55 protein-coding genes, 2 tRNA genes and 5 pseudogenes are annotated in these 50,481 nt (G+C 69.2%); 32 read left to right on the top strand and 30 right to left on the bottom strand.

Going from position 1 to position 50,481, the window contains the following annotated elements:
- Both ACIDOCELLA78_RS000000109845 and ACIDOCELLA78_RS000000109840 read right to left on the bottom strand, forming a co-directional pair.
- Positions 1–221, bottom strand: a pseudogene (locus ACIDOCELLA78_RS000000109845) (phosphatase); the annotation flags it as partial.
- A 4-nt stretch (positions 222–225) separates the two neighbouring features.
- The gene (locus ACIDOCELLA78_RS000000109840) at positions 226–678 is read right to left on the bottom strand and encodes an outer membrane protein assembly factor BamE (RefSeq protein WP_249676430.1); all 453 of its coding nucleotides are present in this window, start codon (positions 676–678) and stop codon (positions 226–228) included.
- 127 nt (positions 679–805) lie between these two features.
- Here ACIDOCELLA78_RS000000109840 and ACIDOCELLA78_RS000000109835 point away from each other — a divergent pair, with 127 nt between their 5' ends.
- From ACIDOCELLA78_RS000000109835 to ACIDOCELLA78_RS000000109800, 8 genes are all read left to right on the top strand, one after another.
- On the top strand, positions 806–1,330 hold the full coding sequence (locus tag ACIDOCELLA78_RS000000109835) for a DUF177 domain-containing protein (protein WP_201729422.1): 525 nt from the start codon (positions 806–808) through the stop codon (positions 1,328–1,330).
- Positions 1,331–1,478: 148 nt separating this feature from the next.
- Complete coding sequence (gene rpmF, locus ACIDOCELLA78_RS000000109830; RefSeq protein WP_174503934.1) at positions 1,479–1,682, top strand: 50S ribosomal protein L32; 204 nt, start codon at positions 1,479–1,481, stop codon at positions 1,680–1,682.
- 153 nt (positions 1,683–1,835) lie between these two features.
- Positions 1,836–2,876 carry a phosphate acyltransferase PlsX gene (plsX, locus tag ACIDOCELLA78_RS000000109825; RefSeq protein ID WP_214006286.1) on the top strand — a complete coding sequence of 347 codons (1,041 nt, stop codon included), beginning with the start codon at positions 1,836–1,838 and terminating at the stop codon, positions 2,874–2,876.
- A 5-nt stretch (positions 2,877–2,881) separates the two neighbouring features.
- Positions 2,882–3,844: a beta-ketoacyl-ACP synthase III gene (locus ACIDOCELLA78_RS000000109820; protein ID WP_201729421.1), complete on the top strand. Its 963-nt coding sequence runs from the start codon at positions 2,882–2,884 to the stop codon at positions 3,842–3,844.
- A gap of 79 nt (positions 3,845–3,923) precedes the next feature.
- Complete coding sequence (locus ACIDOCELLA78_RS000000109815) at positions 3,924–4,238, top strand: integration host factor subunit alpha (RefSeq protein ID WP_201729420.1); 315 nt, start codon at positions 3,924–3,926, stop codon at positions 4,236–4,238.
- Complete coding sequence (locus ACIDOCELLA78_RS000000109810) at positions 4,235–4,828, top strand: MerR family transcriptional regulator (protein WP_201729419.1); 594 nt, start codon at positions 4,235–4,237, stop codon at positions 4,826–4,828. The genes ACIDOCELLA78_RS000000109815 and ACIDOCELLA78_RS000000109810 overlap by 4 nt, the downstream gene beginning before the upstream one ends.
- A gap of 51 nt (positions 4,829–4,879) precedes the next feature.
- Positions 4,880–4,956: transfer RNA gene (locus ACIDOCELLA78_RS000000109805), tRNA-Pro, on the top strand.
- Between the two features lie 197 nt (positions 4,957–5,153).
- Positions 5,154–6,197 carry a YncE family protein gene (locus ACIDOCELLA78_RS000000109800; RefSeq protein WP_201729418.1) on the top strand — a complete coding sequence of 348 codons (1,044 nt, stop codon included), beginning with the start codon at positions 5,154–5,156 and terminating at the stop codon, positions 6,195–6,197.
- 209 nt (positions 6,198–6,406) lie between these two features.
- Here the strand turns inward: ACIDOCELLA78_RS000000109800 and ACIDOCELLA78_RS000000109795 are convergent, their stop codons facing one another.
- Entirely contained in the window at positions 6,407–6,940 is a 534-nt protein-coding gene (locus ACIDOCELLA78_RS000000109795; RefSeq protein WP_201729417.1) for a phasin family protein, read from the bottom strand.
- 365 nt (positions 6,941–7,305) lie between these two features.
- Between ACIDOCELLA78_RS000000109795 and ACIDOCELLA78_RS000000109790 the strand changes: the two genes are divergently transcribed.
- Positions 7,306–8,676 (top strand): D-alanyl-D-alanine carboxypeptidase, encoded by a 1,371-nt coding sequence (locus ACIDOCELLA78_RS000000109790; protein ID WP_201729416.1) that lies wholly within the window; start codon positions 7,306–7,308, stop codon positions 8,674–8,676.
- A 17-nt stretch (positions 8,677–8,693) separates the two neighbouring features.
- Here ACIDOCELLA78_RS000000109790 and ACIDOCELLA78_RS000000109785 read toward each other — a convergent pair whose 3' ends face one another.
- Entirely contained in the window at positions 8,694–10,283 is a 1,590-nt protein-coding gene (locus tag ACIDOCELLA78_RS000000109785) for a glycoside hydrolase (protein WP_201729415.1), read from the bottom strand.
- Between the two features lie 47 nt (positions 10,284–10,330).
- Here ACIDOCELLA78_RS000000109785 and ACIDOCELLA78_RS000000109780 point away from each other — a divergent pair, with 47 nt between their 5' ends.
- On the top strand, positions 10,331–10,756 hold the full coding sequence (locus tag ACIDOCELLA78_RS000000109780; RefSeq protein ID WP_201729414.1) for a CoA-binding protein: 426 nt from the start codon (positions 10,331–10,333) through the stop codon (positions 10,754–10,756).
- On the opposite strand, the gene serB is transcribed toward ACIDOCELLA78_RS000000109780, so the two are convergent.
- Positions 10,746–11,618, bottom strand: coding sequence for a phosphoserine phosphatase SerB (gene serB / locus ACIDOCELLA78_RS000000109775; protein ID WP_201729413.1), 873 nt, complete (start codon positions 11,616–11,618; stop codon positions 10,746–10,748). The genes ACIDOCELLA78_RS000000109780 and serB overlap by 11 nt on opposite strands.
- Here serB and miaA point away from each other — a divergent pair.
- Genes miaA through ilvN form a run of 3 tightly spaced genes read left to right on the top strand, consistent with a single transcriptional unit; the run spans position 11,617 to position 14,999 of the window.
- On the top strand, positions 11,617–12,594 hold the full coding sequence (gene miaA, locus ACIDOCELLA78_RS000000109770; protein WP_201729412.1) for a tRNA (adenosine(37)-N6)-dimethylallyltransferase MiaA: 978 nt from the start codon (positions 11,617–11,619) through the stop codon (positions 12,592–12,594). The genes serB and miaA overlap by 2 nt on opposite strands.
- Before the next feature lie 53 nt (positions 12,595–12,647).
- The gene (locus tag ACIDOCELLA78_RS000000109765; protein ID WP_201729411.1) at positions 12,648–14,429 is read left to right on the top strand and encodes an acetolactate synthase 3 large subunit; all 1,782 of its coding nucleotides are present in this window, start codon (positions 12,648–12,650) and stop codon (positions 14,427–14,429) included.
- A gap of 51 nt (positions 14,430–14,480) precedes the next feature.
- Complete coding sequence (ilvN, locus tag ACIDOCELLA78_RS000000109760; protein ID WP_201729410.1) at positions 14,481–14,999, top strand: acetolactate synthase small subunit; 519 nt, start codon at positions 14,481–14,483, stop codon at positions 14,997–14,999.
- Between the two features lie 141 nt (positions 15,000–15,140).
- Here the strand turns inward: ilvN and ACIDOCELLA78_RS000000109755 are convergent, their stop codons facing one another.
- Both ACIDOCELLA78_RS000000109755 and ACIDOCELLA78_RS000000109750 read right to left on the bottom strand, forming a co-directional pair.
- Positions 15,141–15,515 (bottom strand): c-type cytochrome, encoded by a 375-nt coding sequence (locus ACIDOCELLA78_RS000000109755; RefSeq protein WP_201729409.1) that lies wholly within the window; start codon positions 15,513–15,515, stop codon positions 15,141–15,143.
- Between the two features lie 53 nt (positions 15,516–15,568).
- A complete protein-coding gene (locus ACIDOCELLA78_RS000000109750; RefSeq protein WP_201729408.1) occupies positions 15,569–16,912 on the bottom strand; it encodes a hypothetical protein in 1,344 nt (447 codons plus the stop codon).
- A 160-nt stretch (positions 16,913–17,072) separates the two neighbouring features.
- Here ACIDOCELLA78_RS000000109750 and recQ point away from each other — a divergent pair.
- Positions 17,073–18,900, top strand: a pseudogene (recQ, locus tag ACIDOCELLA78_RS000000109745) (DNA helicase RecQ).
- 151 nt (positions 18,901–19,051) lie between these two features.
- Positions 19,052–20,347: an O-acetylhomoserine aminocarboxypropyltransferase/cysteine synthase family protein gene (locus tag ACIDOCELLA78_RS000000109740; protein ID WP_201729407.1), complete on the top strand. Its 1,296-nt coding sequence runs from the start codon at positions 19,052–19,054 to the stop codon at positions 20,345–20,347.
- A 52-nt stretch (positions 20,348–20,399) separates the two neighbouring features.
- On the opposite strand, the pseudogene pepN reads toward ACIDOCELLA78_RS000000109740, so the two are convergent.
- A pseudogene (pepN, locus tag ACIDOCELLA78_RS000000109735) lies at positions 20,400–23,062 on the bottom strand (aminopeptidase N).
- A 192-nt stretch (positions 23,063–23,254) separates the two neighbouring features.
- Here pepN and ACIDOCELLA78_RS000000109730 point away from each other — a divergent pair.
- From ACIDOCELLA78_RS000000109730 to ACIDOCELLA78_RS000000109715, 4 genes are all read left to right on the top strand, one after another.
- A complete protein-coding gene (locus ACIDOCELLA78_RS000000109730; RefSeq protein ID WP_201729406.1) occupies positions 23,255–24,403 on the top strand; it encodes a GNAT family N-acetyltransferase in 1,149 nt (382 codons plus the stop codon).
- On the top strand, positions 24,400–25,266 hold the full coding sequence (locus ACIDOCELLA78_RS000000109725) for a DMT family transporter (protein WP_201729405.1): 867 nt from the start codon (positions 24,400–24,402) through the stop codon (positions 25,264–25,266). The genes ACIDOCELLA78_RS000000109730 and ACIDOCELLA78_RS000000109725 overlap by 4 nt, the downstream gene beginning before the upstream one ends.
- Positions 25,267–25,440: 174 nt before the next feature.
- Positions 25,441–27,054, top strand: a complete 1,614-nt coding sequence (locus ACIDOCELLA78_RS000000109720) for an APC family permease (protein WP_201729404.1) — start codon at positions 25,441–25,443, stop codon at positions 27,052–27,054.
- Between the two features lie 135 nt (positions 27,055–27,189).
- Positions 27,190–27,807, top strand: coding sequence for a pyridoxamine 5'-phosphate oxidase family protein (locus ACIDOCELLA78_RS000000109715; protein ID WP_201729403.1), 618 nt, complete (start codon positions 27,190–27,192; stop codon positions 27,805–27,807).
- 19 nt (positions 27,808–27,826) lie between these two features.
- Here ACIDOCELLA78_RS000000109715 and ACIDOCELLA78_RS000000109710 read toward each other — a convergent pair whose 3' ends face one another.
- Positions 27,827–28,426: a glutathione S-transferase N-terminal domain-containing protein gene (locus tag ACIDOCELLA78_RS000000109710; protein ID WP_201729402.1), complete on the bottom strand. Its 600-nt coding sequence runs from the start codon at positions 28,424–28,426 to the stop codon at positions 27,827–27,829.
- Positions 28,427–28,519: 93 nt separating this feature from the next.
- Positions 28,520–29,581, bottom strand: coding sequence for a phosphotransferase (locus tag ACIDOCELLA78_RS000000109705; RefSeq protein WP_201729401.1), 1,062 nt, complete (start codon positions 29,579–29,581; stop codon positions 28,520–28,522).
- Between the two features lie 176 nt (positions 29,582–29,757).
- On the opposite strand from ACIDOCELLA78_RS000000109705, the pseudogene ACIDOCELLA78_RS000000109700 reads away from it, so the two are divergent.
- The 3 genes and pseudogenes from ACIDOCELLA78_RS000000109700 to ACIDOCELLA78_RS000000109690 all read left to right on the top strand — a co-directional run bounded on the left by ACIDOCELLA78_RS000000109700 (position 29,758) and on the right by ACIDOCELLA78_RS000000109690 (position 32,898).
- Positions 29,758–31,037: pseudogene (locus tag ACIDOCELLA78_RS000000109700) on the top strand (acyl-CoA dehydrogenase family protein).
- Positions 31,037–32,011 (top strand): NADPH:quinone oxidoreductase family protein, encoded by a 975-nt coding sequence (locus tag ACIDOCELLA78_RS000000109695; protein WP_201729400.1) that lies wholly within the window; start codon positions 31,037–31,039, stop codon positions 32,009–32,011. Before ACIDOCELLA78_RS000000109700 ends, ACIDOCELLA78_RS000000109695 begins: the two are co-directional and overlap by 1 nt.
- On the top strand, positions 32,008–32,898 hold the full coding sequence (locus ACIDOCELLA78_RS000000109690; RefSeq protein ID WP_201729399.1) for an SDR family oxidoreductase: 891 nt from the start codon (positions 32,008–32,010) through the stop codon (positions 32,896–32,898). Before ACIDOCELLA78_RS000000109695 ends, ACIDOCELLA78_RS000000109690 begins: the two co-directional genes overlap by 4 nt.
- A 7-nt stretch (positions 32,899–32,905) precedes the next feature.
- Here the strand turns inward: ACIDOCELLA78_RS000000109690 and thiL are convergent, their stop codons facing one another.
- The 9 genes from thiL to rpiB are packed head-to-tail and all read right to left on the bottom strand — an operon-like array spanning position 32,906 to position 39,883.
- Positions 32,906–33,844 carry a thiamine-phosphate kinase gene (gene thiL, locus ACIDOCELLA78_RS000000109685; protein ID WP_201729426.1) on the bottom strand — a complete coding sequence of 313 codons (939 nt, stop codon included), beginning with the start codon at positions 33,842–33,844 and terminating at the stop codon, positions 32,906–32,908.
- 16 nt (positions 33,845–33,860) lie between these two features.
- Positions 33,861–34,358, bottom strand: coding sequence for a transcription antitermination factor NusB (gene nusB / locus ACIDOCELLA78_RS000000109680; protein ID WP_201729398.1), 498 nt, complete (start codon positions 34,356–34,358; stop codon positions 33,861–33,863).
- Positions 34,355–34,837, bottom strand: a complete 483-nt coding sequence (gene ribH, locus ACIDOCELLA78_RS000000109675) for a 6,7-dimethyl-8-ribityllumazine synthase (protein ID WP_201729397.1) — start codon at positions 34,835–34,837, stop codon at positions 34,355–34,357. Before ribH ends, nusB begins: the two co-directional genes overlap by 4 nt.
- On the bottom strand, positions 34,834–35,961 hold the full coding sequence (ribB, locus tag ACIDOCELLA78_RS000000109670) for a 3,4-dihydroxy-2-butanone-4-phosphate synthase (RefSeq protein WP_201729396.1): 1,128 nt from the start codon (positions 35,959–35,961) through the stop codon (positions 34,834–34,836). The genes ribH and ribB overlap by 4 nt, the downstream gene beginning before the upstream one ends.
- Positions 35,961–36,575: a riboflavin synthase gene (locus ACIDOCELLA78_RS000000109665; protein WP_201729395.1), complete on the bottom strand. Its 615-nt coding sequence runs from the start codon at positions 36,573–36,575 to the stop codon at positions 35,961–35,963. Before ACIDOCELLA78_RS000000109665 ends, ribB begins: the two co-directional genes overlap by 1 nt.
- Before the next feature lie 3 nt (positions 36,576–36,578).
- The gene (gene ribD / locus ACIDOCELLA78_RS000000109660) at positions 36,579–37,670 is read right to left on the bottom strand and encodes a bifunctional diaminohydroxyphosphoribosylaminopyrimidine deaminase/5-amino-6-(5-phosphoribosylamino)uracil reductase RibD (RefSeq protein ID WP_201729394.1); all 1,092 of its coding nucleotides are present in this window, start codon (positions 37,668–37,670) and stop codon (positions 36,579–36,581) included.
- A gap of 2 nt (positions 37,671–37,672) precedes the next feature.
- A complete protein-coding gene (gene nrdR / locus ACIDOCELLA78_RS000000109655) occupies positions 37,673–38,128 on the bottom strand; it encodes a transcriptional regulator NrdR (protein ID WP_174503902.1) in 456 nt (151 codons plus the stop codon).
- A gap of 7 nt (positions 38,129–38,135) precedes the next feature.
- On the bottom strand, positions 38,136–39,434 hold the full coding sequence (gene glyA, locus ACIDOCELLA78_RS000000109650) for a serine hydroxymethyltransferase (protein ID WP_201729393.1): 1,299 nt from the start codon (positions 39,432–39,434) through the stop codon (positions 38,136–38,138).
- Positions 39,431–39,883 (bottom strand): ribose 5-phosphate isomerase B, encoded by a 453-nt coding sequence (rpiB, locus tag ACIDOCELLA78_RS000000109645; protein ID WP_201729392.1) that lies wholly within the window; start codon positions 39,881–39,883, stop codon positions 39,431–39,433. Before rpiB ends, glyA begins: the two co-directional genes overlap by 4 nt.
- 130 nt (positions 39,884–40,013) lie before the next feature.
- Between rpiB and ACIDOCELLA78_RS000000109640 the strand changes: the two genes are divergently transcribed.
- From ACIDOCELLA78_RS000000109640 to ACIDOCELLA78_RS000000109620, 5 genes are all read left to right on the top strand, one after another.
- A tRNA-Arg gene (locus ACIDOCELLA78_RS000000109640) sits at positions 40,014–40,090 on the top strand.
- 108 nt (positions 40,091–40,198) lie between these two features.
- Positions 40,199–40,384, top strand: a complete 186-nt coding sequence (locus ACIDOCELLA78_RS000000109635) for a Trm112 family protein (RefSeq protein ID WP_174503899.1) — start codon at positions 40,199–40,201, stop codon at positions 40,382–40,384.
- Complete coding sequence (locus ACIDOCELLA78_RS000000109630) at positions 40,381–40,743, top strand: gamma-butyrobetaine hydroxylase-like domain-containing protein (protein ID WP_201729391.1); 363 nt, start codon at positions 40,381–40,383, stop codon at positions 40,741–40,743. The genes ACIDOCELLA78_RS000000109635 and ACIDOCELLA78_RS000000109630 overlap by 4 nt, the downstream gene beginning before the upstream one ends.
- A gap of 111 nt (positions 40,744–40,854) precedes the next feature.
- Complete coding sequence (locus ACIDOCELLA78_RS000000109625; protein ID WP_201729390.1) at positions 40,855–41,790, top strand: tetratricopeptide repeat protein; 936 nt, start codon at positions 40,855–40,857, stop codon at positions 41,788–41,790.
- 14 nt (positions 41,791–41,804) lie between these two features.
- The gene (locus ACIDOCELLA78_RS000000109620) at positions 41,805–42,458 is read left to right on the top strand and encodes an LON peptidase substrate-binding domain-containing protein (protein ID WP_201729389.1); all 654 of its coding nucleotides are present in this window, start codon (positions 41,805–41,807) and stop codon (positions 42,456–42,458) included.
- A 96-nt stretch (positions 42,459–42,554) separates the two neighbouring features.
- Here the strand turns inward: ACIDOCELLA78_RS000000109620 and ACIDOCELLA78_RS000000109615 are convergent, their stop codons facing one another.
- The 7 genes from ACIDOCELLA78_RS000000109615 to ACIDOCELLA78_RS000000109585 form a co-directional block, all read right to left on the bottom strand.
- A complete protein-coding gene (locus tag ACIDOCELLA78_RS000000109615; RefSeq protein WP_201729388.1) occupies positions 42,555–43,622 on the bottom strand; it encodes a flagellar biosynthesis protein FlhB in 1,068 nt (355 codons plus the stop codon).
- Between the two features lie 44 nt (positions 43,623–43,666).
- Positions 43,667–44,446, bottom strand: a complete 780-nt coding sequence (locus ACIDOCELLA78_RS000000109610; RefSeq protein WP_201729387.1) for a flagellar biosynthetic protein FliR — start codon at positions 44,444–44,446, stop codon at positions 43,667–43,669.
- A 2-nt stretch (positions 44,447–44,448) separates the two neighbouring features.
- On the bottom strand, positions 44,449–44,724 hold the full coding sequence (locus ACIDOCELLA78_RS000000109605) for a flagellar biosynthetic protein FliQ (RefSeq protein WP_249676423.1): 276 nt from the start codon (positions 44,722–44,724) through the stop codon (positions 44,449–44,451).
- 85 nt (positions 44,725–44,809) lie between these two features.
- Positions 44,810–45,112, bottom strand: a complete 303-nt coding sequence (locus tag ACIDOCELLA78_RS000000109600) for a flagellar hook-basal body complex protein FliE (RefSeq protein WP_201729386.1) — start codon at positions 45,110–45,112, stop codon at positions 44,810–44,812.
- The gene (gene flgC, locus ACIDOCELLA78_RS000000109595; protein WP_201729385.1) at positions 45,112–45,516 is read right to left on the bottom strand and encodes a flagellar basal body rod protein FlgC; all 405 of its coding nucleotides are present in this window, start codon (positions 45,514–45,516) and stop codon (positions 45,112–45,114) included. The genes ACIDOCELLA78_RS000000109600 and flgC overlap by 1 nt, the downstream gene beginning before the upstream one ends.
- A 15-nt stretch (positions 45,517–45,531) precedes the next feature.
- Positions 45,532–45,777, bottom strand: coding sequence for a hypothetical protein (locus tag ACIDOCELLA78_RS000000109590; protein ID WP_249676420.1), 246 nt, complete (start codon positions 45,775–45,777; stop codon positions 45,532–45,534).
- Positions 45,771–45,911, bottom strand: coding sequence for a flagellar basal body protein (locus ACIDOCELLA78_RS000000109585; RefSeq protein WP_249676417.1), 141 nt, complete (start codon positions 45,909–45,911; stop codon positions 45,771–45,773). The genes ACIDOCELLA78_RS000000109590 and ACIDOCELLA78_RS000000109585 overlap by 7 nt, the downstream gene beginning before the upstream one ends.
- A 210-nt stretch (positions 45,912–46,121) precedes the next feature.
- Here ACIDOCELLA78_RS000000109585 and ACIDOCELLA78_RS000000109580 point away from each other — a divergent pair, with 210 nt between their 5' ends.
- On the top strand, positions 46,122–46,406 hold the full coding sequence (locus ACIDOCELLA78_RS000000109580; protein ID WP_201729384.1) for a hypothetical protein: 285 nt from the start codon (positions 46,122–46,124) through the stop codon (positions 46,404–46,406).
- The gene (gene fliP / locus ACIDOCELLA78_RS000000109575; protein ID WP_201729424.1) at positions 46,406–47,167 is read left to right on the top strand and encodes a flagellar type III secretion system pore protein FliP; all 762 of its coding nucleotides are present in this window, start codon (positions 46,406–46,408) and stop codon (positions 47,165–47,167) included. Before ACIDOCELLA78_RS000000109580 ends, fliP begins: the two co-directional genes overlap by 1 nt.
- A gap of 30 nt (positions 47,168–47,197) precedes the next feature.
- Here the strand turns inward: fliP and ACIDOCELLA78_RS000000109570 are convergent, their stop codons facing one another.
- The 4 genes from ACIDOCELLA78_RS000000109570 to ACIDOCELLA78_RS000000109555 are packed head-to-tail and all read right to left on the bottom strand — an operon-like array spanning position 47,198 to position 49,540.
- Entirely contained in the window at positions 47,198–47,416 is a 219-nt protein-coding gene (locus ACIDOCELLA78_RS000000109570; RefSeq protein WP_249676412.1) for a sensor histidine kinase KdpD, read from the bottom strand.
- Positions 47,410–48,039, bottom strand: a complete 630-nt coding sequence (locus tag ACIDOCELLA78_RS000000109565) for a hypothetical protein (protein ID WP_249676409.1) — start codon at positions 48,037–48,039, stop codon at positions 47,410–47,412. Before ACIDOCELLA78_RS000000109565 ends, ACIDOCELLA78_RS000000109570 begins: the two co-directional genes overlap by 7 nt.
- Complete coding sequence (locus ACIDOCELLA78_RS000000109560; protein WP_249676406.1) at positions 48,000–48,593, bottom strand: hypothetical protein; 594 nt, start codon at positions 48,591–48,593, stop codon at positions 48,000–48,002. The genes ACIDOCELLA78_RS000000109565 and ACIDOCELLA78_RS000000109560 overlap by 40 nt, the downstream gene beginning before the upstream one ends.
- 5 nt (positions 48,594–48,598) lie before the next feature.
- Positions 48,599–49,540, bottom strand: coding sequence for a patatin-like phospholipase family protein (locus tag ACIDOCELLA78_RS000000109555; RefSeq protein WP_249676403.1), 942 nt, complete (start codon positions 49,538–49,540; stop codon positions 48,599–48,601).
- Between the two features lie 201 nt (positions 49,541–49,741).
- Here ACIDOCELLA78_RS000000109555 and rpmH point away from each other — a divergent pair.
- The 3 genes and pseudogenes from rpmH to yidD form a co-directional block, all read left to right on the top strand.
- Positions 49,742–49,875, top strand: a pseudogene (gene rpmH, locus ACIDOCELLA78_RS000000109550) (50S ribosomal protein L34).
- Between the two features lie 67 nt (positions 49,876–49,942).
- Positions 49,943–50,311, top strand: coding sequence for a ribonuclease P protein component (rnpA, locus tag ACIDOCELLA78_RS000000109545; protein ID WP_201729382.1), 369 nt, complete (start codon positions 49,943–49,945; stop codon positions 50,309–50,311).
- Positions 50,308–50,481 (top strand): membrane protein insertion efficiency factor YidD (gene yidD / locus ACIDOCELLA78_RS000000109540; protein WP_201729381.1); only part of this gene is annotated, 174 nt, incomplete at its 3' end. The genes rnpA and yidD, both read left to right, overlap by 4 nt.

The following is a 50,481-nucleotide window of genomic DNA, read 5'->3' as shown; positions in this document are numbered from 1 at the left end:
GGCGGCGCGCCGGGCAGCACGGGATCGCCCCAGCGGATCAGCACGTCCCGCCGCCACCCCGGCGCCACCACGTCGTTCAGCTGCGGCGCCTCCGATCCGGGCGGCAGGCTGGTGACGGGCTCAGCCATGCCGAGCACCGAGGTCGAGGCGCGGGCGGTCCCGGCCATCGCCAGCGCCGCCACGGTCCCGGTTCCGGCCAGAATGCCGCGCCGCCCGATCATGCGATCAGAATCCGCTCGCTCCGCCCAGGCCGCCGGACTGTCCGGCGCCAAGGCCCGGGTTATAATGCCCGACACCGCCGACAAGCTGCTGCAGGAAACCTGCATGGCCGCCCGGCGCGTGCGTTCTGCCACCCGCCATCGCCACATTCACCGCCTGTTTCTTGCCAACCCGGCGGATCGATTTCAGCACCCCGCCGCCGCCGAAATCCAGCACGACGACCTGCTGCTTCTCGACGCCGAGGGTCTGGCCGATGCGCGGCCGCGTCACCTGGCTCACATAAAGCCAGTCGTGGTCGTTGAACGATTCCCGCAGCGTCGGCGAACCGAGCAGGGCGGTGGCGTCCGCCTCGGTCGAAACGCCGGGAGTGAGCTGCTTGAGCTGCGCCTCGGTCACCGCGGTGCCCCGATAGCGCGGTTGCGCCGAAAACACGGCACAGCCGGCGAGCGCCGGCAGCATCAGCAAGGGGAGAAATGGGCGGAGCTTGATCGCCAATCTGCGCACGCGGCTCGATCCTCGGGTTGCGGCTGGTTCAGGCTCTATGAGCGAGCTTCCCTCGCCGTGCAAGATGCGGCACTGTTTTAACATGACTGACGCAGCCCCCGCCCCGCTCATCCGGCGCCTCGATCTCGCCCGCCTCGGCGATGAGCCTGAAACCCTGACCATCGAGTCCACACCGGCAGAGCGCGCCGCCATCGCCGCCGCCTTCGGCATCCCCGCGATCGCCGCGCTGTCGGGCCGTTTCCACCTGCGCCGCGCCGGCGGACCGCGGATCGCGGCGCGGCTGGAGCTCGCGGCCGAGGTCACGCAATCCTGCATCGTCTCGCTCGAACCGGTGGAGCAGTCGATCGCCGAAACCGCCGCGCTGCTGCTCGTCACCAACGGCGCGCCGGCGGAGGACGACGACATGCTGGACCCCGACGCGCCAGACCAGATCGCGCTGGACAGCACAATGGCCGATCTCGGCGCCCTGCTCGTCGAGCAGCTCGCCCTCGCCCTCGATCCCTATCCCCGCCGGCCCGGCGCGGAACCGCCCGCAGCACCCGATGCCGGCGCGGCGCCGCAGGCGCACCCGTTCGCCGCCCTCGCCAAGCTCCGCCGGCCGGACTGAGCCCAGCCCAGTCCGCCCCACCGCCAATCTTGCCCTCCGCCCCTCTCTCTGCTAGAGCGCCCCTTTCCGTTCCCCCCGGTCCGCGGGGCGTCACCTGCTGGCGCGCCCGGACCTTTCGCGACGAAACGTACAGAACCGAGAGCGACCCATGGCCGTACCCAAGCGCAAGACCTCCCCCTCCCGCCAAGGCATGCGCCGCAGCCACCACGCCGTGGGCCAGCAGGCTCATGCCGAGTGCAGCAACTGCGGCGAGCTGAAGCGTCCGCATCACGTCTGCGGCCATTGCGGCCATTATGACGGGCGTGAAGTCGTCGCGGCCGGCAAGGATCTCAAGGGCACGGTCCGGATCTGATCCGGCCGTGACCTTGTCGCCACCGTCCGTGCCTCCGCACAGCCGATGACGACCGGATCCCCTCCCGACTCCGCCTCCTCCGTGCCGCATCCGCCGCAGGGCCCCGATCGCCCGCTTGCCGCCGCGGGAGCCCCGGTGCTCGCTGTCGATGCGATGGGCGGCGACAATGCCCCGGATGTGGTCATTGCCGGGCTCGACATCGCCGCCGAGCGCCACCCGAGCGCCCGGTTCGAGGTGTTCGGCGACGCGCCGCGGCTCGACGAGCTGATCCGGCTGAGCAAGCGCCTGCGCAACCGCGTCACCATCCGCGCGACGACGGAAGTCATCCCCAACGAGCTGAAACCCACCGCCGCCCTGCGGCTTCGGGATGCCTCGCTGCGCCGGGCGATCGACGCCGTCGCCAATGGCGAGGCCGCCGGTGTGGTCTCGGCCGGCAATACCGGCGCGATGCTCGCGCTCGCCAAGATCGTCCTCAAGACAATGAGCGGGATCGACCGCCCCGCGATGGCGGCCATCGGCCCCTCGGCGCGCGGCGACGTGGTGATGCTCGATCTGGGCGCCAATGTCGTCTGCGATGCCCGCAACCTCGTCGAATTCGCCATCATGGGCGAGTTGTTCGCCCGCACCGTGCTCGGCCTGCCGCACCCGACGATCGGCCTGCTCAATGTCGGCTCCGAGGAAATGAAGGGCGACGAAACCCTGCGCCGCGCCGCCGAGGCGCTCCGCGAAAGCCCGATCGGGCCGCAGTTCCACGGCTTCATCGAAGGCCACGACATCGCCGGCGGCACCGTCGATGTCGTCGTGACCGACGGTTTCACCGGCAATGTCGCGCTCAAGACCGGCGAGGGCGCGCTGCGCCTGGTCGGCGACCTGCTGCGGCGGATCTTCACCGCCAACATCGCCGCCCGCCTTGCCTATCTCCTCGCCCGCCCCGGCCTGTCGCGCCTGCGCGAATGGCTCGACCCGCGGCGCTACAACGGCGCGGTCCTGCTCGGGCTGAACGGCGTCGTGGTCAAATCCCACGGCGGCGCCGACGCCGAGGGCTTCGCCCATGCCGTCGACGTCGCGATGGACATGATCGTCAACCGCTTCAACGACCGCATCCGCGACGACCTGACCCAGCACGTCGATCGCGAGCGCCTCGCCAGCGACGCCTTCCGCGTTACGCCATCCACACCTGTCACATCCGGCTGACCGACATGAAACGCACCGTTTTCGAAGGGGTCGGCAGCTACCTGCCGGAACGCATCGTCACCAACGACGAACTGGCCACACGGGTCGACACCTCCGATACCTGGATCCGCGAGCGCACCGGTATCGGCCAGCGGCACCTCGCCGCCCCGCACGAAACCGCGACCTTCATGGGCGCCGAGGCCGCGCGCCGCGCGCTTGCCTATGCCGGCGCCGCGCCCGAGACGGTCGATGCCATCATCGTCGCGACATCAACGCCGGATCAGGGCTTTCCCGCAACCGCGGTCAGCATCCAGGCCGCCCTCGGCATCACCCGCGGCTTCGCGTTCGACCTCTCGGCGGCCTGCTCGGGCTTCGTCTACGCCGTCTCGGTGGCCGATGCCTTCATCCGCTCCGGCCAGTGCGCCAGCGTGCTGGTGATCGGCACCGAGGTCTATTCCCGCATCCTCAACTGGGAAGACCGCGGCACCTGCGTCCTGTTCGGCGACGGCGCCGGCGCGGTGCTGCTGCGCGCGGCACAGGACGACGCCGATCGCGGGCTGATCTCCACCCATATCCATTCGGATGGCCGCTACGGCGACATCCTCTATATCGATGGCGCGACCGGCCAGGCCGACCGGCCCCAGCATCTGGTGATGAAGGGCTCGGAGGTGTTCCGCCACGCGGTGAGCAAGCTCGCCGGCGCGGTGGACGAGGCGCTCGCCGCGAACGGGCTCTCGCAGTCGGATATCGACTGGCTGGTCCCCCACCAGGCCAACCGCCGCATCATCGATGCGATGGGCAAGCGGCTCGGCCTGTCGCCCGAACAGGTCGTCGTCACGGTCGACCGGCACGCCAACACCTCCGCCGCCTCGATCCCGCTCGCACTCGACGAGGCGGTGCGGGACGGGCGGATCCAGCCGGGCCATCTCGTGCTGATCGAGGCGCTGGGCGGCGGGCTGACCTGGGGCTCGGCGCTGTTCCGGTTCTGACCCGGCGCCGCACCTCACCCGCGCCGCGGCGATGCCGGTTCCGTGTTGACCCGGCGATCTTTCTTGCTAATCTTGAAAAATGAGCACGTTGACACGCGCCGGACTGGCTGAGTCGATCTATGCGGCAGTTGGACTGTCGCGCAACGAATCCGCGGCGCTGCTCGAAGCGGTGCTGGACCGCATGAAGCACGCCCTTGCCGAAGGCGAGTCGATCAAGATCAGCGGCTTCGGCACCTTTTCCGTGCGCCAGAAAGGCCGTCGCATCGGCCGCAACCCGAAAACCGGCCACGAGGTGCCGATCCTGCCGCGCCGCGTGCTGGTCTTCCGCCCCAGCCAGATCCTGCGCGAAGCGGTCGATACCGGCAAATCCCCGTCATCGGCGGGCCGGTCTTGACCGACGAGGCGCCGCCGGACGATCCGCGGCAGGACGAGCAGGGCCGCGCCCGGGTGCGCAAATCAGCCGAGGCGTTCCGCACCATCAGCGAGGTGGCGGACGAGTTGCATGTCCCCCAGCATGTGCTGCGCTTCTGGGAAACCAAGTTTCCCCGCATCAAGCCCCTCAAGCGCGGCGGCGGCCGCCGCTACTACCGTCCGGACGATGTCGTGCTGCTGCAACGCATCGCAGACCTGCTCTATACCCAGGGCTATACGATCAAGGGAGTCCAGCGGTTGCTCCGCGAGGGCGGTGGGCTGCTGCATGGGGAGATCCCGCCCGCCTCGGAAGAGGAACGCGCCGCCTCCGCCGCCGAGCGCATGCGCGCAACTGCCGAGGCCGGCCTGCCGTCCGAGGCCAGCGAAGACGCGCCCGAACTGCCGATCCTCGCCGGTGCCGCCGCATCCCGGCCGGAACCGGGGCGGCCCGTCGATGCCGCGCCGGACCGGCGACTCGAACGCGCCCAGGCCACCACCACGGTGCTGCGCACCGCCATCCGCGCGGTGCTCGACGAGCTGGAAACCCTGCGCGCCAGCCTCGACCCGAGATAAGCGCCCGGGGTCGATTGCCTCACCCTGAATCAGTTGCTAAGACCCCCCTGTCGGAGCGTAGCGCAGCCTGGTAGCGCATCAGTCTGGGGGACTGGGGGTCGTGGGTTCGAATCCCGCCGCTCCGACCACTGGTTTCAATGTCTTCTCCCCCTCCCGAATCCCGATTTCGGCGCTAATTCCAGCCCGATCACGGCGCCGGCACCGCATGCGCCCGTTCGCCGCCCGGCCCGCGCCATGACGTTCCGATGAATTCCCGCGACTGAGGCTTGCCCGCGCGCGTCCGATCGGTGAAGGCCATGCTCCCTCAAACCGGAACGGACCCTTCATGATCAAGCCGCGCCTCCTCGCTCTCGCCCTGCTGCCCGGCCTGTGCGCAGCGCCCTTCGCGCGCGCCGCAACGCCCCGCTTCCATGTCGCCGGCCAGATCGCCCTGCCCGCAGGCCCGGTGAAATGGGATTACCTCGCCGATGAGCCGTCGGCGCACCGCATCTTCGCCGCCCAGGGCGACCAGGTCGACGTGATCGACACGCGCACCGATCGCCTCGTCGGCACGATCGCCAACGTGCGGGGGGCGCATGGCATCGCGCTCGCGCCGCGCTTCGGCCACGGGTTCGCCACCGCCGGAATGGCCGGCACCGTGACCATGTTCGACCTGAAGACCTTGCGCACGATCCGCACCATCGATGTCGGCAAGGGGCCGGATGCGATCGCCTATGATCCCTCGTCGCGGCGGGTTCTCGTGCCCAACGAAGTCAGCCAGACCCTGTTCGCGATCGACCCGGCAAATGGCGGGATCGTCGGCTCCCTGCCCTTCCATGCCGATCCCGAATTCATCGTCGCCGACGGGCGCGGGCGCGTGTATCTCAACCTCAAATCCGCCAACCGGATCGCGGTGATCGATCCGCGGCGCATGCGCATCCTGCGCGAGATCGACGTCTCGCACGCCTGCACGGGGCCGACCGGCCTCGCGATCGACCGCGCGGCGGCGCGCCTGTTCGTATCCTGCCGCAACGACGTGCTGGCGGTGGTCGATGCGCGCGGCGGGAAAGTGGTCGCCTCGCTGCAACTGCCAGGCTTTGCCGACGCGGTGCGCTACGATGCGCGGGACGCTCTGGCGCTGGCGCCGAGCATCGACGGCACGCTGACCGTCATCGGCGCGTCGCCCAGAGGTGGATATCGCATCGTCCAGCGCCTTGGAACCGAACCGGGCGCCCGAACCATGACCTTCGACGCCGCGACGAGAACGGCCTACCTTTCCACGGCGAGGCAGGTGGCCGTGCTGCCGCCGGCGCCGGGAAAAACCTACCCAAGGCGGGCGTTCAAGCCGGGGAGTTTCCGCGTGCTGGTGGTCCGCGCCAGCGCGCCCTGACAGCGTTGCCAGAGCACGTTGATAACCAGAGCACGTTGATAATGTGAGCATCATCCGATCGGACGGGTCATCCGATCGGAACCTGCTCCAAACGCAAAAAGCCTGAAATCCGAAGGATTCCAGGCTTCAGGCAAACACTGGCGTCGCCAGTATCGGGCAGTCGTCATGCCCCCGAAACCCGTCAGGGTTTCTGGGGCATCTTTATCGGCTCAGAGAGCCGCGCCGAACTTCTCGACGGCGAGCGTCACGCGCGCGGTCAGCGGCGCGATGGTCTGCTCGGTCAGCTTCAGCGAGGCGTCGGTGATGCGGCCGGTCTCGGCAACCGCCTTCTCCATCAGCGAGCGGGCGAAACCGGTCTGCAGGTCCACCGCTTCCTTGACCGACTTCACGCCGGCGAGCGCCTTGGTCATCGCGACGGTTTCCTCAACCGAATTCTGCGTGGTGCTGGCGATCTGCTTCGAGATGCCCTGCATGCCGGAAGCGAAGATCTGGCTCGCCTTCACCAGCGCCTCGAAATTGCCCTGGCCGAACGCCATCATCTCTTCGGTGGTCTTCATCGCCTTCACAACCTGCTCCTTCATCTTGGCCTGCTGGGTCTCGAAACCCTTGGCGGCGTTTTCCATGCCCTCCTTCATCGAAGCCAGGGTCTTCTCGAACCCGGCCGCGACCTGGGCCTTCGTCGCCTCCACAGCCGCCTCGGCGGTGTTCTGGGCGGTATCGGCAGCTTTTGCCTTTGTCGTCATCGCTATCCACTCCTTGTCAGTCCGTTGCAACGATTGCCGGCGCCCGCAGGCACCCAATCTTGGCTGTCGCCACTTTCGTCTCAGGAAGAAACACGACGGCCAAAAGTCCCGCACGCACGTTGATAGTGCAGTGCAACATCGCCGATCTAGGCGCTATCGAAGACGGAGTCAAACTTTTTTTGTGCATCGCACAATGACAAATCGGGGACGGAACGACCGGGCCGGGCACCGAGATCGGCGCCCGACAACGCAACATCCACCATTAACCCTTTGGCTTTTTTATTAATTTCATTATTTCAACTGGACAGGCGGGAAAAATCATCCTATCCGACGCATGAGGTATCGTTCATGTTCGGGAGATCGATATGGGTTTTGCCGGGTTGCGTGATCGCGCGGGAGGCGTCCTGAAGCGCTGCGCGGGCATTGCCATTGGCGGCGCCGGCGCGGCCGCCCTGCTGGCCGCGCCGGCGGCGAAGGCGTATGCGCATCACCACCGACCCTACCGGCACATCACCCCGATCGCGGCGGCGGCCACCGGGTCCGGCCCGCTCGCCCCGGGGATCGACTGGGTGGTGATGGACGCCGCGACCGGCAAGATCATCTCCGAGAACAACGCCTACAACATCCGCTATCCCGCCAGCCTGACCAAGCTGATGACGCTCGACCTCGCCTTCACCGCGCTCAAGGACGGGCGGCTGCGCATGAACACGGCGCTGCCGGTCAGCGCCGCGGCGGCCGCGGTCCAGCCGGTGAAGCTCAATCTCGTGGCCGGGCAGACCGTGACCGTCCGCCAGGCCATGCTCGGCATGACCACGCTCTCCGCCAACGATGCGGCGACCGCGCTCGGCCAGTATCTCGGCAATGGCAGCATCCGCCGCGTCGCCGCCGAAATGACCGCGCACGCCCACGCCATCGGCATGCAGCGCAGCGTCTTTCGCAACCCCTCCGGCCTGCCCGACCCCGGCCAGGTGACCGACGCCTACGACATGGCGATCCTCGCCCGCCATCTGCTGCTCGACTATCCGCAATACCGCTACCTCTTCTCGGTTCCGAGCTTCCGCTTCGAAGGCCGCACCATCCCCAATATCGATGGCATGCTCAAGCGCTACGACGGCGCGATCGGCATGAAAACCGGCTTCACCAACCTCGCCCGGTTCAATCTCGTCACCGCCGCGGTGCGCAACGGCCACATGCTGATCGGCGTGGAAATGCACGCCCCATCCTGGATCGTGGCCTATGACAACATGGCCCATCTGCTCGATGCCGGGTTCGCGGCCGAAGGCGGCGCGCCGGCGATGGTGGTGGCCGCCAACGCCCCGGCGAGGTCGCCGGCCCCGCCCGCCGCCATCCGTCATCCCGCCGCGGCCCCGGCGCCGGCCGCGCCCCGGCTCGCGCATCTCGCCCGGCCGGCCCCGAATCACCTGCGCCTCGCCGCGGCCGCCCCCGTCACGCACCGCGCCAGCGTCACGCGCGACATCGTCCCCGGCTGGACCGCGCAGGTCGGCGCCTATGACAGTTACAGCCTCGCCCGGCGGCAGGCCCTGCTCGTGCGCGGCCAGCATCGCGTCGGCATCGCCCGCGTCGGCAGCACACTCGTCCACCGCCGCCGCGTCTGGCGCGCCCAGATCGCCGGGCTCGACCACCGGAGCGCGAGGATGGTCTGCGACGATCTCAAGCGCGCCCACCAGTCCTGCTTCATCATCCCGCCGGGCAACGAAAGCCTGGCGATGCGCTGACCTCGCGGCGGCGCCGCTTACCGCCGCTCACCGCCCAGCCGGAGCGCCAGCAGCCCTGGCGCCGCGACAACCAGCATCAGCGCGTTCCAGAGCATGAACTCCAGGTTCAGCACGCCGGAGATGACGGCGCTGGCCACCGCGCCGGCCGCCAGCAGCGCGCTTGGCAGCCAGTCCCGCCAGCTCCGCGATGCCGGCCAGTCGCCGCGGGCAAGCCGCCAGGCCGCGATCACGACCGGCACCGCAAACACCGGGAACGGCGCATCGCGATAGCGCGGATCGAACACCAGCCCCGCCTGCACGATGACCGCCGCCGCCACGAACAGGAACCAGAGGTGGTCGAACAGCCGCCGGCCCCAGTCGGCCAGACCCGCCTTGCCGAACAGGCTCGCGCGCAGCAGCAGCACCGTCGCCGCCCCATCCGCCGCCGGCGTCGCCGCGCCGCGCGAGGCCCGGCGCAGGGCGGCCAGCGCCAGGGCGAGCTGCGCCGGCAGGTTCACCGCGGCGCAGATCAGCAGGGATTCGTCATACAGAACATGATGCGTGATCGCCCAGGCATAGACCAGCGCATTGCCAAGCCCGAAGGCGAGCGCGAGGCCGGATGCCGCCGCCATCCCGCCGAGCAGCGCGAAAACCACCGACAGCGCGATCCCCGCTCCGGCATAAAGCGGCCAGTGCGGCATCTCCACCACCGGCCCGGAGAGCGGGAATTTCGGCGCCCGCCCGGCGGACCAGATACCCCAGTTCGCGCCGGCGATCCCCTCGTCGTGATATTTCCAATGCTGATCGAACGCCTCGATCAGGTTGTAATCCACATGCGCGCGATCGGCGAGGCTGACGAAGCGCCGCAGGAACACCGCCTCGTTGACCCGCGAGGGGGCGGCATCCGCCCGCCATCGCCCCCGGCTCGGCCAGCCGGTCTCGCCCACCGAAATCGTCTTGCCCGGAAACAGACGCTCGGCCTTGCGGATGGTCCGCCCGATCCGCGCGATCGCGCCATTCACCCCCACCGGGTGGTTCTGCCAGTAGGGCAGCAGATGGATCATCACGACATCGACATGCCTGGCAACTTGCGGAAACTCGAACCAGAAGCTCGCCACATCCGCATAGGCCACTTTCTGCTTCACCCGGGCGCGCACATGGTCGATGTCGCGGATCAGTTCCCCCACCGACAGATCGCGCCGGAGCAGCACCTCGTTGCCGACGACGACGCGGGTGATCGTGTGCGGATGCGCGTTCGCCGCGGCGATCCCCGCCGCCATCTCCCGCGCATTGTCCTTCGCGTTCGGCCCGAGCCAGATCCCGGCCCAGACCTTCAGCCCCGCCCGCTTCGCCAGCGCGCCGATATCGAAATCCCCCTCGATCGAGGAATAGGTGCGGATGCCGCGCGCATGGCGCGCGATCAGGCGCAGATCCTGCGCCACCTCGGCGGCGGAGGCGAAGGTTTTCGTCAGCGGCGACTGGCCATTGCGGAACGGCGCGTAGGAGACCGAGTTGAACCGCGCATCGGGCATGGCGACACCGCCGGCACGCGGCCGGTTCGGCAGGTACCACGCGGCGACGCTCAGCAGGCCGAGCAGAAAGATCACGTAAGGTCTTGCGGTGCGCATGGTCCGTGCGCTTACAGGAGGCTCCACCGGCAGACCAGAGGCGGCTCATGAGCATCGACGGGCTCGACGACACGACGATCGCGCGCATCCTGACGAACACGCGGCGGATCGCGCTGGTCGGCGCCTCGGCCAACCCGTCCCGCCCCTCGAACGAGGTGCTCGGCGCGCTGCTCCGCCTCGGCTACGACGTCACCCCGGTCAATCCCGGCCTCGCCGGCACCAGGCTGCACGGGCGAGTGGTCGCCGCCTCGCTCGACGATGCCGCCCCGCTCGACATGGTCGAGCTGTTCCGCGCCTCCGAACGGGTGCTGCCGGCGGTGCGCGACGCGATCCGCCTCGGCGCGAAGACGATCTGGATGCAGCTCGGCGTGGCGAACGAGGAGGCCGCCGCCCTCGCCCGCGCCGCCGGGCTCGTCGTGGTGATGAACCGCTGCCCGCTGATCGAGCGCCCGCGGCTCGGCCTCACTCCTTGAACGACGCGGCCGGATAGCCCTGGGCGAAGAGCAGCGCGCGCAGGTCGCCATGCTCGACGCGCACCGCCGCCGCCTCGGCGAGGATCGGCTTCGCGTGATACGCCACCCCCAGCCCGGCATCGGCGATCATCGCGAGATCGTTCGCCCCGTCGCCCACCGCCAGCGTCGCCGACAGCTTCACCCCGCGCGTCGCCGCCAGTTCGTGCAGCGCCGCGCGCTTGGCGTCGCGGTCCAGCACCGGCTCGGCGACGCGGCCGATCAGCCGGGAACCGTCATCGAGCAGCTCGTTGGCGCGATGCGTGTCGAACCCGACCTCCGCCGCCACCCGGCTGGTGAACCAGGTGAACCCGCCCGAAACCAGCGCCGTCACCGCGCCATGCGCGCGCATCGTCGCGACCAGCGCGCGCGCCCCCGGCATGATCGCGGTGCGCCGCCAGGTGCGCTCCAGCGCCGCCACGTCGAGCCCCTCCAGCAGGGCGACGCGCTCGCGCAGCGCATCGGCGAAATCCAGCTCCCCCGCCATCGAGCGCGCGGTGATCGCGGCAACGCGCTCGCCAATCCCCGCCTCCGCCGCCAGCTCGTCGAGCGTTTCCGAGGTGACGATCGTGCTGTCCATGTCGGCCACCAGCACCGCCTTGCGCCGCCCGCGATCCCTGACGCACATCACATCCACCGGCGCATTGTCGAGCGCCGCGCGCACCAGGGCGAAATCGGGCGGGTTCATGCACGGAATTTCGGCGGCCTCGCCGGGCGAAAGCCAGGCCGGCGCGCCGCCGGCGGCCAGTTCGCGCACCCGCGCCACCATCGTATCGGTCAACGTCACCTTGTCGCGCGCCGCGACCAGCACCAGAACGAATTTCATGACCCAGTCGCCTAGAGCAAGTTCCGCCTCCCCGGCAAGGCCGCTGCTGATCGTCGCCGGCCCCACCGCCTCGGGCAAGTCGGCCCTCGCCCTCGCCGCAGCACAGCGCTTCGGCGGCACGATCATCAACGCCGACGCGATGCAATGCTATGCCGACTGGCGGATCATCACCGCCCGCCCCTCGCCGGCGGACGAGGCGGCGGCGCCGCACCGCCTCTATGGCGTGCGGGCGCTGGAAGACGCGGTCGATGCCGCCTGGTGGCGCGGCCGGGCGCTGGCCGAGCTGGAGGCGGCGGCGCTGCCGATCCTGTGCGGCGGCACCGGCATGTATCTCTCGGCGCTGGTCAACGGCATCGCCCCGATCCCCGATCCCGGGCCGCAGGCGCGGGCGGCGGCGCGGCAGATGCTCGCGGCGGATGGCCCGGCCGCGCTGCACGCCTGGCTTGCGTCGCGCGATCCGGCCACGGCGGCGAAGCTGCGGCCGAGCGACCCCCAGCGCCTCGCCCGCGCCGCCGAGGTGCTGCTCGGCACCGGGCGCGGCCTCGCCGCCTGGCACGCCGCACCGCGCGACGGTCTCAACGGATACCGCGTCATGCTGCTGCTGCTCGACCCGCCCCGCCTTGCGCTGCGCGAGGCGATCGCGGCGCGCTTCGCCGCGATGCTCGCCGCGGGCGCGCTGGCGGAAGTCGCCGCCGTCACCGCCCGCCACCCCGATCCCGCGCTGCCCGGCCTGCGCGCCCACGGCGTGCCGGAATTGCGGGCGCATCTCGCCGGCGAGATCGGCCTCGATGAGGCCGCCGCCCGCGCCATCGCCGCCACCATCGCCTACACGAAACGCCAGGCCACCTGGTTCCGCCACCAGAAACTGGCAGATCAGCGCGATACGCATACGATCAGTTCACGTTTTACCGATTCCGCGCAATTTTCCGAAAGCACGCTCGGCAATATCATTTCATTTATTAATGGGCCGGGTTGACGCAGCGCAGCGGACCGGGCTAGGCCTGCTCCGCGATCGCACATGATGGGGATATGAACGCCGTGAACAATTCCGTCGCTTCCGGAGCCGAAACCCTTCTCCGCGCGCTCAAGGCGCAGGGGGTCGAGGTCATTTTCGGCTATCCGGGCGGTGCCGTGCTGCCGATCTACGATGCGCTGTTCCAGCAGAACGCGATCCGCCATATCCTGGTCCGCCACGAACAGGCGGCGGTTCACGCGGCGGAAGGCTATGCCCGCTCGACCGGCAAGGTCGGCGTCGTCCTCGTCACCTCCGGCCCCGGCGCCACCAACGCCGTCACCGGCCTGGTCGACGCGCTGATGGACAGCATTCCCGTCGTCTGCCTCACCGGCCAGGTGCCGACCCACCTGATCGGCAACGACGCCTTCCAGGAAGCCGACACCACCGGCATCACCCGTCAGGCCACCAAGCACAATTATCTGGTCAAGCGCTCGGACGATCTCGCCCGCATCGTGCACGAGGCGTTCCACGTCGCGCGGACCGGCCGGCCCGGCCCCGTGCTGATCGACCTGCCGAAGGACATCCTCATCAATCCGGCGCCCTATACCGAGGCGCCGGACGGCCCGCACCGCTCCTACCGCCCGCGCACCGAGCCCGATCTTTCCCACGTCGCCGCGGCGGTGAAGCTGCTCAAGGGCGCGCGTCGGCCGATCATCTACACCGGCGGCGGGCTGATCAATGCCGGCCCCGAATCGGCCGAACTGATCGTCGCGTTCGCGAAGCTGACGGGCGCGCCCGTCACCTCGACGCTGATGGGCCTCGGCGCCTTCCCGGCCTCGAACCCGGCCTTTCTCGGCATGCTCGGCATGCACGGCACCTACGAGGCCAACCTCGCGATGCATGGCTGCGACGTGATGCTGAACATCGGCGCCCGGTTCGACGACCGCGTGACCGGCCGGCTCAACGCCTTCGCCCCGCATTCGAAGAAAATCCACATCGACATCGACCCCTCGAACATCAACAAGAACGTGGTGGTCGACATCGCCATCGCCGCCGACGCGACCGAGGCGCTGCGCGCCCTCATCGCCGCCTGGAAGCAGGATGACGCCCGGCAGGACAGTGCAGCGCTCGCCGAATGGTGGCGCATGATCGAGACCTGGCGCGAGAAGGACTCGCTGCGCTTCACCCAGAGCTTCGAGACCGGCGCGATCATCAAGCCACAGCACGCCATCCGCCGGCTGTGGGAAAAGACCCAGGGCCGCGAAACCTATGTCACGACCGAGGTGGGCCAGCACCAGATGTGGGCGGCCCAGCATTTCCGCTTCGACAAGCCGAACCGCTGGATGACCTCGGGCGGCCTCGGCACGATGGGCTACGGCCTGCCCGCGGCGATGGGCGTGCAGATCGCCCATCCCGACGCGCTGGTGATCGACATCGCCGGCGAGGCCAGCATCCTGATGAACATCCAGGAGATGGGCACGCTCGCGCAATACCGCCTGCCGGTGAAGATCTTCATCCTCAACAACGAATACATGGGCATGGTCCGCCAGTGGCAGGAATTGCTGCATGGCGGCCGCTATTCCGAGAGCTATTCCGCCGCCCTGCCCGATTTCGTGCGCCTCGCCGAGAGCTTCCACGCCGTCGGCCTGCGCGCCGAGAGCATCGACGATCTCGACCGGGTGATCGACGAGATGCTGGCGACCGACCGCCCGGTGATCGCGGACATCCATGTCGACCGCGCGGAGAACTGCTTCCCGATGATCCCCTCGGGGGCGGCGCACAACGAGATGATCCTCGGGCCGGAACACGAGGCGAGCGCCGCCGGCATCACCGATGAGGGGCTCGTGCTCGTCTGAGCCCCGCCATCGCCGCCGAGATCCCGAGACACCGAACCTGAAAGAGCCGACATGAACGCCATCGTCCAGGAACCCATGCGCGCCGCCACGATCTCCGTGCTGGTCGAGAACGAGTCCGGCGTTCTCGCGCGCGTCATCGGCCTGTTTTCAGGTCGCGGCTACAATATCGACAGCCTGACCGTCGCCCCCGTCGAGGACGACCGGCGCAAGAGCCGCATCACCGTCGTCACCTCCGGCACCGAGCTGGTGATCCAGCAGATCAAGGCGCAGCTCGATCGCCTCGTGCCGGTCTACCGGGTGTCCGACCTCTCCGCCGAAGGGCCGCACATCGCCCGCGAACTCGCCCTCATCAAGGTGATCTGCGGCGGCGAGAAGCGGCTGGAAACGCTGCGCCTCGCCGATGCGTTCCGCGCCCGCGTGATCGACGCGACGACCGAAAGCTTCGTCTTCGAACTCACCGGCGCGACCGACAAGCTCGACGCGTTCCTCGAACTGATGCGCCCGCTCGGCCTCGCCGAGGTCTCGCGCACCGGCGTCGCCGCCATCGCCCGCGGCACCCGCACGATCTGACGGCGCCGCCGGCCCGCGCCGCCGGCCCACGCCAACGAAAAAGGCCTCATCCGCTCCCGCCGGATGAGGCCCGCCCGAAAGACCGGTTCACGAAACACGGCAAAACCCGGCCCGCCTGGGCCGGGTCGTGCCGCAACCGCCCTACTTGCCGCTCAGCGTCTTGAGATAGGCGACCACATCGGCGCGGTCCGTCGCATTCGGCATGCCCATATAGGGCATCTTGGTGCCCGGCACGTCCGCCTGCGGATTGGCGAGGAATTTGGAAAGCGTGTCCGCGTTCCAGACGATGCCGGAATGCTTCAGCGCCGGCGAGAACTGGAACCCCGCGCTCGCCGCCGCCTTGGCACCATAGATCCCCGCCAGCGAAGGCCCGATCCCGTTCTGCCCCGCCTTGGCGCTGTGGCACGCCGCGCACTGGGCCTGAAACAACGCCTCGCCATGCGCGACATTCGCCGCATGCGCCCCGGCGATGCTCAGGGCACCGGCAGCCAGGGCAAGGATGGTTAAGGATTTCATGTGCAGTCTCTCCTGTCCGGCACCCGCCCCCCTGGGCGGGTGCGTCATGTTCGTCAGAAAGCCAGCCACACGCCCGCAAAGAGCGTATCGTTCGCCTGCGCGTTCGTTCCCGCGCCATCATAGTTGCGCACACTGCCGTTGAATACAGGGTAGATCGTGTTTTCAACGAAGAGTTTCGCATTCAGCCACGGCAGCCATTTCGGCCCGCCATTGTTGAACGGATAGTAATCGAGTTCCGTCGTCCAGGCATTGCTGTTCGGCTTGCCATTGGCACTGCTCGTATACTCGCCCGCATCGGCGTTGCCATAGATCGTGTTGAACGATTCCGTGATCCCGTATTTCTGATAGATCAGGTCGGAAACCGTGATCGTCGCGACATTGAGGCTGTCGGCCCGGTTGCTGGCGGCACCCGGCGCCCATTCCTGCGATTCGTGAACCAGGTTGGCCTGCACCGAGAAGGCCTGGTTCTGCGTGATGTACTGGAACTGGGAGTCGGCGGCGATGTCGAAGAACCGGTTCGTCGGCCCGCTGGCGACGCCGGTCGGATAGGTTCGGTCCATCAGCGCGTAGGTGCCGACCTCGATCGAGGAATTGCCCCACTGGTGCTGCACGGCGAGCCGCACATAGGGTGCTACGCCATCGATCTTCACCCCGCCCCCGGCGCCGAGCGCGTAGCCCAGCCGCTGCGGCAGCGATTTGTAAAGATCCGCCTCGGCATAGATCATGTCCGCCGGCGTCACGTTCAGCGCGCCATAGACGCCGATGCCATAGACCGATTGCGCGAGCGAGGCGATCTGCTGTGCCGCGGCCGGCGCGTTGGCGAGGCCCGAGGGGATATACGGATACCCCCAGCTCGGCGGCGTGTTCCACAGATCGGTGACACCCGGATTGTTGTTGAGCGTGACACCCCAGAACAGCGGATGGCCGAACAGCTTGCCCGGCCGGGCGAGGCGGATATCGGTATTGTCCCAGCTCCACTGCCGGGCCACGCCATCATAGGTGACCTGCACGAACGCGCCGAGCCCGATCGCCGAATCCAGCGCGCCGCCATAGAACAGGCTGGTCTGCTGCGCCGCCCAGGCGTCGTTCGACTTGAAGCCTGGCTGCAACCCGCCCGGTATCTTGTCGTGCTGCTGGGTCCAGCCGATCTGCGACATCGCCGCGAAATTCTTCCAGGTCGGGAACATGCCGCCGGCGATATAGCCCTCGAGCTTGAAATCCCGCCCATATGGGGTCAGCTGCGGAAAGCCGATATGACAGGCCGAGCAGGGCTCTCCGGTCTGCGCCGCGAAGGCGGGAATGGCATAGGCGGCGCCCGGCGCCGCCAGCGATGCCGCGGCGACCATGCCAGCCGCAGCCGCCAGGCGCCAGGAACCATGATGTGACCGGGGTTTCATGTGCAGTCTCCCGTTGACTTTCATTCAGTGACGATGCCGGGGGTATCAGGGCCGAACCGCGCGGTCGTTGATCGAGATCAATATTGTGACGGCTTGTTTCATGGTGTTGCAGATAAGGCACCATTGCCGCGGTCCCGGCGCGCGCCCTACACCTTGCGGCGTGCGAATCGATCTTCCCTTCCCGCCGCCCGCTGCCGCCGCCGATCCCGAATCGATGCTGCGCCGCGTCTTCGGCCATGGCGGTTTCCGCGGCAGCCAGCGCGACGTCGTCGAGCATGTGATCGCCGGCCACGATGCGCTGGTGCTGATGCCGACCGGCGGGGGCAAGTCGGTCTGCTACCAGCTGCCCGCCCTCTGCCGGCCGGGTGTCGGCATCGTGGTCTCGCCGCTGATCGCGCTGATGCGCAACCAGGTCGAGGCGATCCGCCAGCTCGGCGTGCGCGCGGCCTCGTTCAATTCGACCCAGAGCCCGGCGGAACGGATGGAGGTGCGCCGGGCCCTGCGCGCGGGCGAGCTGGACCTGCTCTATGTCGCCCCCGAGCGGCTGGTCACCGAGGAGTTCCTCGCCCTGCTCGAACCGGTGCGGATCGCCCTGTTCGCGATCGACGAGGCCCATTGCGTCAGCCAGTGGGGGCACGATTTCCGGCCGGAATACCTCCAGCTCGCGACCATCGGCGCGCGCTTCCCCGGCGTGCCGCGGGTCGCGCTGACCGCGACGGCCGACCCGCAGACCCGGGACGACATCGCGCGCCGCCTCGGCCTCGGCGGCGCGCGCCTGTTCCTCTCCAGCTTCGACCGCCCCAACCTGACCTACGCCATCACCCCGAAAACCGAGCCGCGGCGCCAGCTTCTCGGTTTCCTGCGCGCCCATCCGGGCGAGAGCGGAATCGTCTACTGTCTCAGCCGCGCCGCGGTCGAGGACACCGCAACCTGGCTCTGCGGCCAGGGCCTGCGCGCCCTGCCCTACCATGCGGTCTCGCCGCCGAAACGCGCAACCGCAACCAGGACGCCTTCCTCGCCGACGAGGGGCTGATCCTGGTCGCGACCATCGCCTTCGGCATGGGGATCGACAAGCCGGACATCCGCTTCGTCGCGCATCTCGACCTGCCGTCGAGCCTCGAAGCCTATTACCAGGAAACCGGCCGCGCCGGCCGCGACGGCGCGCCGGCCGAAACCCTGATGCTCTATGGCATGCAGGACGTCACACTGCGCCGGCGGATGATCGACCAGGGCGACGCGCCGGACGAGGTCAAGCGCGTCGCCCGCGCCAAGCTCGACGCGCTGCTCGGCGTCTGCGAAACCGCAGGCTGCCGGCGGCGGGCGATCCTCGCCCATTTCGGCGAGGCCTATCCGCGCGATTGCGGCCAGTGCGACAATTGCCGCCAGCCGGTCGAGACGTGGGACGGCACCGAGGCCGCGCGCAAGGCGCTCTCCGCCATGCTGCGCACCGGCCAGCGCTTCGGCGCCGGCCACCTGATCGACATCCTGCGCGGCACCGGGACCGAACGGATCCACCAGCTCGGCCATGACCGCCTGCCCACCTTCGGCGTCGGCGCCGATCTCGACCGCCGCCAATGGGGCTCGGTGTTCCGCCAGCTGATCGTCGCCGGGCTGATCGAGGTCGATCACGACGCCCATGGCGCGCTGTTCGCCACCCCCGCGCCCGCCCGGTGCTGCGCGGCGAGGAATCGCTCCGCCTGCGCCGCGACCCCGCCGGCACGCGCCAGACCACACGGCGCGGCGCCGTCCCGCCGGATTCCGCCACCGACTCCCCCGCCTTCGCCGCCTTGCGCGAATGGCGGCGCGACACCGCGCGGGCGCAGCAGGTGCCGGCCTATGTCATTTTCCACGACGCGACACTGGCCGCCCTCGCCGCCGCGCATCCGCGCGACCGCAGCGACCTCGCGACCGTCCCCGGCATCGGCGCGAGCAAGATCGAGCGCTATGGCGATGCCGTGCTCGCCGTGCTCGCCGGCGTGCGCGGCTGAACCCCGCCCCCGCGCGACAGCCGCCCCTGCCACAGCCACCCTTGCCACGCCACCCGCCCGCGGCTTAGCCTCCGGCCCGACAGAGCACGACCTCCGGCCCGGAAGTCTCGGAACGTGCCCTGAAAACCAGAGCCCCCGACGGAGACAGTCCATGACGGTCAAGAGCCACCACCCGGAAACCCTCGCCCTGCACGCCGGCTGGCGCGCCGACCCCACGACCGGCTCGGTCGCGGTGCCGATCCACCAGACCACCTCCTACCAGTTCAACAGCACCGAACATGCCGCCAACCTGTTCGCGCTCTCCGAGCTCGGCAACATCTATACCCGCATCATGAACCCGACGACGGACGTGCTCGAACAGCGCCTCGCCGCGATCGAGGGCGGCGTCGCGGCCCTTGCCGTCGCCTCCGGCCAGGCCGCCTCGGCCAGCGCGATCCGCACGCTGACCCGCGCGGGCGAGAATGTCGTCGCCTCCACCGATCTCTACGGCGGCACCTGGAACCTCTTCGCCAACACGCTGCGCGACCAGGGGATCGAGATCCGCTTCGTCGACCCGACCGACCCCGAGAATTTCCGCCGCGCGACCGATGACAAGACCCGCGCCTACTACGCCGAAACCCTGCCCAACCCGAAGCTCGCGGTCTTCCCCATCGCCGAGGTCGCGGCGATCGGCCGCCCGCTCGGCATCCCGCTGATCATGGACAACACCGCCGCCCCGCTGCTCTGCCGTCCCTTCGACCACGGCGCGGCCATCGTGGTCTATTCCGCCACCAAATATATCGGCGGCCACGGCACCTCGATCGGCGGGATGATCATCGATTCCGGCAATTTCGACTGGGCGGCGCAGCCCGAGCGCCAGCCGCTGCTGAACGCGCCCGACCCCTCCTATCACGGCGCCGTCTGGGTCGAGGCGGTCAAGCCGCTCGGCCCCATCGCCTACATCATCCGCGCCCGCACCGTGATCCTGCGCGACGAGGGTGCGGCGCTCTCGCCGTTCAACGCCTTCCAGCTCATCCAGGGGCTGGAGACGCTGCCGCTGCGCATCGCGCGGCATTGCGAGAACGCCGAGAAAGTCGTCGATTTCCTCTCCAGCCATCCCGACGTCGTGCGGGTGATCCATCCCAGCGTCGCCACCGGCGAGGCGCGGCGGCGGGCGGAAACCTACCTCACCGGCGGCAACGGCGCGCTGGTCGGCTTCGAGCTGACCGGCGGCGCCGCATCGGGGCGGAAATTCATCGAGGCGCTGCGGATGTTCTACCACGTCGCCAATATCGGCGACGCCCGCAGCCTCGCCATCCACCCCGCCAGCACCACCCACTCCCAGCTCTCGGCCGAGGAACAGGCGGCCACCGGCGTTACGCCCGGCTATGTCCGGCTGTCGATCGGCCTCGAACACATCGAGGACATCATCGCCGATCTGGATCAGGCGCTGGCCGCCGCGCGCTGAGCTTCAGTATCCCGATGTCGCGGGCCGGATCGCCGATCCGGCCCGCGATCCTTCACGACCCCGCCCGCGCCCGCTCGGCCATTTCGCGCACATTCGCCGACAAGGCGGGGGCGGCCAGAATCTCATCCAGCGCGCCCCGCATCAGCGCCTGCCGCGCCGGGTCGAAGCGCCGCCAGTTCGCGAACACGTCGATGCAGCGCGCCGCGATCTGCCGGTTCACCTGGTCGACCTCGCCGATCATCCGCGCCACCAGCGCATAGCCGCGCCCCGACGAATCGTGGAACCAGCGCTGGTTGCCCGCCCCGAACGCCTGCACCAGGGCGCGGAAGCGGTTGGGGTTGCGCAGGTCGAAATCGGCGTGCCGGGTCAGCGCCTCGACGCGGTCCAGCGTGTCCGGCGCCGCCGCCATCGCCTGGATGCGGAACCACTTGTCGCCCACCAGCGCATCGCCGCGCCAGCGCGCGTGAAACGCCGCCAGCGCCACATCGCGCGCCGGCGTCGCGGTATCGGCGAGCAGCGCCAGCGCGCCCAGCCGCACGGTCATGGTCGGCGCGGTCTCGAAGCGGCGCTGCGCCACCTCCAGCACCGCCGCCGGGTCCGCCGCCATCAGATAGGCCAGCGCGACATTGCCGAGCGCCCGCCGCCCCATGCTCGCCGGATCGAGGCTGAACGGCGCCGATGGGTCCTCCACCCCGCACAGTGAAGCGAAGCGGTCCCGCAGCCGCCGGCCGATTGCCGCCCGCGTCGTCTCCAGCGCGTCATGGATCGCATCCGGATCGATCACCGCCATCCGATCCGCCAGCACGTCCTTGCCCGGCAGCGACAATATCCGTGCCGCGAGCGCCGGCGCCTCCGTCGCGAGGTCGAGGGCCGCCGCCATCGCCGCCACCAGCGCCGGATCGGTCGCCACTGCCTCGCCGCGCTGCAATGCGGCGATCGCGTCGAGCAGCGCCCGCGTCGCATATTCCTGCCCAGCCTCCCAGCGGCTGAACCCGTCGGTATCGTGCGCGGCAAGCCGTGCGAGCCCGGCCGCCTCGTGCCCCGAGAGCTTCACCGGCGCCGAGAACCCGCGCAGCAGCGAGGGCACCGGCGGGGCGGCGACCTCCTCGAACACGAAGCGCTGCTCCGCCGCGCGCAACAGCAGCAGCCGCGTGCCTGCATGCGCCGCGTCCTCGCCTTCCAGCCGGGCGGCAAGCTCCGCGCCATCCGGCCCGATCAGCCCCATCGCCACCGGAATGAGAAACGGTTCCTTGCGCGCCTGTCCCGGCGTCGGCGCCGTCATCTGCCGCAATGTGAGCGTATAGCGCCGCGCCGCCGCGTCGTAGTCGCCCTCGAACCGCAATTGCGGCGTGCCGGCCTGCTCGTACCAGCGCATGAACTGCGAAAAATCGAACCCCGATTCCTCGCCCATCGCGGCCACGAAATCCTCGATCGTCGCCGCCGCATTGTCGTTGCGGGCGATATAAAGGTCGAAGCCGCGGCGGAACGCCTCGTGGCCGATGATCGTGCGGATCATCCGCACCACCTCCGCCCCCTTCTCATAGACGGTCGCGGTGTAGAAATTGTCGATCTTGCGATAGGCGGCGGGGCGGACGGGGTGCGCCAGCGGCCCGGCATCCTCGGCGAACTGCCGGGCGCGCAGCATCTTCACGTCGTCGATCCGCGACAGCGCCGCATCGGTGGTCGCCGCACCGTATTCCTGGTCGCGGAACACGGTCAGCCCCTCCTTGAGCGAGAGCTGAAACCAGTCCCGGCAGGTCACCCGGTCGCCGGTCCAGTTGTGGAAATATTCATGCGCGATCACCCGGTCGATCCGCTGATAATCCGCATCCGTCGCGGTGTCCGGCCGGGCGAGCACGAGGGCGGTGTTGAAGATGTTGAGCCCCTTGTTCTCCATCGCCCCCATGTTGAAGTCGGCAACGGCGGCGATGTTGAAAATGTCGAGGTCGTATTCGAGGCCGAACGCCTCCTCGTCCCAGCGCATCGCCCGCTTGAGGCAGGCCATCGCGTGGTCCACCTTGTCCTCGTCGCCGCGGCGAACATGGATGCCGAGCTGCACCTGCCGCCCCGACCGGGTGACGAATTCATCATGCGCCGACACAAGGTCGCCCGCGACCAGCGCGAACAGATAGGACGGCTTGGGATGCGGGTCCTCCCATTTCGCCCAGTGCCGCCCGTCCGGCAGCACCCGCGATCGACCGGATTGCCGTTGGAGAGCAGCAGCGGGCAGCGCGCCGGATCGGCGATCAGCGTCGCGGTGTAGCGGGCCATCACGTCCGGCCGGTCGGGGAAGAAGGTGATGCGGCGAAACCCCTCTGCCTCGCACTGGGTGAAGAAATCCCCGCCCGAGACATACAGCCCCGAAAGCTCGGAATTGCGCTCCGGCGCGATGATCACCTCGGTATCCAGGGTGAACTCGTCCGGCACGTCGCGAATGACGAGGCCATGATCGCCCAGCGCGTAGCGATTGGCGCCGAGCGCCTCGCCGTCGAGCAGCACCGATCGCAGGTCGAGCGCCTCGCCATCGAGTTCCAGCGGCGCATCCGCGATCCCGTGCGCCGCGTTGCGCCGCAGCGTCAGGCTGGCGCGCACCCGCGTCGCCGCCGGATCGAGATCGAAGATGAGATCGACGCTATCGACCAGAAAAGCCGGCGGCCGGTATTCGTCGAGGCGGCGCGGGGCGGCGTCGGGCAGCGGGACGGGACGTTCGGCCATCTTTGTCTCCTTGCGAATGCCCCCTTATCTGGCCCGCCGGCTGCCGGCGCGCAAATCGCTCCACCTCCCCGAATTGCCCCGAGCGGGACTCCGACCTGCCCGGCGGATGGTTGCATAAGCCGCATCACGACCTATGATTTTGTAAATATTACGCGGGACGCCACGCTCCCTCCCGCATTGCGCACGGGATACATGAACGGCACCGCGGACGACCTCTCCCTCTCGCTGCACCAGAGCATCCACGAGATCCCGGCGCCGGACTGGGATGCGCTCGCCGGCGGCAACCCGTTCGTCAGCCACGCCTTTCTCTCCGCCCTGGAAGACAGCGCCTCGGTCGGCGGCGACAGCGGCTGGTATCCCCAGCACGCGGCGCTGCGCGACGGCACGGGCCGCCTGCTCGGCGCCGCCCCCGCCTATGTGAAAGCCCATTCCTACGGCGAATACGTGTTCGATCACGGCTGGGCCAACGCCTTCGAGCGCGCCGGCGGGCGCTATTACCCGAAGCTGCAAGTCGCCGCCCCGTTCAGCCCGGTCCCCGGCCCGCGCCTGCTGATGGCCGACGGCCTGCCCCCGTCGCTCCTCGCCCGCGGCCTCGAAATCGCCGCCGAGCGGCTCGGCTGCTCCTCGATCCACGCCACCTTCTGCACCGAGGCGGAATGGCACGCGCTGGGCGAGGCCGGCTGGCTGCGGCGCATGGGCGTGCAATATCACTGGCACAACCGCGGCTATGCCGCGTTCGAGGATTTCCTCGCCGCCCTGTCCTCGCGCAAGCGCAAGGCGATCCGCCGCGAGCGGCGCGACGCCCAGGCGGGGCTCGAAATCCGCGCCCTGCGCGGCAGCGAGATGGGTCGGCGCGAATGGGCCGCCTTCTACAATTTCTACCTCTCCACCGTCGACCGCAAATGGGGCGGCGCCTACCTCACCGAGCGCTTCTTCCCCCTGCTCGGCGAGCGCCTCGGCGATGCGGTGGTGATGATGATGGCCTTCCGCGCCGGCCGCCCGATCGCCGGCGCGCTCAACCTGCGCGGCCGGGACGCGCTCTACGGCCGCAACTGGGGTGCCGTGGAAGACATCCCCTTCCTGCATTTCGAACTCTGCTACTACCAGGCGATCGACTACGCGATCGGCGCCGGCCTCGCCCGCGTCGAGGCCGGCGCCCAGGGCCAGCACAAGATCCAGCGCGGCTACCTGCCGAGCCGCACCTATTCCGCGCACTGGATCGGCCATCCCGGCCTCAGCGACGCCGTGGCGCGGTTTCTCGACGCCGAGCGCCCGGCGGTGGAGGAGGAAATGGCGATGCTCGGCGAGCAATCCCCCTATCGCAGCGATCTTTCGCCGTGATCGCGGCCTATGCGGCGCTGGCCGCCTCGATGGTGATCGTCGGCGGCAATGTCGTCCTGCTCAAACTGCTGGCCGCCCACCTGCCGACCTTCCCGCTGCTGTTCATGCGGACGGGCTTCGCGACATTGTGCCTTGCCCCGCTGGTCGCACCCCGCCTGCCGGCGCCGCGCACGCTGGCCATCCTGTTCATGCAGGCGGCGTGCGGCACGCTGCTCTACAACGGCATGATGGTCGCCGGGCTGAAACTCACCGGCGCGGTGCAGGCCGGGCTGGTCCTCGCCAGCCTGCCGGCGGTGATCGCGCTCGGCGCCGCGCTGTTCCTGCGCGAGCATCTGCGGCCGCTGCAATGGGCGGCGGTGGTGCTGGCGGGCGTCGGCATCGCCGCCCTCGCGCGCGGCGGCGGCGGCTTCAGCCTGCTGGGCGACGCGCTGATCTTCGGCGCGGTCTGCGGCGAGGCCGGATACGCGCTGTTCGCCCGCCGCGCCGCCGGCCTGCTCCCGGTGATGCAGGCCACTTTCTGGATGCAGGCCTGCGGCGCCGCGATGACCGCCCCGCTCGCCATCGCCGGTTTCGGGCAGGTCCACTTCACCTGGACGATCGCCGGATTGCTGCTGGTCAACAGCCTCACCTCCAGCGTGCTCGCGGTGATCCTGTGGTATCACGGCATGCGGCGGGTCCAGGCCGGCATCGCTGGCACCTTCACCGCCCTGCTGCCCGCCACCGCCACGCTGATGGGCGTGCTCGTTCTCGCCGAACCGTTCACACGGGGCGATGCGATGGGCTTCGCCGCCCTGTTCGTCTCGATGGTGCTCATCCTCCGCCCGCAGCGCCGCCGCCCCGCCCGCGAACCGGCAGACGCCTGACCCCCGACATTAGCATGATGTCCGATCCCGGCGGATCGGACAGGCCCCCCTGCCGCCCATGATGAACGGCAAGGTTGTAAACCCCGATTTTGTCATGGCAGATTCACGGACCGGTTTCCTCCGATGCAAAACTGCATTAGGGTTTGTTCATAAACTGTCATGGGGGCACGTAAAATGAGTGGAAAATCGGGTGTCAAACTCAAGCGGGATGCGGGTATCATCGGCCTGCTCTTCGCGAGTCTAGGCGGCATCATTGGCTCGAGCTGGCTGTTCGGCCCGCTTCACGCCGCCAAGGATGCCGGTCCGGCGGCGATCTTCGCCTGGCTGATCGGCGGTGTCGCGGTCCTGCTGCTGGGCTTCGTCTATGCCGAGCTGGCCACGGCCTTCCCGCGCGGCGGCGCGGTGATCGCCTTCCCGAAACTCTCGCACGGCAACCTGATGGCCGTGATCATGAGCTTCGTGGTGTTTCTCGGCTATGTCTCCGTGCCGCCCGCCGAAGCCTCGGCGGTCATCACCTATGGCAACAACTACATCCCCGGCCTGGTCGACAAATCCGGCGTGCTCACCGGCTTCGGCTTCTTCGCCTCGCTGATCCTGATGCTGGTCTTCACCGGCATCAACGCGCTGGCGGTGCGCCTCGTGCTGACGGTCAACAGCGCGCTGACCTGGTGGAAACTCGCGGTCCCGGCGCTGACGGTGATCGTGCTGATCATCGCCGGCTTCCATCCCGGCAATTTCTCGGCCCACGGCTTCGCCCCGCACGGCACGGCCGGCGTGTTCTCGGCCGTGGCCACATCCGGCGTCATCTTCGCCTATCTCGGCTTCCGCCAGGCGGTGGAACTCGCCGGCGAATCGAGCAACCCGCGCCGTAACCTGCCCATCGCCATCGTCGGCTCGGTCGCCATCGCGCTGGTGCTCTATGTCGGCCTGCAGGTCGCCTTCATCGGCGCGCTCCGCCCGTCCGACCTCGCCAAGGGGTGGGATGCGCTGACCTTCGCCGGCGCCTCCGGCCCGTTCGCCGGTCTCGCCACCATCGTCGGCGCCACCTGGCTCGCCATCCTGCTCTATATCGACAGCGTGGTTTCGCCCGCCGGCACCGGCATCATCTACTTCACCACCACCTCGCGCGTGGTCTACGCCACCGGCCAGGAAGGGCTGCTCGGCGGGCAGACCTTCGCGAAACTGTCCAAGGTGGGCGTGCCGATCGGCGGCCTGATCATGACGCTGATCGTCGGCGTCTTCTTCATGTTCCCCTTCCCGTCCTGGCAGAAGATCATCGGCTTCATCTCCTCGGCCTCGGTGCTCTCCTACGGCACCGGCCCGATCGTGCTGCTGACCCTGCGCAAGACCATGCCGGTCGAACAATACAAGCGGCCCTACCAGCTGCCCGGCGGCACGCTGGTCTCGACCCTCGCCTTCATCATCTCCAACTTCATCGTGTTCTGGAGCGGCGCTTCGACCGACAACTTCCTGTTCGGCATCATCCTCCTCTTCACGATCGTCTATGTCGGCTACGAGGCGACGATGGGCGAAGGGCTCGGCAACCTGCACTGGCGCGGCGCGTGGTGGCTGGCGCCGTATTTCTTCGGCCTGTGGCTCATCACCTATCTCGGCCCGAAGAACCTGACCGGCGGCACCGGCACGTTCTCCAACCTCGTCGCCTCGATCATCCTGATCGTCTTCAGCCTGATCGTCATCCAGGTCGCGGTGAATTCCGGCTCGCCCGATCCGGAAGAAGCGAAAGCGACGATCCTCGCCGGCGAACCCGAAGTCTTCGGCGCCGACTGACCGCGCAACCCGGCCCCTGCGGGCCGGACCACGCACCTGACTGAGACCGCCAAGGCGGATGGGGCCTCCCCCATCCGCCTTTCTTCTTGCCCCGGCGGGGTTTTCATCCGCCCGAAACGGTCCAGATCTTCACCCATGACCGAACCCGCCCCACAAGCCGCCATCGCGCACGACACCGATCCCGCCCTGCATCCGGCAGAAAATTTCATCGCCGCCGCGCTCGCCCGGCTGACAAGCGGCGTGCGCGACCGGCGCAGCGATTTCCACGTGATCGGCCTCGCCACCACCGGGGCGGACGGCGGGCCCCGCCTGCGCAGCGTCGTGCTGCGCGGCCGCGCGGCGCAGGGCGGACAGATCACCTTCCACACCGATGCGCGCTCCGCCAAATTCGCCGAGCTGAGCCGCGATGGCCGCGCCGCGCTCCTCGCCTATTCACACGCCGCGAAGCTGCAAATCCGCATCGAAGGCCGGGTGACGCTGCATCACGACGATGAAGAGGCCTCCGCCATCTGGCGCGCCCTGCCCGAGGGCGCGCGCCAGATCTACCGCGCGGAACTGCCGCCGGGCACCGAAGCCGCGGCCGACCGTCTCGATCAGACCCTGAGCCTGGAGGCGGCCGCCCGGCATTTCGCCGTCTGCCACCTGCGCCCCGCGCTGTATGATGTTCTGTGGCTGCGGCCGGAAGGCCACCGCCGCGCCATCGGCACGCTCGATGGCGCGGGCGCTCTGGCGGCGCGCTGGGTCGCCGCCTGACCCTGGCCGCGCCTCGGCCTCAGGCCGCCGGCGGCGCGGTCCGCGCGAAGGCCGGCTCGCGCGCGAAGGCGGCGAACCACGCGGCCAGCGCCGGGCAGGCTTTCCGCCAGTCATGCGCGGCGAGGCGGAAATCGAGATAGCCCAGCGCGCAGCCCACCGCGATCGAGCCGATATCCAGCATCCGGCCCGGCGGGTCCTGTTCGAGCACGGCCAGCGTCCGCTCGATCGCCTGCATCTGCCGCTCCATGAACGCCGCCCGCGCCGCTTCCTTCGGCTTCAGGCTTTCCATGCGGATGCCCACGGCGGCGTCGAGAATGCCATCGCCCATTGCCTGATAGCGCAGCGCCGTCCAGCGGGCCGACCCGCTGCCCGGAAACAGCGGCAACGCATCGCCGATCTGGTCGAGATATTCGCAGATCACCCGGCTGTCGAACAGCGCCACCCCCTCGTCGGTCACCAGGCACGGCACTTTCGACAGCGGGTTGTTCGCGGTCAGCGCCGCCGGGCTCTCATGCGGGTTGGTCGGGATCAGCTCGATCCGCTGGTCGATCTCGCGGGCGATCGCGCAGGCCATCACCTTGCGGACATACGGGCTGGTGACGGAGTGAAACAGCTTCATGTGTCGGACTTCCTTCTGCTGGCGGCACCGGTCGCATCCCGGGCCGCCGATACCGTTACGCGAGGGGCGGCGCCGGCCGCGATCCATCGCCGCTCAGTCGCCGCGCACGACGTTCCAGCCGGTTTTCGCAACCTGCAGGAACACGTCGTGCATCCGGTGGGCGCGCTGGTCGGCGGCATTGCCGGCCAGCGCGCGGGCATACACCCCCTCGACGATCGCCGCCGAGCGGAACAGCGAGAAGCCGAGGAAGAAGCGCCAGTTCTCGATCCGCTCTCGCCCGGTCCGCCGGCAATAAAGCTCCAGCGCCTCAGCCTCGCTCATCAGCCCGAGCGCGGCGAGATCGACCCCCTGATATCCCGCCATCGCCGGCCCCGAGCCGGGCGGCAGGTGGTAGGACATGCAGCAATAGGCGAGATCGGCGAGCGGATGGCCGATGGTCGAAAGCTCCCAGTCCAGCACCGCGAGAATGCGCGGCTCGGTCGGGTGAATCATCATGTTGCCGAGGCGGAAATCGCCATGCACGATGGAACTCTCGTCGCGCTCGGGAATATTGCCGCGCAGCCACGCGATCAGATTGGCCATCGGCGCGAAATCCTCGGTCTTCGAGGCTTCGTACTGCTTGGTCCACCGCTCGATCTGGCGCGCGACATAATGGTCCGGCCGGCCGAATCCGGCGAGCCCCACCGCCTCGTACTCCACCATGTGCAATGCGGCGATGGTCTCGATGATCTGCCGGTGGATCGCGCCGCGCTCCTGCGGCGCGAGCCCGGGCATCATCACGTCGTGGAACACCCGGCCCGCCACATGGCCCATCACGTAGAACTCGGTGCCGATCACCGCGGCGTCGGTGCAGTAATGCAGCATCGGCACCACCGGCACCGCGCTCGCGGCCAGCGCGCTCTGGATGCGATATTCGCGGTCGATCTGGTGCGCCGAGGGCAGCAGCGTTCCCGGCGGCTTCTTGCGCAGCACGTAGTTCCGCCCCGGCGTCTCGATCAGGTAGGTCGGGTTGGACTGCCCGCCCTGGAACTGGCGGATCGCGGCCGGCGGAGCGAAACCGTCGACATTGGCGGCCAGATAGGCGAACAGCGCCGCCTCGTCGATCCTGTGCTGCGGCAGCATCTCGACAAGACGCGGCTGGTTGTCCGTGCTCATCCGGTTTCCTCCTCCGAAACGGCCGGGAAAATCGGCGGCGGGCGGCGCGCTGTCAAGCGGCAGTGCCCCAGCCGTATCCGCTCTGCCGCTTGGGGACTTGCATAACCCGCGCGCACCTCGCACAGTTGGGTCAAATCGATCGTCCAGCAGAATCAGACCACGAGGGAAATGCCACCATGGAGTTCCGCTATTCCGCCAAGACCGAGGCTCTGCGCCAGCGCGTTGCCGACTTCATGGCCGAGCACGTCTATCCCAACGAACAGGCGCTGTTCCACACCGCCCACACCCAGGCCGACCAGTGGAAGCCGCTGGAACTGCTGCAGGACATCAAGCAGAAAGCCAGGGCGGCGGGGCTGTGGAACCTGTTCCTCCCCGAATCCGAGCACGGCGCCGGGCTGACCAATGTCGAATACGCGCCGCTCGCCGAAATCATGGGCCGCTCGCCCTTCGGCCCGGAAGCCTTCAACTGCTCCGCCCCCGATACCGGCAACATGGAAGTGCTGACCCGCTACGGCACGCAAGAGCAGCGGGAAACCTGGCTGAAGCCGCTGCTGGCCGGAGAAATCCGCTCCGCCTTCGCGATGACCGAGCCGCGCGTCGCCTCGTCGGATGCAAAGAACATCGAAACCTCGATCCGCCGCGAGGGCGACGAATACGTCATCGACGGCCATAAATGGTGGACCTCCGGCGCGCCCGATCCGCGCTGCCGCATCCTGATCGTGATGGGCCAGTCCGATCCGGAAAACCCCGACCCCTACAAGCGCCAGTCGATGATCCTGGTGCCCTTCCCGCATCCGGGTGTCACGATGAAGCGCGCCCTGCCGGTGTTCGGCGATGTCGACGCCCCGCACGGCCATGCCGAGATGATCTTCGACAAGGTGCGGGTGCCCGCCACCAACATGCTGCTCGGCGAGGGCCGCGGCTTCGAGATCGCCCAGGGCCGCCTCGGGCCGGGACGCATCCATCACTGCATGCGCTCGATCGGCGCCGCCGAGCGCGCGCTGGAGCGCATGGTCCGCCGCCTCGAAAGCCGCACCGCCTTCGGCAAGCCGGTCATCGAGCAGAGCGTCTGGCGCGAGCGCATCGCCGAAAGCCGCATCATGATCGACCAGGCCCGCCTGCTCACCCTCAAGGCCGCCCAGATGATGGACACGGTGGGCAACAAGGAAGCCCGCGCCGAAATCGCCATGATCAAGGTCGTCGCCCCAACGTCGCCTGCAAGGTGATCGACTGGGCGATCCAGGCCTTCGGCGGCGGCGGCGTCGCCGATACCTGGCTCTCCTCGGCCTATGCCCACCAGCGCACGCTGCGCCTCGCCGATGGGCCGGACGAGGTGCATCGCGACCAGCTCGCCCGGCTCGAACACCGCCGCTACCGCAACACCGATCCGGCGCGCACCGGCGGCTATCCGAACGTGCTGATCGCGGACGGGCTGTCGGAACCGGGCCAGGCCTGATGCGCGCGATCCGCTGCGAGGCGTGGGGCGGGCCGGAAACGCTTCTCCTGCGCGACCTGCCCGATCCCGTCCCGCAGGCGGGCGAGGTGCTGATCCGGGTGCGCGCCGCCGGGGTGAATTTCCCCGACGTGCTGATCATCCAGAAAAAATACCAGGTCCAGCCCGAACTGCCCTTCACCCCCGGCGCCGAAATCGCCGGGGAGATCGAGGCGGTCGGCGAGGGTGTCGCCGGCTACAAGCCGGGGGACCGCGTGCTCGCCCTCTGCTCCACCGGCGGATTCGCTGAAAAGATCGCGATCGACGCGCATCGCTGCGTGCCGGTGCCGGACAGCGTCTCCTTCGAGGTCGCCGCCGGGCTGATGCTCGCCTTCGGCACCTCGCACCACGCCGTGGTCGATCGCGGCGAGATCAAGCCCGGCGAGACGATCCTGGTGCTCGGTGCCGCCGGCGGCGTCGGCCTCGCCGCGGTCGACATCGCCAAGGCCAAGGGTGCGAGGGTCATCGCCGCCGCCTCGTCGGCGGAAAAGCTCGAACTCTGCCGCGCCCACGGCGCCGACGCCCTCATCAATTACACGACCGAAGACCTGCGCGCCGCGATCCGCGAACATACCGGCGGCAAGGGGCCGGACGTGATTTTCGATCCCGTCGGCGGCAAGCTCGCCGAGCCCGCCTTCCGCTCGATCGCCTGGCGCGGCCGCTACCTCGTCATCGGCTTCGCCGAGGGCACCATCCCCGCCCTGCCGCTCAACCTGCCGCTGCTCAAGGGCGCGTCGCTGGTCGGCGTGTTCTGGGGCGAGTTCGCCCGCCGCGAGCCGAAGAACCAGATCCGGATGATGGAAGACCTGTTCGCCATGCTGGCGCGCGGCGAAATCCGCCCGCTGGTGTCGAAAACCTACCGCCTCGAGCAGACGGAAGACGCCCTGCGGGACATGGCGGCGCGCCGCGTCACCGGCAAGATCGTGATTCTGCCATGAAGGATTTCCACAACCGGGTTGCCGTCATCACCGGCGCGGGCAGCGGCTTCGGCCGCGAATTCGCCCGCATCGCAGCCAGCCGCTTCATGCGCCTGGCTTTGGCCGACATCCAGCCCGACGCGCTGGAGGCCACCGCCGCCGAGCTGCGCGCCGCCGGCGCCGAGGTGCTCACCGAACGCCTCGATGTCAGCGACGCCGCAGCGATGGAGCGCTTCGCCGATGCGGTCTTCGCGCGATACGGCAACGCCCATCTGCTGTTCAACAATGCCGGGGTCGGCGGCGGCGGGCTGCTCTGGGAACATTCCGTGCGCGACTGGCAATGGGTGCTCGGCGTCAATCTCTGGGGCGTGATCCACGGCGTGCGCTGCTTCGTCCCCCGCATGATCGCGAATGGCGAGGAGGGCCACATCGTCAACACCGCCTCCGTCGCCGGGCTGGTCGCCGCCCAGACGATGGGGGTCTACAACGTCTCCAAGCACGGCGTCGTCGCCCTGTCCGAAACCCTGTTCCAGGATCTGCGGATCGCCGGGGCGAAACTCGGCGTCACCGTGCTCTGCCCCGCCTTCGTCGATACCGGCATCAAGGACGCGGCGCGCAACCGCCCGGCCGAACTCGCCAACGACGCGCCGCCGACGGCGAGCCAGCGCCTCGCCGAGGAACAGACCCGCAAGGCCGTCACCTCGGGCCGCCTCGGCGCCGCCGATGTCGCCGCCCGCACCTTCGACTGCATCGAGCAGAACCGCTTCTACTGCCTGACCCACCCGAAAATTCTCGGCACGGTCGAATTGCGGATGCAGGACATTCTCAACCAGCGCAACCCGAGCGATCCGTTCTCGCTGAAGCGCGACGTCGCCTTCAAGGCCCCGCCCGACGCCACAACCGCCTGACCCCGCGTCAGAAATGCTGCCAGCCGGCCCGCCCGAGCGGAACCGGCTGGCCCGTCTCGTCGATCACCCGCACCTCCGCCGCCCCCGCCACGAACCGGCCGATCCGCGTCAGCGGCACCGGCGCGCAGGCCGCCTCCAGCGCCGCCGCCCGCCCGGACGGCGCCGCGAGCAGCAACTCGTAGTCATCGCCACCGGTCAGGATCGTCGCGCGCCAGCCCATCCCCGCCGCCCGCGCCGCGTCCGACAGCGGCACAAGCCCCGCCTCGATCACCGCACCGCACCCCGACGCCCGGCACACATGGCCGAGATCCTGCACCAGCCCGTCCGAGACATCGATCGCGGCGGTCGCGATCCCGGCCAGCGCCAGGCCGGTGCGCGGTGTGGGCAGCAGCCGGCGGGCCCGAAACACACCGGTCGGATCGGCAATCCCGCCGCGCGCCGCGTGCAGCCCGAGCACCGCATCGCCGATCGTGCCGGTCACGAACACCGCATCCCCCGGCCGCGCGCCGCCGCGCCGCAGCGCGGTCCCAGGTTCGAGACTGCCGATCATGGTGATCGCGGTGGTCACCGGCCCGGGGGTGGACGAGCTGTCGCCGCCCCACAGCCGCACCCCGAATTCCGCCTGGTCGGCCGCCAGCCCCGCGGCGAATCCCGCGAGCCAGGCTTCCGGCGTCTCCGCCCGCAGCGCCGTGGCGAGCAGATACCCCTCCGGCCGCGCCCCCATCGCGGCAAGGTCGGACAGGTTCCGGCGCATCAGCTTGCGGGCGACGAGATCGGGCGGATCGTCGGGCAGGAAATGCACGCCCTCGATCATCTGGTCGACCGTGAGCACCGCCTGAAGCCCGGCGGGCGGTGTCCACAGCGCGGCGTCGTCGGCAAGTCCCAGCCCCTCGGCCGCGGCGAGCGGCGCGAAATACCGGGCGATGCGGCCGAACTCGCCGCTCACCTCAAGCCCGCTCACCTCAAGCCCGGGCCTCGCCGGCGAACTCGCCCTCCCGCAGCGTGCGGGCGATCCGGTCGAGCACGGCATTGCCCATCTGCACCGCCTCGCCTTCGAGAAACCCGTGCGCCACGTCGAGATACTCGTTGATGACGACGCGCGCCGGCGGCCCGTCGGTCATCCACAGCTCGGCGCCGGCGGCGCGCAGCAGCGCGCGCAGCACCGGGTCGAGCCGCGGCATCGGCCAGGCCTCCGGCAGCACCCCGGCGATCAGCGGATCGACCACGTCCTGCTGCGCCGTCGCGGTGCGGACGATGCGCGAGAACAGCGGCACGTCCGGCGGCGCCACCTCGCTCTCCCCGGCATCGAGCAGCCCGGCCATCCGCCCGAAGCGATGGCGGACGAACTGGTCGATCACGGTTTCCGCCGTCTCCCCGGCATGCTCGCACTGATAGAGCGCCTGCACCGCGGCGGCCCGCGCCAGGGTGCGCGGCCGCGCGCCTTTCGCTGCGGGCTTCATGCGAGGCCCATCCGCCGCGCGAGCGCGATCTGCCGCAGGCAGGCCGAAGCCGCCTCCGCCCCCTTGTTCGAGCCCGTCTCGGCGGAGCGCGCTTCCGCCTGCGCGAGCGTATCGACGGTGAGCAGCGCCGTCCCGAGCGGCGCGGCGTGGTCGATCGCCACCTGCATCAGCCCGTTCATCGCCGAATCGCAGATGAACTCGTAATGATCGGTCTCGCCGCGCACGACGCAGCCGAGCGCCACATAGCCGTCGAACCGCGCCCGCCCGCGCAGCGCGATGGCGAGCGCCTGCGGCAGCTCGAACGCGCCGGCGACATCCACCGTCTCGATCGTCGCATTGGCGCGGCCGAGCAGCATCACCGCCGCATCGGTCATCCCGTCGACGACCTGGCGATAATACGGCGCGCGGATCAGCAAGACGCGCGGCGCCGGGCCCGGCACGTCCGGCACCTCGGCTTCGGGGGCATCGGCGGTGCTCATGACCTCGCGGGCTCCTCGATCGGCAGTTGTTCGACGATGTTCAGCCCGTAGCCCTCAAGCCCGACCACGGCGCGCTTGTGGTTCGACAGCAGCACCATGTCGCGCACGCCGAGATCGGCGAGAATCTGCGCGCCCACGCCATAGTCGCGCAGCACCGCCCCGGTGCGCGCCCCGCCGACGATCTGCTGCAACCTTGAGGACACCGCATCCGGCCGCGCCTCGCGGATCAGCACGACGACCCCCCGGCCCGACTGCGCGATCTGCGCCATCGCCCGCCGGAGATCGCGGATATGGTCGCCGCCCAGAATATCGTCGATGGTGCTGACCGCGTGCATCCGCACCAGCACCGGCTCGTCGGCGGCGATATCGCCCTTGACGAGGGCCACATGCTCGACCCGGTCGATCGTGTTCTCATAGACCACGCTGCGCCATTGCTGGCCGGCGCCATCGGTGATCATCCCGTCGCCCGCGCGCCGCACCAGCTTCTCCATCCGCCGCCGATAGGCGATCAGGTCGGCGATCGTGCCGAGCTTGAGGTTGTGATACTGCGCGAACGACACGAGGTCCGGCAGCCGCGCCATCGTCCCGTCATCGTTCATGATCTCGCAGATCACCCCGGCCGGGGTCAGCCCGGCGAGCCGCGCGATATCCACCGCCGCCTCGGTGTGCCCGGTGCGCACCAGCGTGCCGCCGTCGCGCGCCATCAGCGGAAAGATATGCCCCGGCGTCACGATGTCCGCCGCCCCGCATTCCGGGTTGATCGCCACCGCGACGGTGCGCGCCCGGTCGGCGGCGGAAATCCCCGTCGTCACCCCCTCGCGCGCCTCGATCGACACGGTGAAGGCGGTTTCGTGCCGCGACCCGTTCGACTGCGCCATGAGCTTGAGCCCCAGCGTCTCGCAGCGCGCCCGCGTCAGCGCGAGGCAGATCAGCCCCCTGGCGTGCCGGGCCATGAAATTCACCGCATCCGGTGTGGCGAACTGCGCCGGGATCACGAGGTCGCCCTCGTTCTCGCGGTCCTCGTCATCCACCAGGATGAACATGCGCCCCGCCCGCGCCTCCTCGATGATCTCCTCGGCCGATGCCAGATATTCCTGCAACGACGCGGTCTTCAGATGGTCCATCAGCCTGCCTCCGCCAGCCGCGCCACATAGCGCGCCAGCATGTCGATTTCGATATTCACCGCATCGCCCACCGCCAGCGTGGCGAAACTGGTATGCGTTTCCGTGTGCGGGATGATGTTCACCCCGAATTCCGCGCCGTCAACCTCGTTGACCGTGAGCGACACGCCATTGACCGCAACGCTGCCCTTCGGCGCGATGAAACGGGCGAGGTCGCGCGGCACGCCGAAGCGCCACCGCGTCGAACCGCCCTCCGGCCGCGTCGAGACCACCTCGCCCAGCCCGTCGACATGGCCGGAGACGACATGCCCGCCCAGCTCGTCGCCTATCCGCAGCGCCCGTTCGAGATTGACCGCCGTCCCCGCCCGCCAGGTGCCGAGCGTCGTCTTCGACAGCGTCTCCCCCGAAACCTCGACGGCGAACCAGTCCGCCCCCCGCTCGATCACGGTCAGGCAGCAGCCCGAACACGCGATCGACGCGCCGAGCGCCACCTCGCCGATCCCCGCCCAGGCGGGGTTTCCCGCCGGCACGCCGATCACAAGCCGCGTATCCGTCGCCGCCCCGCCGGGCCGCACCTCGCGCACCGCGCCAACCCCGGTGATGATCCCGGTGAACATCGCTCAGTCCCTCCGATAGCGCGCGCGGCGGTCGCCGCCGCACTGCGTTTCGCCAAGGCGCGCGAACCGCGCCGCCGCCGCCGGCGTCTCGATGCCGAATCCCGCCACCGCGCCGATCCCGTCATCGCCGATCACGATCGGCGCGGTGAACCATTCCAGCCGGTCCACCAGATCGGCGCGGATCAGCGCGGCCGCAAGAGTGCCGCCGCCCTCGGCCAGCACGCGGGTCAGCCCCGCCGCCCCCAGCGCGGCGAAGGCCGCGCCGAGATCGACGCCCACCGGCGCCGCCGGCACCTCGAACAGGCGCGCGCCCAGCGCCAGCAGCGCCGCCCGCCGCGCCGGGTCGGCGCCGTCGCGATGCACGATCCACAGCGGATCGCGCGCCGCCCCGCGCGCCAGCCGGCCATCCAGCGGAATCCGTAAATGCGAATCCACGATCACCCGCACCAGCGGGCGCGCCCGGAATCCCTCGATCCGGCAGGTCAGCTCCGGGTCGTCGGCCAGCACCGTGCCCACCCCGACCATCACCGCGTCGTGCATCCCCCTCAGCGCGTGGCCAAGCTGGCGCGCCGCCGCCCCGGTGATCCACTGGCTTGCCCCGGTCCGGGTCGCGATCTGCCCGTCGAGCGAGGTCGCGAGCTTGAGCGTCACCAGCGGCCGCCCGGCGCGCACCCGCAGGATGAACCCGGCATTGATCTCCGCCGCCTCCGCTTCCCCCACCCCCGTCACCACCTCGATCCCCGCGGCGCGCAGCCGGGCGATGCCCGCGCCATCGGTCCGCGGGTCGGGATCGGTCATGGCGATGACGACGCGCGCGATCCCGGCGGCGATCAACGCCTCCGCGCAGGGCGGGGTCCGGCCATGATGGGCGCAGGGTTCGAGCGTGACATAGGCGGTCGCCCCGCGCGCCGCGTCCCCGGCCATGGCCAGGGCCTCGGTTTCCGCGTGCGGCCGCCCGCCGGGCGCCGTCCGTCCGCGCCCGACCACCCTTCCCTGCCGCACGATCACGCAGCCGACACTCGGATTGGGCGAGGTCTCGCCCAGGCCGCGCCGGGCGAGCGCGAGGGCGGAACGCATCGGGGCCAGATCGTCCATGCCTATTTCGGCTGGTCCATCGTGCCAAGGAAAGCCTTGAAATCCTTGGTTTCACGAAAATCGCGATAGACCGAGGCGAAGCGCACATACGCCACCGCGTCGACCTCCTTCAGCGTATCCATCACCAGCTCGCCGATCTCGCTCGAAGGAATTTCCGCCTCGCCCGAGGCTTCGAGCTTGCGGACGATGCCATTGACGATCCGCTCGATCCGCTCGTCATCCACCGGCCGCTTGCGCAGCGCGGTACGAATCGAGCGGGCCAGCTTGTCGCGGTCGAAACCGACCCGTCGCTGATCCGCCTTGATCACCACCAGCTCGCGCAGCTGCACCCGCTCGACGGTGGTGAAGCGCTGGCTGCATTGCGGGCAGAAGCGCCGGCGGCGGATGGCGGTGCCATCTTCCGCCGGCCGGCTGTCCTTCACCTGGGTGTCGGCCTCACCGCAGAACGGGCAGCGCACCGCGCATTCACCGGTAGATCGGGAACCGGGCGCAGAGGTCCAGCACCTTGGCGCCCACCGCCGCCTCGACCGCGTCGTTCGCGCCGTCGTTGGAGGCAGAAAGCCCGTCCAGCACCTCGACGATGAACCGGCCGACCATGCGGAACTCCTCGGTCCCGAACCCGCGGGTCGTCGCCGCCGGCGTGCCGAGGCGAATGCCCGAGGTCACCGCCGGCTTCGCCGGGTCGAACGGGATCGCGTTCTTGTTCGCGGTCATGTGCGCGCGCTCGAGCGAGGCCTCCGCCGCCTTGCCCGTCACGTTCTTCGGCCGCAGATCGACCAGCACGAGATGGCAGTCGGTGCCTCCGGTCACGATGTCGAGCCCGCCTTCGATCAGCGTCGCCGCCAGCACGCGGGCGTTCTCGGCCAGCGCCTTCTGATAGGCGCGGAAATCGGGGCGCAGCGCCTCGCCGAAGGCCACCGCCTTCGCCGCGATCACATGCATCAGCGGCCCGCCCTGCAAGCCGGGGAAGACGGCCGAGTTGAACTTCTTGCCGAGTTCGGGATCGTTTGACAGGATCATGCCGCCGCGCGGCCCGCGCAGGGTCTTGTGCGTCGTCGTGGTCACCACATGCGCGTGCGGCAGCGGCGAGGGGAAAATCCCCGCCGCGACCAGCCCGGCGAAATGCGCCATATCCACCAGGAAATACGCGCCGACCTCGTCCGCCACCTTGCGGATGCGGGCGAAATCGATGAAGCGCGGATAGGCCGAGCCGCCGGCGATGATCAGCTTCGGCCGGTGCGCGCGGGCAAGCTGCTCCAGCTCCTCGTAATCGAGCGTGCCATCCTCGCGCTTGACGCCATACTGCACGGCGTTGAACCACTTGCCCGACAGGTTCGGCGCCGCCCCATGGGTCAGATGCCCGCCGGCGGCCAGGCTCATGCCCAGAATCGTGTCGCCCGCGTTCAGCAGCGCGAGGAACACCGCCTGGTTCGCCTGCGCGCCCGAATGCGGCTGGACATTGGCGTAGGCGCAGCCGAACAGCTCGCGCGCCCGCGCGATCGCCAGCTCCTCGGCGACGTCAACCGCGGCGCAGCCGCCATAATAGCGCTTGCCCGGATAGCCCTCGGCATATTTGTTGGTCAGCACCGATCCCTGCGCCTCGAGCACCGCGCGCGAGACGATGTTTTCCGAGGCGATCAGCTCGATGCCGTCCTGCTGGCGGGCGAGTTCGCGGCCGATCGCGGCGGCGAGATTGGGATCGGTCTCGGCCAGCGAGGAGGTGAAGAAGCGCGCGATGTTCGCAATCGGGCTCTGCTCGTTCATGCTTTTGGCTCCGGATTGAGTTTGGCGACCCTGCCCTGATGCCGGCCGCCTTCGAACTCGGTGGTCAGAAACGCGTCGAGGGCTTCGAGCGCGACCACCTCGCCGGTCAGCCGCGCACCCAGCGCTAATATGTTGGCGTCGTTGTGCTGGCGCGAAAGCCGCGCCTCCGTCGCCGTATGGGCCTGGGCGCAGCGCACGCCTTCATGCCGGTTCGCCGCGATCGCCATCCCGATGCCCGACCCGCAGACCAGCAGCCCGAACCGCGCCGCCCCGGCCTCGATGCGCGCGCTCACCGCATGGGCGATGTCGGGATAATCGACGCTCGCCGGCGAATTGGTGCCGCAATCGACCACGTCCCACCCCGCCTTGCGCGCGGCCTCCGCCAGCCGGTCCTTCAGTTCGTACCCGGCATGATCGGCGCCGACCACCAGTGTCCTTGTCTCGCTCATTGCGGCGGCTTAGCACGCCCCGCCCCGCCGCGAAACCGGATTTGCGCCCCTCCGCCATGTCATGCGGCGCACACAACCGTCCCATGGGGTTGCGGGATCGCCGCCGATCCGCTAATGCGCCTCCCACGGCGGACCCGTAGCTCAACTGGATAGAGCACCAGACTACGAATCTGGGGGTTAGGAGTTCGAGTCTCTTCGGGTCCGCCATATGTCGCGATGCTGGCGCACGCCGCCCGACCTCGCCCACCGGACCTTGCCAATCCCGGCCGCCGCGCCAGCTCCGCCGCATCGGGTTCATTTCAGGGGATGTCCTTCATGGCCGATACCGCGCCGATCGACCCTCGCCTTCTCGAAGTCCTGGTCTGCCCGCTGACCAAGGGCAAGCTGATCTACGACCGCGAGGCCGCCGAGCTGATCAGCCCCACCGCGGGCCTCGCCTTCCCCGTGCGCGACGGCATTCCCATCATGCTGGTCGACGAAGCCCGCCAGATCGAGCCGTGACCGCGCCCGAACCCACCGAGCTGCGCCTGCGCCGCGCCGAGCGGGTGCTGGAGATCAGCTTCGCCGACGGCGCGCATTTCGCGCTCGATGCCGAATATCTCCGCGTCGAGAGCCCGAGCGCCGAGGTTCAGGGCCACAGCCCCGCCGAGCGCCAGCTCGTCGCCGGCAAGCGGGGCGTCGGCATCACCCGGCTGGAACCCAACGGCCACTACGCCGTGCGGATCACCTTCGACGACGGCCATTCCACCGGCATCTATTCATGGGACTACCTGCACCGGCTGGGCCGCGAGCACGCCCAGCGCTGGGCCGCCTATCTCCAGGCGCTCGACGCCGCCGGACTGCGGCGCGACACCCCATAAAATCCCTCCCGCACCCGGTTCCGCGCCCCATTTCACGCACCCATGCGTGCGACTGGCTTGCACCGGCGCCGTTGTCTATCATCTAGTGAGGCATAGAAACGGATCATGACCATGGATCATCTGACAGACCCCGATGCGCGGCGCCCGGCCGGCGCCGACGCCCAGATCATCGAAGGCAGCCAGGCCACCTTCATGGCCGATGTCGTCGAGGCATCGCGCAAGGTGCCGGTGCTGGTCGATTTCTGGGCGACCTGGTGCGGCCCCTGCAAGACCTTGACGCCGACGCTCGAAAAGGTGGTGCGGGCCTACGGCGGGCGCATCCGCCTGGTCAAGATCGACATCGACCAGAACCGCGCCCTCGTCCAGCAGCTCGCCAGCCTCGGCCTGCCGCTGCAATCCGTCCCCACCGTCGCCGCCTTCTGGCAGGGACAGATCGCCGACCTGTTCCAGGGCGCGCTGCCGGAAAGCGACGTGCGCCGCTTCGTCGACGCCCTGCTCAAGGCCGCCGGCTCGTCCGCCCCCTCGGCGGACCTGATCGCCCAGGCCCGCGCGGCGATGGAGGGCAACCGGGCGGAGGAAGCCGCATCGCTCTTCGGCGCCGCGCTCGATGAGGATGAAAACCGCCCCGAGGCCTGGGCCGGCCTGGTCCGCGCCCTGATCGCCCTCGGCGCGGACGACCGCGCGGCCGCCATCCTCGCCGAAATCCCGCCCGCCCTCGCCGATCACGCCGAAATCACCGCGGCGAAAACGGCGCTCTCTGTGGCGCGCGAGGGCCGCGCCGCCGCCCGCCAGCTCGCCGAGCTGCAACAGAAGCTCGCGGCGAACGAAAACGATCACGACTCCCGCCTCGCTTTGGCGGTCGCGCTGAACGCGACCGGCAACCGCACCGAGGCCGCCGACGCTTTGCTCGACATCATGCGCCGCCAGCGTGGCTGGAACGACGACGCCGCCCGGCTCCAGCTCCTCAAGTTCTTCGACGCCTGGGGCGTTGACGACGCCGACACGATGGCCGCCCGGCGCAAGCTCTCCGCGCTGTTGTTCAGTTGAGTTCTCTGTTCGGCATGTCAGGCGCTCACGCGCGGCTGGAAGGGGTGCCGGAAGTCTTTCCGGTCTTTCCCCTCACCGGCGCCGTGCTGTTTCCCGGCGGGCGGCTGCCGCTCAACATCTTCGAGCCGCGCTACCTCGCGATGGTGGACGACGCGATGGCCGCCGGCCGCCTGTTCGGCATGATCCAGCCCCTGCCGGACGCGCCGCGCACCGAGCACGGCCCGGCCATCCACCGCGTCGGCTGCCTCGGCCGGATCACCGCCTTCAGCGAGACCGAGGATGGCCGCTACCTCATCACCCTGACCGGGCTGATGCGCTTCGAGGTCGTCGAGGAGGCCGAAATGCGCCGCGGCTACCGGCGGGTGCAGGGCGATGTCTCCGCTTTCCGCGACGATGTCGCGGCCCTCTCCGGCAACCCCGTGGACGACGCCGCGCCGGTGACCCGCGCCATGCTGGTCGAGGCGCTCGGCCACTATTTCGAGGCAACCGGAATCGATGCGAACTGGGACGCGATCGAGGAAATTTCCGACGAGGCCCTGATCGTCACGCTCTGCATGGCCTGCCCCTTCAGCCCGGCGGAAAAACAGGTGCTGCTCGAGGCGAAAAACGAGGCCGAGCGGGCGGAAGCCCTGCTGGCGATCCTCGAGATCAACGCCCGCCGCGGCTGAACACCGGCCGCCAGAGCGCGTCACCCGGCGCGTCACCCGGCCCGGCACGCCGGACAATCCGCCGCCCCTGCCGGACATACCGCCCAGCCATACCGCTCAGACATGCTGGGCCTGCTTCTCGGCGAGACGCCAGATATAGGCGATGATCTCCGCAACCGTCCGGTAGTGCTCGGGCAGGATTTCCGATTCCAGCTCCTGCTGGAAGAGCGCGCGCGCCAACGGCGGATTCGGCACGATCGGAATCCGCGCATCGCGCGCGAGATCGCGGATGCGCGCGGCCTGCTCGTCCACGCCCTTGGCGACGATCTTCGGCGCCTCCGCCTGCCCGGGCCGATATTCGAGCGCGACGGCATAATGCGTCGGGTTGGTCACCACCACGGCCGCCCGCGTCATCGCCACCTGCAGGCTCCGCTTGGCCAGCGCGGTCTGCGCCGCCTTGATCCGCGCCTTGATCCGCGGATCGCCCTCCATTTCCTTCTGCTCGTCCTTGATCTCCTGCTGCGACATCTTCGTCGATTGGGAAAACCGCCGCCGCGTCATGACGAAGTCGAGCGGCCCGGCAATCGCCTGGATGGCCAGGGCCCCGCCCAGCATCGCCACGATCGAGCCAAAAATCGCCCGGACCAGCGCGATGTCCGAGCCGACCAGCAGCGTCTCGATCCCGCGCAGCCGGTCCGCCATGACGACATAGAGCGCGCCGCCGATCGCGACGAGCTTGAGAATGGTCTGCGCCGAAACCCCGAGGCTCTGGGCGCCGAACATCCGGGTCAGCCCGGTCAGCGGGTTCAGCCGCGCGAAGTTGAACCCGACGGCCGACATGTTGAGCTTCATCCCCGTCTGCAGCAGCGTGACGATCGCCGCCGCCAGCACCATCGCCGCGGCGAGCGGTAGAACGACCCCCGCCGCCGCCACCGCGACCTGCGATGTCGCCCGGCCGAGCGACGCGCCGGCATCGATGGTCGCGGCTCGCGTGAACAGCGAGGCGAGAACCCTCACCAGATGATCGGCGGACGCGGGCAGCCTGCTGCTGGTATAAACAAAGGCAACCGCCAGCCCCGCGAGGGCCGCGACCTCGCGCGACGCGCCCTGGCCATGATCGCCGAGCGCCTTCGCCAGCCGGGTTGGCGTGGCGGCTTCGGTTTTACTTTCCTTGTCGTCATCCATGGCCGGACGGCCTCATCCGACGCCACCGGGCCCGGCCGGCGGTCCTACCAGCCGGCATAGGCCCGCAGCAGCGGCAGCGTCGCATCATGCCAGACCGAGATCATCGGCGAGGCGAGAAAGGCCAGCAGCGCCGTCCCGCCAAGCAGTTGCAGCGGAGCGGCGATGAAGAAGACCTGGATGTTCGGCGCCGCTTTCGACATCAGGCCGAGCCCCGCCTGCCAGACCAGGCCGATGAAGAGAAATGGTGCCGCGAGATGCAGGGCTGCAACGAATTCCGCCGAAACCGCCTTCACCGCGAGGTCCAGCAGCACGCCGGCGGCCGGCAGATTCGCCCCCCCGAGTCCGGCAGGCAGCGGCAGGGTGCGGAACGAGCGGACGATCGCCAGCACCGGCAGCAGGAAGATCCCGCTGGCAAAGACGAGGGCGGGCAGCAGCAATCCCATCGCATTGGCGATGACGGTGCTGTTCGGCCCGATCGTCGAATTGGGCAGCAGCACGCTCGAAAGGCCGATCTGGTAGGAAATGATCTGCCCGGCAACCGGCAGGCTCAGCAGGATCGCCCCGGTCAGCCAGCCGAGCGAAAGGCCGATGACGATCTCCCGCAGGATCTCGAGCGCAAAGACCAGGATCGATGCCGGCACGCCAGGCATCGCCCCGCCGATCAGCGGCACGACGATCGCGGTCAGCGCCACCGACAGCCCGATGCGCAGCTGCGCCGGCGCGGTGCCGTTGCCGGTGAACGGCACGGCCATGACGAGGCTCGAAATCCGGACCAGCACCAGCAGCGGACCATAGACCAGATTGGCCAGATCGTGCGGGAACACGGCTAGCCCACGTGGATCATGGCGCTGAAGATCTGGTGGGCGAACGCAGCGAGCGTGCTGAACAGGAACCCGCCCATGACCATCAGCGTGCCGACCACGGCGGCGATCTTCGGCAGGAACGAAATGGTCGCCTCGTTGATCTGGGTCACCGCCTGCAACAGCGATATCACGACGCCCGAAACCAGCGAGGCGATCAGCGGCGGCGCCGACAGTTTCGCCGCGACCACCAGCGCCGCATGCAGCGTGGTGATCACCGCCGGATCGGTCATGCCCTGCATGCGCGATCCCGCAACGCCGCGCCACACCCGGGCATGCCGGCGCGGACCAGGAGCCGGCGCGCGCGCTGGGGCCGAACGATCATGGTCAGATCGGCATGTTCATGATCGACTGATACGCCGTGATCAGCCGGTCGCGGATCGCGACGGTCGTCTGCAGCGCCACCTGCGCCTGCGCGACCGAGGCGACGACATGGGTGAGATCGCCATTGCCCAGCAGCCCCGCATTCGCCGCCGTCTCGGTCGAGGCGCTCTGATGGACGGCGCTGGTGACGACATTGGAGACGAAATCGCCGAAGCTCGGCCCGGCCGACGATCCCGGCCCGGCAACGCGCCCATAGGCCGAAAGGGCGCTGGAAGGGCTGACCAGCCCGCTGATGGTGCCCGACATCAGATCAGCCCCAGCGTGCGGGTCATCATGCCGCGCGTCGCGTTCATCACCGAGAGATTGGCGTCATACGACCGCTGCGCCTGCTGCATGTCCATCAGTTCCACGAGGCTGTTGACGTTCGGCATCTTGACGTAGCCCTGTGCGTTGGCCGCCGGGTTGGACGGATCGTATTTCATCGGGAACGGCGTCTTGTCCCGGCCGATCGCCGCGACCTCGACGACATTGGTCCCGGCCGCCTGGCTGTAGACGTCCTGAAACGCGATCGTCTTGCGCTGATAGGGGTTGCCGCCGGGGGTGGAGCTTGTGCTGTCGGCGTTCGCGAGGTTCTGCGCGATCACCTGCAGGCGGGAATTCTGCGCGGAGAGAGCCGCCGCCGAAATGTCCAGCGTGGTACCGAATTTCATGATGATATCCCCCGATTACGGGTTGGGGCCAAGTGCCGTCGTGAACATGCCGAGATAGGTCTTGTAGATGTTCACCGCGTATTGCTGGTTGATCTGGTTCCCGGCGATCGCCGCAAGCTGGCTTTCGAGCGAGACGCCGTTGCCGTCCGGCGACTTCGCCGCGACCGTCGCGATCCGGGTCGAGAAGGACTGGCCGGCCGGCGAGGGAATGTCATTGGCGCTGGTCGTGACCATCGCCAGATTGCCGCCCCCGTTCAGCACGTTCGAAAGGCAACCGGCGCCTTCGGCACGTAGCCCGGCGTGTCGGTATTGGCGATGTTGCCCGCCAGAACGGACTGCGACTGCGCCAGATACACCAGCCGGTCGGCCGCAAGGCCGAGTAGATTCAAGGTCATTTTGCCCTCCGAAACCCGAACGGAAAATGCCACCCAAAGGTTAACGAACAGTCAAGGAACAACGCCGGCGATTTTTTTATTTCCTGGACGCAAAGATCATGAAATCAATATTTAATTAACCTTTTTACCGTCATGTCACCGCCAAGACCGCGCCTCCCCCGATTCGGCGGGGCGGCGATCCGGTCGATCGGATCCGGAGACCTTCATGCGATGAGCATGGCACAAATCGGCAGCGTCATCATCGCGCTCGGGGCGGTTCTGCTCCTGATCGCGATCGCCGCCTTCCTTCTGCGCAAGCTGCGCTCCGGCCGCGCGCTCGCCGGCCTCGCGGCGGCGTGGGGCGTTTCGGGCCAGACCCTGTCCTGCCGGGTGGGCCGCGGCACCACGCTCTCGATCGTCACCCTCGGCGGGCATCGCTTCGCGGTGCTGAACGGCCCGAGAACCGACCAGTTGCAGCTCCTCCCGCCCTCCGAACCCGGCAGCACCGCGCCATGATGACGCGCCTCCTGCGCCTCGCCGCGCTGTCGGTGGCCGGTCTCGGCCTCGCGCTGCTGGTCTTCCCGCATGTGGCGAGCGCGCAATCGGTGGATTTCCATCTCGGCTCGGGCAGCGCGCCCGAAACCGCGAAGCTCGTGCAGCTCATCCTGCTCATCGGCATCCTGTCGCTGGCGCCGAGCCTGCTGGTGATGCTGACCGCCTTCACCCGGATCGTCATCGTCCTGAGCCTGCTGCGCACGGCGCTCGGCACGCAGACCACGCCGCCGAACTCGGTGCTGATCGGCCTCGCCCTCTTCCTGACCTATTTCGTGATGGCGCCGGTCTTCGCGCAATCCTGGCATGTCGGCCTCCTGCCGATGACACAGGGCGATGTCGGCACGATCGAGGGGCTGAAACTGGCCGCCGCCCCCTTCCACACCTTCCTCGCCGACAATGCCCGCCCGGCCGATATCCGCGTGTTCCTCTCCCTCGCACATGTGAAACTCCCGGCGAACATGCAGGACGTGCCGTGGCGCGTGCTCATCCCCGGCTTCGTCGTCGGCGAATTGCGCCGCGGCTTCGAGATGGGCTTCATGATCTTCCTGCCCTTCATGGTCATCGATATCGTGATTTCCTCGATCCTGATGAGCCTCGGCATGATGATGCTGCCGCCCACCGCGGTCTCCATGCCGTTCAAGATCATCTTCTTCGTCCTGGTGAATGGCTGGCAGCTCGTCTGCGGTAGCCTGGTGCGAAGCTTCCCGCCCATCCATTTCTAGTGTCCCGAAGCTGAAATCCAGCCGCCGCGATCAGGCCGGCTCCAGCGGGATCGCGAGGCGGAACTGGGTGCCCCGGTCGCCCGTCGCCACCAGCGACAGCTCGCCGCCATGCGCGCGGACCAGATCGCGCGCGATGGCAAGGCCGAGCCCGGTTCCGCCGCTGCGCGCAGAGCCGGTAAAGGGGCGGAACAGATTGGCCCGCGCGCGCTCCGGCAGGCCCGGCCCGTCATCGCCGATCTCGATCAGCAACTGCCCGGCCTCCACCCTGCCGCTGACAACGATCCGCCCGGCCCGGCCTCGGCGGCGTTGCGCATGAGGTTGAGCAGCGCGCGCTGGATCTGCGTGCGGTCGAGCATCGGCGCGATATCCTCCGGCACGTCGATCCCGATCACGAGCCCCTCGTGCAACAGGCGCGTCTGCCCCGCCACCTCGCCCACCAGCTCCGCGAGCGGGCAGGCCGCCCGCAGCAGCGGCGGCGGCCCCTCGCGGGCGAAGCCGAGCGTATGGGTCACAAGCTCCGTCGCCCGCTCGACCGCGTCGACCAGCGTCGCCGCGCCGCTGCGGATGGCGGGATCGGCGCTGCCCGAAAGCCGGTCGGCGACGAGCAGCGCGGTCGAGAGGATGTTGCGCAGGTCGTGGCTGATCTTCGCCACCGCCGTGCCCAGCGCCGCCAGCCGCGCATTGCGCCACAGCGCCGCGCGCAGCTCGGTCTGCATCGTCGCAAGCTCGCGCGCGGCGATGGCGATTTCATCATCCCTGAGCGGCGCGCCAGCGGCCAGGGCCAGCGGCGCCGCGTGCTCCGGGTCCTCGCGGAAGCGGGCGATGCTCTCGGTCAGGCGCCGCATCGGCAGCACCAGCACACGGTTGAGCACGAGATAGACCACAAGCCCGTCAGCAGCGCGATCGCCACCGACAGCGCGGCGATATGCTCGACATAGCGCCACAGATGCGCCGCGAGAACCGGATTATGCACCACGATCTGCACGATCACGCCATGCTGCAACGGGCTCGGCGCGGTCACCAGCACATCGCGCGGCGCCAGGCCGAACTGCACCTCGATCGCCCGGATCACCGAGCCGAACAGCGTTTCATGCGCGAGGTTGATCGCCCCTTCCGCGTGAACGGTGCCGCGCGGCGGCAACACCAGAATGCTGCGCCCCCCCTGCGCCAGCCGGATCGCCTCGGTGCCCGAAAGCCGCAGCAATTCGTTGCGGGTCGACAGGTCGACAACCCCGTGCGGCGCCGCCGAAACCGTCAGCGCCGCCAGATGCGCCTCGGTCACCCGGTTCATCAGCCAGGCGCTGCGCTCGCGCCCGAGACTGGGCAGCAGGATCATCACCTCGGTCAGCAGCGTGACGATCACCGTCAGCCAGAGCAGCCTTGCCGACAGGCTGTGGCCGATCCAGCGCCCGAAGACTTTGCGCAACGCGCTCAGGCGGCCTCCGCCCGGAAGGCGGCGCGCCCGGCCTCGAACAGCCGGTCGAGAAAGGCGCGGTCGGCATAGGCGCGCGATTCCGGCGAAAGCCCAGCCAGCGCCCGGTCGGCCGGATATTCGACGAAGTCGAGACCGGCCGGCAGCAGCGCACACTCGGCGTCGATCGCGGTCTGGAACGCCAGCTCCTGCACCCGGTTGAGAATATCCGCCGGCTGGCTCGGCACCCCCGCCCGCAGCCGGCTCTGCGCGCGGATCAGCACCAGCCGCTCCGGCGCCAGCTCCAGCAGCGGCGCGAGCGGCGGGTTGCCCGAATAGGCCCCGTCCCAATACGCGACCCCCTCGATCATCACCGGCGGGAACAGCGTCGGCAGGCAGGACGAGGCCAGCAGCGCGTCAACGGTGACGTCGTCATTGGTGAAAATCCGGGCGCGTCCCGATTCCACCGCGGTCGCGGCGATGAACAGGCGCGGCGCCGCCGGCGCGCGCAGCGCCTCGCGGTCGAGCAGGTCGGCGATGATCGGGCGGAGCGGGTTCTGCCCCAGCGGGTTGACCGAGGCCTGGCCGAACAGGCTGAGGACCGTGGCGATCCCCTGCATCGCGAGGTTGCTGCCGAATTCGCGCCCCAGCTCGAAGCCCGGCAGCCAGCGGTCGAGATGCGAGGTCAGCGGTGCGAGCATGTTGGTGGCGACCACGCGGTCCCAGAACTGCGCCATCGCCGCCCGCGCCCCGTCCGCGCCGCCGCGCACCATCCCCTGCACCGCCATCGTGCCCAGAATCGCCCCGGACGAGACACCGCAAACGGCATCGAACGTCTCGCCCGCCGCCAGCAGCGCGTCGAGCACGCCCCAGGCATAGGCCCCGTGCGACCCGCCCCCCTGCAGGGCGAGCGCGGTTCGGCAACGGCGTCGCGCCAGCGTCTTCATGGCCTCAATCTGCACGGTCGGAGCGGGGTTGGGCAAGCGGGGAACGATCTTTATCCCCCGCGCCACCGGCTTTGTTGACGCCGCCCCCCACAATGCCTATGACAACACCCAGCAGGAAGCCGCTCCGGACCGGTTGCGGCATCCTATCTGTTTTCTGAATTCCACCGGCGTTTGCCTGCGGCAACCGCCTCACCGGCAGTCATCGGAGTTGAGACCGTGAAGCGCACCTACCAACCCTCCAAGCTCGTCCGCAAGCGTCGTCATGGCTTCGCTCGCGGATGGAAACCGTCGGCGGCCGCAAGGTCCTGGCGAACCGCCGCGCCAAGGGTCGGAAGCGCCTTTCCGCCTGATTCTTCCTCGCGTCCGCCCGGCGCCGCGCGCCTGCCTGCGCGGCCGGGCCGGGAACTGATCACGATCATGCGCGCCGCGCCCCTTCACTCCCTGCCCCAGCGTGCCGATTTCCTGCGCGCTGCGAGCCATGGGCGAAAGGCGGCGCGCCCCGGCTTTGTCGTGCAGATCCTGCAAACCACCCCCGGCGCTCCCCTCCGCCTCGGCCTGACCGCCAGCCGCAAGGTCGGCAACGCGGTCATCCGCAACCGCGCCCGGCGCCGGCTGCGCGCCCTCGCGCGCGAGGAACTGCGCGCCCGCGCGCTCAGCGGCGCCGACATCGTGCTGATCGCCCGCAAGGGCACCGCCGAAACCGATTTCGCCACCCTGCGGGCCGATCTCCGCGCGGTGCTCGATGCCGCCTTCCCCGCGCCCACCGCCCCGGCCGGCGCGCCGTGACTCCGGCGACGAAACTGCTGCGCGGCGGCGTGCGCGCCTACCAGCTCACCCTGTCTTCGGTGCTGGGCGGGCAATGCCGCTTCTATCCTTCCTGCAGCGCCTATGCGATGGAAGCCCTCGCGGTTCACGGCGCCCTGCGCGGCTCCGCCCTCGCCGCGCGGCGCATCCTG

Source organism: Acidocella sp. C78, from assembly GCF_907164655.1.
Note: the sequence above shows the minus strand (reverse complement) of the source record. Positions and strands in the feature narration are given on the sequence as shown.

Coding starts and splice junctions, on each gene's coding strand:
- ACIDOCELLA78_RS000000109720 (WP_201729404.1), top strand. CDS start 25,441: ATGAGTGGAAAATCGGGTGTCAAACTCAAGCGGGATGCGGGTATCATC.
- ribH (WP_201729397.1), bottom strand. CDS start 34,837: ATGAGCACCGCCGATGCCCCCGAAGCCGAGGTGCCGGACGTGCCGGGC.
- ACIDOCELLA78_RS000000109795 (WP_201729417.1), bottom strand. CDS start 6,940: ATGACGACAAAGGCAAAAGCTGCCGATACCGCCCAGAACACCGCCGAG.
- ACIDOCELLA78_RS000000109780 (WP_201729414.1), top strand. CDS start 10,331: ATGAGCATCGACGGGCTCGACGACACGACGATCGCGCGCATCCTGACG.
- ACIDOCELLA78_RS000000109765 (WP_201729411.1), top strand. CDS start 12,648: ATGAACGCCGTGAACAATTCCGTCGCTTCCGGAGCCGAAACCCTTCTC.
- ACIDOCELLA78_RS000000109615 (WP_201729388.1), bottom strand. CDS start 43,622: ATGGATGACGACAAGGAAAGTAAAACCGAAGCCGCCACGCCAACCCGG.
- ACIDOCELLA78_RS000000109705 (WP_201729401.1), bottom strand. CDS start 29,581: ATGAGCACGGACAACCAGCCGCGTCTTGTCGAGATGCTGCCGCAGCAC.
- ACIDOCELLA78_RS000000109750 (WP_201729408.1), bottom strand. CDS start 16,912: ATGAAACCCCGGTCACATCATGGTTCCTGGCGCCTGGCGGCTGCGGCT.
- serB (WP_201729413.1), bottom strand. CDS start 11,618: ATGAAATTCGTTCTGGTGCTGGTCGCGGCGCGCGACAAGGTGACGTTG.
- ACIDOCELLA78_RS000000109695 (WP_201729400.1), top strand. CDS start 31,037: ATGCGCGCGATCCGCTGCGAGGCGTGGGGCGGGCCGGAAACGCTTCTC.
- ACIDOCELLA78_RS000000109785 (WP_201729415.1), bottom strand. CDS start 10,283: ATGCGCACCGCAAGACCTTACGTGATCTTTCTGCTCGGCCTGCTGAGC.
- rpiB (WP_201729392.1), bottom strand. CDS start 39,883: ATGAGCGAGACAAGGACACTGGTGGTCGGCGCCGATCATGCCGGGTAC.
- nusB (WP_201729398.1), bottom strand. CDS start 34,358: ATGAAGCCCGCAGCGAAAGGCGCGCGGCCGCGCACCCTGGCGCGGGCC.
- ACIDOCELLA78_RS000000109580 (WP_201729384.1), top strand. CDS start 46,122: ATGAGCATGGCACAAATCGGCAGCGTCATCATCGCGCTCGGGGCGGTT.
- ACIDOCELLA78_RS000000109715 (WP_201729403.1), top strand. CDS start 27,190: ATGACCGAACCCGCCCCACAAGCCGCCATCGCGCACGACACCGATCCC.
- ACIDOCELLA78_RS000000109790 (WP_201729416.1), top strand. CDS start 7,306: ATGGGTTTTGCCGGGTTGCGTGATCGCGCGGGAGGCGTCCTGAAGCGC.
- ACIDOCELLA78_RS000000109800 (WP_201729418.1), top strand. CDS start 5,154: ATGATCAAGCCGCGCCTCCTCGCTCTCGCCCTGCTGCCCGGCCTGTGC.
- miaA (WP_201729412.1), top strand. CDS start 11,617: ATGACCCAGTCGCCTAGAGCAAGTTCCGCCTCCCCGGCAAGGCCGCTG.
- ACIDOCELLA78_RS000000109600 (WP_201729386.1), bottom strand. CDS start 45,112: ATGTCGGGCACCATCAGCGGGCTGGTCAGCCCTTCCAGCGCCCTTTCG.
- ACIDOCELLA78_RS000000109835 (WP_201729422.1), top strand. CDS start 806: ATGACTGACGCAGCCCCCGCCCCGCTCATCCGGCGCCTCGATCTCGCC.
- ribD (WP_201729394.1), bottom strand. CDS start 37,670: ATGGACGATCTGGCCCCGATGCGTTCCGCCCTCGCGCTCGCCCGGCGC.
- rpmF (WP_174503934.1), top strand. CDS start 1,479: ATGGCCGTACCCAAGCGCAAGACCTCCCCCTCCCGCCAAGGCATGCGC.
- flgC (WP_201729385.1), bottom strand. CDS start 45,516: ATGAAATTCGGTACCACGCTGGACATTTCGGCGGCGGCTCTCTCCGCG.
- ACIDOCELLA78_RS000000109755 (WP_201729409.1), bottom strand. CDS start 15,515: ATGAAATCCTTAACCATCCTTGCCCTGGCTGCCGGTGCCCTGAGCATC.
- ACIDOCELLA78_RS000000109635 (WP_174503899.1), top strand. CDS start 40,199: ATGGCCGATACCGCGCCGATCGACCCTCGCCTTCTCGAAGTCCTGGTC.
- plsX (WP_214006286.1), top strand. CDS start 1,836: ATGGGCGGCGACAATGCCCCGGATGTGGTCATTGCCGGGCTCGACATC.
- ACIDOCELLA78_RS000000109820 (WP_201729421.1), top strand. CDS start 2,882: ATGAAACGCACCGTTTTCGAAGGGGTCGGCAGCTACCTGCCGGAACGC.
- ACIDOCELLA78_RS000000109730 (WP_201729406.1), top strand. CDS start 23,255: ATGAACGGCACCGCGGACGACCTCTCCCTCTCGCTGCACCAGAGCATC.
- rnpA (WP_201729382.1), top strand. CDS start 49,943: ATGCGCGCCGCGCCCCTTCACTCCCTGCCCCAGCGTGCCGATTTCCTG.
- ACIDOCELLA78_RS000000109815 (WP_201729420.1), top strand. CDS start 3,924: ATGAGCACGTTGACACGCGCCGGACTGGCTGAGTCGATCTATGCGGCA.
- ACIDOCELLA78_RS000000109665 (WP_201729395.1), bottom strand. CDS start 36,575: ATGTTCACCGGGATCATCACCGGGGTTGGCGCGGTGCGCGAGGTGCGG.
- ribB (WP_201729396.1), bottom strand. CDS start 35,961: ATGGACCATCTGAAGACCGCGTCGTTGCAGGAATATCTGGCATCGGCC.
- ACIDOCELLA78_RS000000109740 (WP_201729407.1), top strand. CDS start 19,052: ATGACGGTCAAGAGCCACCACCCGGAAACCCTCGCCCTGCACGCCGGC.
- ACIDOCELLA78_RS000000109620 (WP_201729389.1), top strand. CDS start 41,805: ATGTCAGGCGCTCACGCGCGGCTGGAAGGGGTGCCGGAAGTCTTTCCG.
- ACIDOCELLA78_RS000000109625 (WP_201729390.1), top strand. CDS start 40,855: ATGGATCATCTGACAGACCCCGATGCGCGGCGCCCGGCCGGCGCCGAC.
- ACIDOCELLA78_RS000000109605 (WP_249676423.1), bottom strand. CDS start 44,724: ATGCAGGGCATGACCGATCCGGCGGTGATCACCACGCTGCATGCGGCG.
- ACIDOCELLA78_RS000000109690 (WP_201729399.1), top strand. CDS start 32,008: ATGAAGGATTTCCACAACCGGGTTGCCGTCATCACCGGCGCGGGCAGC.
- glyA (WP_201729393.1), bottom strand. CDS start 39,434: ATGAACGAGCAGAGCCCGATTGCGAACATCGCGCGCTTCTTCACCTCC.
- ACIDOCELLA78_RS000000109710 (WP_201729402.1), bottom strand. CDS start 28,426: ATGAAGCTGTTTCACTCCGTCACCAGCCCGTATGTCCGCAAGGTGATG.
- ACIDOCELLA78_RS000000109840 (WP_249676430.1), bottom strand. CDS start 678: ATGCTGCCGGCGCTCGCCGGCTGTGCCGTGTTTTCGGCGCAACCGCGC.
- fliP (WP_201729424.1), top strand. CDS start 46,406: ATGACGCGCCTCCTGCGCCTCGCCGCGCTGTCGGTGGCCGGTCTCGGC.
- ilvN (WP_201729410.1), top strand. CDS start 14,481: ATGAACGCCATCGTCCAGGAACCCATGCGCGCCGCCACGATCTCCGTG.
- ACIDOCELLA78_RS000000109585 (WP_249676417.1), bottom strand. CDS start 45,911: ATGACCTTGAATCTACTCGGCCTTGCGGCCGACCGGCTGGTGTATCTG.